Source organism: Anaerotignum lactatifermentans (assembly GCF_016902535.1).
Lineage (GTDB): Bacteria > Bacillota > Clostridia > Lachnospirales > Anaerotignaceae > Anaerotignum > Anaerotignum lactatifermentans_A.
This window is the reverse complement of record NZ_JACSNY010000001.1, coordinates 57,672-113,727: the sequence shown is the minus strand read 5'-3', so window position 1 is coordinate 113,727 and position 56,056 is coordinate 57,672. Positions and strand designations below refer to the sequence as shown.

Here is a 56,056-nt window from a genome sequence, read left to right as displayed (position 1 = left end):
GAGATCCGGCTGGAAAATTCCGCGCAGTTTACGGCTTCAGAGCTGGCAGAGCGGATCAGCCTTTCCGTAGGCGATAATATTCTTTTCTTTCCACGGGGAAAGGCAGAGCGCACCCTGGAGGAAGAACCGTATATTCAAGAGGCCAGACTGATTCGGGAATTGCCGGATACCATGGTCATTTCATTGGCGGAACGCAAGGTAAGAGCGTATGTGCCCTATATGGGCTCTTACCTATACATAGATGAAGAAGGGCGGATACTGGATATTGAAAAAACCTATGTGCAGGGACTGCCCATTGTCAACGGCCTCCAGTTTTCTGAATTTCAGCTGGGGGAGATCATTTCTGTGGACAACCCTGATGCCCTCCATGTGATGCTGCAGATTTCACAGATTCTGCAAAAATACGAAATGACGGAAATGATTGTGGAACTGAATGTTTCCAATCCGGAGGATATTTACGCCCAGGTGAACCGGGTGACGGTGCATCTGGGGACACTGGACAATATGGACCAGAAGCTTCTGAGTCTGGCGGAGATCATGAAGACTATCCCGGAGGAGGACCGGGGGTCTCTGGATCTGAGTGATCCCAACAAGCGGATCATTTTCCAGTATCTGATTTAAGAGGTGGCATCCATGATGAAAAAACAGTATACAGCGGCTTTGACGGCCATCTGTGCCTGTCTGGGCATTATGATCGGATTGCAGTACAATACGGTAAAGGTTCAGTCAGGAACCACGGAAAACGCCAGAGTTTCGGAGCTTTCCGCTTCTTTGCGGCAGCTGGAGGAAGAAAATTCCGCTTTAGAGGCAAAGGTAAGAGAGCAGGAAACTGTCATAAAGGAATATGAGGAAGAAGGCATGACCACCACGGCGGTGGAAAGTCTGGAAAAGGAAAATGCGCTGCTGCGGGAATTTGCAGGATTGACGGAAATGACAGGAGAAGGCATTACCGTAACCATGCGGGACAGCAGTCTGAACGCCGGCGGTGACAGAAACGCCTATTTAGTCCATGCGGAGGATATTCTACAGGTAGTCAATGAGCTGAATGTGGCGGGTGCTAAGGCAGTCAGCGTCAATGGCCAGCGGGTAGTGGCCCAAAGCGGCATTACCTGTGCAGGAACAGTCATCACAGTCAACGGTGTGCGGCTGGCGGCGCCTTTTGAGATCCGTGCGCTGGGAGACAGCACGGTGCTGGAGTCGGCACTGCGCTTTCCGGATGGGATTGTAGATGATCTTTCACTTTGGGGCATTGAAATCACCATCAAAGCGGGAACGGATATTACAGTGCCTGCCTATAAACAAACGGTGCTTTGGCAGACGGAAGGAGAGGATGCTTCATGATACTTCCTTTTATTGGTTTGATTCTGGGGATTGTCCTTGGTGTTGCCAGCGGCATTGTTCTGCCTTATGGCTATTCTGTTTATGCAGCTATGGGCATATTGGCCTGTCTGGATTCCGTGCTGGGCGGCGCACGTTCCCTTTGGGAGGAAAAATTTCATCTGTTGATTTTTGTGACCGGCTTTTTTGGCAACTGTCTGATCGCAATGGGGCTGGTTTGGCTGGGCAACCGGCTGGGCATAGATTTTTCCATTGCGGCAATTCTGGTGTTTGGCACAAGGATCTTTCAGAATTTTAGCCAAATCAGAAGATTATGGTTGAATAAAAACAAAAAAGAGGATATGATAGGTAAGGAACAAAAAACAGAAGTCGAATGAAAGATCAAAAATACGAAAAAAAATATGAATAATTAGGATTTTCTATGGCAATTCATTTTTTTTTCATGTATAATACGGTTATATTATGGATTTTGGTAGGAGGGGATTTTTTTGCTCGAATTTGATATCCCAATGAGCAATATGGCGCAGATAAAAGTAATCGGTGTAGGCGGCGGCGGAAACAATGCTGTGGACCGTATGATTGATGATGGTTTGGACGGTGTGGATTTTATTTCCATCAACACAGATGGACAGGCTCTGGCAAAGTCCAAATCCGATACAAAGATTCAGATTGGTGAGAAACTGACAAAAGGCCTTGGTGCCGGTGGCAATCCTGAGATCGGCGAAAGATCCGTAGACGAGACACAGGATGAGATTGCGCAGGCGCTGAGAGGTTCCGATATGGTATTCATTACTGCCGGCATGGGCGGTGGTACCGGTACCGGCGCAGCACCTAAAATTGCGGCGATTTCCAAGGAATTGGGCATCCTGACCGTAGGCGTTGTTACAAAGCCTTTTAATTTTGAAGGCAAAAAGAGAATGAGCAACGCGGAAAAAGGAATTGCGGAATTGAAGAAAAACGTGGATACACTGGTCATTATCCCTAACCAGAGACTGCTGAGCATCATTGACAAAAAGACGACTTTGACAGAAGCCTTCAAAAAAGCCGATGAAATCCTCAGACAGGGCGTACAGGGCATTGCGGATCTGATTTCCAAGCCCGGCGTTATCAATCTGGACTTTGCGGACGTTCGTACCGTTATGGCGGATAAAGGCGTGGCGCATATGGGCATTGGCCGTGCTTCCGGCGAAAACAAAGCGGAAATCGCGGCAAAAATGGCGATCCAGAGCCCTCTGCTGGAAACAACCATCGAAGGCGCAAAGAGCGTACTGATCAATTTCAGCGGCGACATGAACCTGGGTCTGATGGAAACAGAGGAAGCTGCGGATCTGATCAGAGAATCTATCGATCCCGAAGCAGAAATCATCTTTGGTACCACTATCAACGAAGATCTGCAGGATGAGGTTGTTGTTACCGTTATCGCTACCGGTCTGGAAGATGATATTCCGGCTGTTCCTGAAATGCCCAGACGCACTATGGTACAGAAGGAAGCAGAAAAAACCGCTGTTTCTGAGGAAGCACCCGCGGAAGAGGAAAGCACAGAGGAAAGCCGTCCCGCAAGAAGATTTGCGGAACTGGATGATTTTGAATCTGAAATCAAAATTCCCGATTTCCTTACAAGAAAGAAATTCTAAAAAAGTACATAGAAATTACAAGGTGTGTGAAACCCCACGCCTTGTTTCTATGTAAAAAAACAAAAACAGGGTCCTCCTTGACACTAGGGGGACCCTGTTTTGATGGTAATTTCATGGGATACTGTCTTTTCAGCCGGTAATCATAGAGTCGATCATGCTGCTGATTTTATCCCGGCTGATTTTTTCCAGAATGGCTTTTTTGACGAATTCATCTTTGCTGTATCCGTATTCGGTGATATATTCCGTAAACAGAGCCATAGTTTCCGCGTCCAATGTGACTGAGAGTTTTTTGCCGGCGGCGGTTTTTTTCGTTCCGCTCTGTTTTGTTGTCTTTTTTTCTGCCATAATTATGACACATCCTTTCAAAATTGATTTTATCATATTTTTTTATTGGAAAAAAGAAATCCGCCTCATGTTTTTTTAAAAACAGGACATACTAATTCCGCAAGACAGAAAACAGAGGAGGAATTGAAAATGGAAAAATGTAATGAATGTATCAAATGTACTGTGGACAACTGCAAACACCACCACAACACAAAGAACTACTGCACATTGGCATCCATTGAGGTGGGCACACACGAAGCAAACCCCACACAGGACCAGTGTACAGACTGTCTGTCCTTTATGAAGAGATAAGACAGATCTCCTTTTGAACGGTCGGAAGGAACGGAAACAGGCCGCAGCGGGAAATCAATTCCTGCCGCGGCCTGTTTTTTTGAACGCTGAGAATATATGGGACGGAATTCCATTGGAGTTGCATAAAAAATCGTCGGACTCCCTGCGGCAACAAGGATTCCGACGATTTTGTCTGAAAGGAAGTTTATTTCTTAAAAGGAACCTGCGGGGTGTTCTTTGCCTGATATTCAGCCCTGATATTCCGTATCGTCTACGTCCAGCGCCTCTACCAGCTTTACTTCAGGATATTTCTGCATAAAGTTGTTCAGAGTATACTGGTTGGCGAAAAGCAGCAAAGGCCGCTCAAAATGGTCGTACACCAGTGTGCTTCTGGCTACCAGATATTCCTTGACATCCTTGGGGGAGCCGGGCGCTACCCAGCGGGCTACACTATAATCCAGTGGCTCCATACGCACCTCGGAATTGTATTCGTTGGTCAGACGGTATTCAAATACCTCAAACTGCAGCTGACCAACGGCACCCAGAATGACATCGTTAAATTCGTTATGGTAGACCTGAATAGCACCTTCCTGCGCCAGCTGCTGTACGCCCTTCTGGAACTGCTTCGCCTTCAGGGAGTTGATGGGGTGTACCCGCATGAACAGTTCAGGAGGGAAGGTGGGCAGAGGCTCGAAGAAGAGCTTTTCCTTCCGGTCTGTCAGGGTATCGCCGATCTGATAGTTGCCGCTGTCGTAAATACCGATAATATCACCGGCAATGGCAGTTTCTACGGTTTCTCTTTCGTTTGCCATCAGGTGCGTGGACTGGCTCAGCTTCATCTGTTTTCCGGTACGGGAAAGAGTGACATTCATACCACGGGTAAAGGTGCCGGAGCAGATGCGGAAGAAGGCCAGACGGTCTCTGTGGGCCGGGTTCATGTTCGCCTGAATCTTGAAAATAAAGCCGCTGAAAAATTCATCGGTGGGCTTTACTTCCCCCGTGGTGGTCTTTCTGGGACCGGGAGCGGGGGACCATTCCAGGAAGTGTTTCAGGAAAGGGGTTACGCCGAAGTCCGCCAGAGCGGAACCAAAGAATACAGGAGACAGCTTGCCGTCCTTGATGGCCTGGAGGTCAAAGGGATTGCCCGCGCCGTCCAGCAATTCCATTTCGCCTCTGAGGATATCCAGATTGGCGTCGGAAATCACGCCTTCCAGCGTATCTCCGAATACGCCGTTGGCGCCCAGTTCGATGACGCCGTCTTTCTGTTTATAGAGATAAACTTTGTTTTCCAGACGATCATAAATGCCCTCAAAGGTCAGGCCGTTGCCGATGGGCCAGGTAACGGCGGTGGAGGGCAGACCCAGCGCGTCCTCCAGATCAGCCATACAGTCCAGGGGATCTTTGGACTGACGGTCCAGTTTATTGATAAAGGTAAAAATGGGAATCTGACGCATACTGCAAACCTTGAACAGCTTTACGGTCTGCGCCTCGACACCTTTTGCCGCGTCAATGACCATGACAGCGCTGTCTACGGAGGTCAGGATGCGGTAAGTATCCTCGCCGAAGTCGTTATGGCCGGGGGTATCCATAATGGATACGACCTTTCCTTCATACTCAAACTGCATGACGGAGGAGGTAACGGAAATACCTCTTTGTTTCTCGATCTCCATCCAGTCACTTTTAGCGAATTTGGCGTTTCTTCTTGCTTTAACGGTACCGGCTTCCCGGATGGCGCCGCCGTGGAGCAGCAGTTTTTCCGTCAGCGTGGTTTTGCCGGCGTCAGGGTGGGAGATAATGCCAAAAATGCGGCGCTTTTGAATGGCTTCCAGATTGCTCATGTTCATTTTCCTTTCTTTCTCTTAGAAATCTATTTGAAGTTGTTGATATTTCTGCACATAACATTTCTATTTTAACCGAAAGCAGACAAAAATGGAATAAAAAAATTAAGAAATTCATGCAGAAAGTAAAAAATCATGTATCCGTCAAAAATACATTGACTGGGGTTTGTCTTTGGACTACAATAAAAAAAGAACAGATTATGTTTATTTTATTTGAAAAAACGGAGGTAATGGATCATGTTCAAAGTAACAAGCACAGACAAAGCACCCGCAGCAATCGGCCCTTATTCTCAGGCAATCGAAGTAAACGGTTTCCTGTTTGCTTCCGGTCAGGTACCCATCAACCCTGAAGTAGGCGACGTTGTTGCAGAAGGCATCGTTGACCAGACAGAACAGGTTATGAAAAACATTGGCGCGATTCTGGAAGTAAACGGCCTGACATATACAGACGTTGTAAAGACAACATGCTTCCTGGCTGATATGGGCGACTTCGCTACATTCAATGAAGTATACGCTAAATATTTCACAGGTAAGCCCGCTCGTTCCTGCGTAGCAGTAAAAACACTGCCTAAGAACGTTCTGTGTGAAGTAGAAATCCTGGCTGTAACAAAGAAATAATTTCTGAAAACGGCTGAAAATAGGGCAGATATCTACCTGCCCTATTTTTTTTCGAAAAAATGTGAAATAGATGTTGACAAATAAAAAAAGTCGGTGTATACTGAACTAGCTGTCGAGGCGTGGCTCAGCTTGGTAGAGCGCTACATTAGGGATGTAGAGGTCGCAAGTTCAAATCTTGTCGCCTCGATGCAGGACCGGAAACTTTATGTTTCCGGTCTCTTTTTCTCAAAATAGGCTTACGAGAAAAAAATAAAAAAACATGTTGACAAATGGAAAAAAACAGTGTATACTGAACTAGCTGTCGAGGCGTGGCTCAGCTTGGTAGAGCGCTACATTAGGGATGTAGAGGTCGCAAGTTCAAATCTTGTCGCCTCGATGGAAAAATGCTAAGAACTTTGGGACACAAGGTTTTTAGCATTTTTTATTTTTCGTGGTTTTTCTGAGAAAAGCGTGAAAATATCGGTTTTTTCTTTACCCCAGAAAAAAGCTATGGTATACTGGCAGAAACGGGGAATTGCCTGTTTTTGCCGCCTTCTGCACAGAGTCGTGATAAGAAGGGAGGAAGGGATCATATAATATTTTGTAACAGAAGCGCCAGAACCGTGGTGCAGACACGGTTGACGAGGTGGAAGTGATCGAAGGTTTCGGCGGATGCTTCCCGCCCTTTGGCACAGGGACGCAGGCCTTTCACAAATCGCAGGAGAGATCCGGCGGACAAAAGGAAGGTAACGTGCCAATAAAGAAAAAATGGAGGAAAATAACCATGTGTGGTATTGTTGGATATATTGGAAAAGCGCAGGCGGCGCCCATCCTGATTAAGGGGCTGAGCAAGCTGGAGTACAGAGGCTATGACTCTGCCGGTATTGCCGTTTTCGGCGATCAGGTGCAGGTGGTAAAAGCCAAGGGCCGTCTGGCGGAATTGGACGAAAAAGTAAAGAATATGGGCGGCGTGAAAGGCTGCATGGGGATTGGCCATACCAGATGGGCAACCCACGGCGCGCCCAGCGATAAAAACGCCCACCCTCACACCAGCATGAATGGCAGAATCTCTGTGGTACACAATGGCATCATTGAGAACTACATTCAGCTGAAAAGCGAACTGGAAAAGCAGGGCTATGTATTTGTTTCCGAAACAGACACAGAAGTCATTGCTCAGCTGTTTGACTCCCTGTATAACGGGGATCTGGTGGATACCCTCATCCGTGTGATCGGCAAGGTGAGAGGATCTTACGCGCTGGGGATTGTGTGCAGTGAAAAGCCCGATGAATTCGTTGCGGTCAGAAAAGACAGCCCTCTGCTGGTAGGCATCAGCGAGGATGGAAACTATATCGCTTCCGATATTCCCGCTGTGCTGGAATATACAAAGGATTATTACCTGCTTAATGATAACGAAATCGTTGTCATGAAAAAAGACGGCGTGACGATTCTGGATCTGGATAAAAACGAGATCAAAAAAGATATTTATCATGTGGACTGGGATATTTCCGCGGCGGAAAAAGGCGGCTATGATTACTTTATGATGAAAGAAATCATGGAACAGCCCAAAGCGCTGAAAGCGACCATCAGCCCCAGACTGGACAATGGCCAGATTGTTCTGGATCAGCTGAAATATACCGATGAGGATATCAAAAATATCAACCGTATCCATATCGTTGCCTGCGGCTCCGCGTGGCACGCCGGCATTGTTGGAAAATATGTCATTGAGGATCTGGCGCGCATCCCCGTAGAGGTGGATCTGGCGTCGGAATTCCGGTACAGAAATCCTATTCTGAATAAAAATGACGTCTGCATCATCATCAGCCAGTCCGGCGAAACAGCGGACACACTGGCGGCCCTGAGAGAAGCCAAACGGCAGGGCATCCGTATCCTGTCCATTGTCAATGTAGTAGGCAGTTCCATTGCCAGAGACAGTGATGATGTGCTGTATACCTGGGCCGGCCCGGAAATCGCCGTAGCTACGACAAAAGGCTACTCCACCCAGGTGGCGCTGATGTATCTGATCGCGCTGAAATTTGGTCAGGTGAGAGGCTGTGTTTCCGCGGAAGAGGCGGCGAAGCTGGTGGCGGAGCTGGAATCCGTTCCCGAAAAGATCGAGCAGCTTTTTGCGTTGGACGGCAAAATGAAGGAACTGGCGGAAGGCCATGCCAATGCCAAGGATGTATTTATTATCGGCCGGGGCATCGACTACGCGGTGGCTTTGGAATGTTCCCTGAAACTGAAGGAGATTTCCTATATCCACAGTGAGGCCTATGCCGCAGGGGAACTGAAGCATGGCACCATTTCCCTGATTGAAGAAGGGACACTGGTAGTGGCCATTGCCACACAGGATACTCTTTATGAGAAACTGGTGAGCAACGTGAAGGAAGTAAAGGCCAGAGGCGCCAATGTGCTGGCCATTGCCAAGGAAGGCAATACGGAAATCGCCGAAGTGGCGGACGAGGTGATCTACATTCCTGCCATTGATGACAGATTTACAGCTTCTCTGGATGTGATTCCCATGCAGCTGTTTGCGTACTATGTTGCGGTGGCAAGAGGATGCGATGTGGATAAACCCAGAAATCTGGCAAAATCCGTAACAGTAGAATAATTTGAAACACAGAAGGCAGATGACAAAGGCGGTTTTGACATCTGCCTTTGTTGCAGGAGGTGTTTTTTTGAAACTATATCTGGTGCGGCACGGACAGACGGATATGAACAAAAACAATATGTTCTACGGCTGGACCGATGCGGATATTAACGAAACAGGTCTGCGGCAGGCGGAGGAACTGAAGGAGTTTTTCCGGGATGTGCCGTTGGACGCCATATACAGCAGCGATCTGCGCAGAGCAGCCCATACGGCGGAAATTATCGCTTCCGGCAAGGGGATGCAGGTGCATTATGAAAAAGCCTTCCGGGAACTGTATTACGGGGACTGGGAAAACCGTCCGGCGGCGGAGATTAAGGAAAAGTACGGCCAAGAGCTGCGGGGCTGGATCAAGGACTGGAAAACAAGGACCATGCCCAACGGAGAGGCTTTTCCCGCTTTTTACCAGAGGATTGCCGACGGTGTGGAGAAGCTCATTGCGGTAAATAAAGGGAAGAATATCCTGCTGGTTTCTCATAATGGAGCGTTGAGCGCGCTACTCTGCCATTTGACAGAGGCGGGCATGGACGGCTTCTGGCGGTTTGACTCCAAACAGGGCCATTACAGCGCCGTGCTGGCTACGGAAAAATGGCGCACCATCGACTGCCTGAACCATCCTTTGTGCAAAGAGGAGCCAAAATGAGGGCGGAATATTGGAACGCGGAGACCTTCTCCGAAAAGGAATGGGCGGAGCGAAAGCCGGGAGCCTATGGCGGAAAGCGGTGGCTGACCTTTCTGCCTACCTGTGAGGAGGATGGCTATGCCGCTTTGGCCAGAGAACGGGGATTTTTCCTGATTTTTTCCGGGCTGGAACCAAAGGCGGATTTTTTCCCGGTGCCGGCTTTGGCGGTATTTGCCAGAGATAGGTGGGGCGGGTTTTTCGCCTGCGGGACGGAAAAGGAATTTTATAAGGAAAAAATCTATTACATTACGCCCGCTTTGGCATGTTATTTCGTGGCGGAGGAGTTTCGCTCTCTGGTGCGGATGATGATTTTTGAACCGGATTGGCGCAAAAAAGCCGGGATGGAGACAGAAGTGTCCGGGGATTCTTTGGCGGAAATGGATAGACTGGGAGAACTTTTTGGTCTGACGAAGCCGGAAGAGCCTTTGGCGGAAAATATCCGGCGGGCGGAAGGAATCACTGTATTTGAAAATCTGGAAGCGGCAAAAAAACAGTATGTCATCCTTTAAAGTACGACGAAAAAGAACGGCAAATGCCTGGTTTTCCGGGAAAAATCATGGTTTTGAAAAAAATACGTTTTGTAAAGGAAAAATACTTGACAGCCGCGTGTTTTTCCGATAAAATAACACAGGTGGTTGTAAAGTGATTTTGCTTTACAGGAGGAAAAGACCATGGATGAAATCTTGCATCTGACGCTGCTCTACGATTTTTATGGCGAGCTGCTGACGGAAAAACAGAAACAGGTTTTCGAACTGCATTATCAGGATGACCTTTCCCTGACGGAGATCGGCGAGGAACTGTCGGTCAGCAGGCAGGCAGTGCGGGATCAGCTGAAACGGACGGAGAAGATCCTGCTGGACTATGAACAGAAGCTAGGACTGGTATCCCGGTTTCAGGCCCAGAAAAAAGACGTCCGCCAGATGCTGGAGATTATGGAAGAAATGGAAACGGAAGGTCTTTCCGACACACAGCTCCGCCAGACGGAGCGGATCAAAGAGATCGCTCAGGCGATCTTATCCTGAAAGGAGGGCGGTCAATGGCCTTTGAGAATCTTTCCGAAAAGCTGCAGGAAGTCTTTAAGCAGCTCAAAGGAAAAGGCAGGCTGACAGAAGCAGACGTAAAGGCGGCTATGCGGGAAGTTAAGATCGCGCTTCTGGAGGCAGATGTAAACTTTAAAATCGTAAAAAGCTTTATCAAGACCGTAACGGAACGGGCCATCGGCACAGAGGTGCTGGAAGGACTGAATCCGGGACAGCAGGTCATTAAAATCGTAAATGAGGAACTGATTGCGCTCATGGGTACCACCCAGAGCAGACTGACCTTCGCCAATCGGCCGCCCACCGTTTATATGATGGTAGGGCTGCAGGGCGCAGGTAAGACCACCAGCAGCGGCAAGTTGGCGGGCCAGCTGCGGAAGCAGGGCAGAAATCCCCTGCTGGTAGCCTGTGACGTATACCGTCCGGCGGCTATCAAACAGTTGCAGGTCGTAGGGAAAAACTACAATATTCCCGTCTTTGAAATGGGCGATCAGCTCAGTCCCGTGGAAATCTCCAAGAAAGCCCTGGAATACGCGGCGGAGAACCGGAACGATGTCATCCTCATCGATACGGCGGGGCGGCTGCACATCAACGAAGAGCTGATGCAGGAGCTGCAGGACATCAAGGCGGCGGTAAAGCCCCAGGAGATCCTTCTGGTGGTAGACGCTATGACTGGTCAGGACGCTGTGACCGTAGCGGAAAGCTTTGACAGCCAGTTAGGGGTGGACGGCATCATCCTGACAAAGCTGGACGGCGACGCCAGAGGCGGCGCGGCCCTCTCTGTCAGAAGTGTGACCAACAAACCCATTAAATATATCGGTATGGGCGAGAAAATGGAGGATCTGGAACCATTTTATCCCGACCGTATGGCTTCCAGAATACTGGGGATGGGCGATGTGCTCTCCTTGATCGACAAGGTGCAGCAGAACATCGACGAGAAGGAAGCTCTGGAGATGCAGAAAAAAATGGTCTCCAATGAATTTACGCTGGAGGATTTTCTCTCCCAGATGCAGCAGATCAAGAAAATGGGTCCTTTGAAGGACCTGATGGGGATGTTGCCCGGTATGGGAAAATTCAATCTGGACGAAGCCCTCAAAGGGGTGGACCCGGCCAAGGAAATGGCTCGTACAGAGGCTATCATCCAGTCCATGACGAAGGAGGAGCGAAGAAATCCTTCCATCCTCAATGGACCCAGAAAGAAACGCATCGCCAATGGTAGCGGCAGAAGCATTGCCGAGGTCAATCGTCTGCTGAAGCAGTTTGAGGAAATGAAAAAAATGATGAAGCAGATGAACAATATGCAGAAAGGCAAGAAGGGAAAACTTCCTTTTTTCCGATAAAAAATGAAACATTTATTTCAGGGAGGTGAAACACAATGGCAGTAAGAATCAGACTGAAAAGACTGGGTGCAAAGAAGGCTCCTTTCTATAGAATCGTTGTAGCAGACTCCAGAACATCCAGAAATGGTAAATCCATCGATGAGATCGGCTACTACGATCCCACAAAGGAACCCGTTGTTCTGAAAGTTGACGCAGAAGCAGCAAACAAATGGCTGGCTACTGGCGCACAGCCTTCTGATACAGCAAAGGCTCTGCTGAAAAAAGCAGGCGTTATCGGCGAATAATAGGTAACGGGAGGCCAGAGCTATGAAGGAATTATTGGAAGTAATCGCGAAAAATCTGGTGGAGCATCCCGATCAGGTGACTGTTTCCGAAAAGGAAGGCGACCGTGCCTGCATTTTGGAATTAAAGGTAGCCCCTGAGGATATGGGTAAGGTCATCGGCAAGCAGGGCAGAATCGCTAAGGCGATCCGTACTGTGGTAAAGGCCGCTGCGATCCACGAAGATAAAAAGATTATTGTAGAAATCGTACAGTAAGCAAAACCGTCTGACGGTTCTAGGGACTGTATCGGGCAGGGTGCTTGCACCCTGCTTTTTATTTTTTTCAGAAACGAGGTAAAAAATGGAACAGTTTTTTGAGATCGGAAAAATCACCGGGACCCACGGCATCCGCGGCACTATGCGGGTATTTCCCACAACGGAGGACCCCACTCGTTTTGAGCGTCTGAAGGAAGTAACGGTGGAGATCCGCGGAAAAAGGGAGACCTTCCATATTCAGAAGGTAGCGTACCAGAAGCAGATGATTCTGCTGACGCTGAAAGAGATTACGGATATCAATGTGGCGGAGCTGTATAAAAACGGACGCATCCTGATTCCGGATCATGACGCTATTCCGCTGGAAGAGGACGAATACTATACCAGAGATCTGTACGGCCTGAAGGTAGTAACGGAAGACGGGGAAGAACTGGGTGAGCTGACGGCTATTTATGTGACTGGCGCCAATGATGTATACGCCGTGAAAAAAGGCCCCCAGGAAAAGGAACTGCTGATTCCCGCTATCAAGGACTGCATCAGAAAAGTAGATCTGGAAGCTGGGGTCATGACGGTGAAGCTGCTGGAAGGACTGAGATAAATGAAACAGTTTTTTGTATTGACGCTGTTCCCGGAAATGATCGAGCAGACCCTTTCTCACAGCATCATGGGCAGAGCCCAGCGGGATGGATATATTCAGGTGGAGGCCATCAATATCCGGGATTTTACCCTGAATAAGCAGAAACATGTAGACGACTATCCCTATGGCGGCGGCGCTGGCATGGTCATGCAGGCCCAGCCCATTTATGACGCCTACCAGAGCATCGCCGAGCGGGCAAAAGGCGCCAGAGTGGTCTATATGACGCCTCAGGGCAGACCTTTTACCCAGCGGATCGCCGAGGAATTGTCCAAAGAGGAAAATCTGGTGTTCCTCTGCGGCCACTATGAGGGCGTTGACGAAAGAATTATCGAGGAGATCGTAACAGATGAGATTTCTCTGGGAGATTTTGTATTGACCGGCGGTGAGCTGGCGGCTATCACCATCATTGACGCCGTATCCAGACTGGTGCCCGGTGTATTGGGGAAGGAGGATTCCTTTGCCGATGAGAGTTTTTCTGATGGCCTGCTGGAATATCCTCAGTATACCCGTCCGCCTGTATTCCATGGAAAGGCGGTGCCAGAGATCCTTCTGAGCGGACACCATGCCAATATCGACAAATGGAGAAGAGAGCAGTCTCTGCTGCGGACGGCGAAAAAACGTCCGGATCTTCTGGAAAAAGCGGAACTGACGGAAAAGGAACGCCGGTTTTTAACGGAGCATACAGAGGAGAAAGCATAAAAAAGTACGGAAAACCTTTTGAGGTATTTCCGTACTTTTTTGATTATCTTTTTTTGCCTTTTTCTTTTTTTGCGATTTCGATGTGTACCCGTTTGTTTTTGATTTTGCAGTTTTTCATGCCGTAGAGTACATCCTTGACAAATTCCTTGGGGACATCCACAAAAGTATAGTCGTCAAAGAGGTCAATGGCGCCCAGCGCTTTGCCGGGAACGCCGGCTTCGTTGGCGATGGCGCCCACAATGTCCTTTGCCCGGATCTTGTTCTTTTTCCCGGCGCTGATGAACAGACGGACCATTTTTTCGCCTTCGCCGCCATAGGCTTCTGTGCCGTTAAAATTGATGTCTTCCATAACGTCCAGATCATCGGTGCGCACATCTGCCAGCTGGTGCTTTAAGAGCGCCGCCGCAATATCCATGGCGGTATAGTCCTCTTCCATGAGCTGTTCCACCAGATGGATATATTTTGTCAGATGGCCTTCCTGAATGCTGTCTTTGATTTTTTCCAGGAAGATATTGGTTTTCATTTCCTCTACATCGCTGAGGGTCGGCAGTTTCTGCTGTACGATTTTTGTTTTGGTATAGCGCATAATGTCCCGCAGCTTATAGATTTCCTTGCCCACGCAGAAGGTAAAGGCCTTGCCGCTTCTGCCCGCCCGGCCGGTTCTGCCGATACGGTGAACGTAGTATTCCTCGTCCTGGGGTACGTCATAGTTGAATACGATGTCGATGTCGTCTACATCGATGCCTCGCGCCGCAACGTCGGTGGCAACCAGAATTTCGATGGTGCCGTTGCGGAACTTCTGCATGACTTTGTCACGCTGGGCCTGTTTCAGATCGCCATGGAGACCTTCGGCGAAATAGCCCCGTCCCTGAAGCAGCTCCACCAGATCGTCTACCCGTTTTTTGGTATTGCAGAATACCATAGCCAGATTGGGCATGTAAACGTCGATGATGCGGGTCAGAGCCTCCAGCTTTGTTTTTTCCTTTACATCGAAATAATACTGTTCAATGCTGGGAACGGTCAGCTCTTTTCTGACGATTTTCACATATTCCGGGTCTTTCAGGAACCGTTTGGTAATGTCCAGAATTTCAGGGGAAAGTGTGGCGGAGAACAGCAGGGTCTGGTGATCCTCCGGGATCTTTACCAGAATGGTCTCGATGTCCTCCCGGAACCCCATGTCCAGCATTTCATCGGCCTCATCCAGAATCATCATCTGCACGGTCTCCATTTTCAGGGTACGGCGGCGCATGTGGTCCATAACACGGCCCGGTGTGCCGATGACTACCTGCGCGCCTTTTTTCAGCGCTAAAATCTGACGGTCAATGGGCTGGCCGCCGTAAATGGGAACCACCCGGATATTTTCCTTATATTTCAGCAGCTTGCGGAATTCCTCGCTGACCTGGATGGCAAGCTCTCTGGTGGGGCAGAGGATCAGCGCCTGCAAACGGCGGTCATCGGGATGGATGCGTTCCAGACAGGGGATGCCGAAGGCTGCCGTTTTGCCTGTGCCTGTCTGGGACTGACCGATGATGTCCTTGCCTTCTTTGATGAGGGGGATCGCCTGGGACTGGATAGGAGTGGCTTCCTCAAAGCCCATATCCAGTACCGCCTGGCAGATCTCCGGGGATAAATTCATGTCTTCAAATCTCAAATGTTCCATATGTGTTTCCTTTCTTTGTCCAGCCGAAGAAAACCCATAGAACGCCTGAAATAAAAATCCGTTTTCTTTCGACTTGTTGTGTGATATTTTTGGATGCTTTGGCAAACTGCTTTCTTCCCGTTTAAAGCACCCCTGCGAAAAACCGCAGACTCTTACTATATCAGCTTTCGGGCCGGATTGCAAGAAAAAACGGGCGGTCCAAAGCGAAACTGTGATTCTGTATAAAAAACAGAGAAAAAGCCCGGTTTTTTTGCCGGAGAAAGGGGCATGGAAGGACGGAAAATGTCCCTTTTGCGGGAAGTTTCCCTTGACTTTCTTTTGGAATATGATAAAATATAAGCGTTATGAAGATATCAACGGCTGTGAAGGTGAAAAGTAGGCAGATACGCCGCCGCAGAGAGAAAACGTCATCGGCTGAAAGCGTTTTTGGTCTGGAGTGTTTGCGGAAGTTCCCACCGGAGCCGATCTCCTGAACGAGAAAAAGTAGGGAGATCCGTTTCGTGCGCGTTACGCATCAGAGTGCCTGTGACAGCAGGAAATTGGGTGGTACCACGGAAGTCCTTCGTCCCTTTGGGAGCGAGGACTATTTTTTTTGCAGTCTTTTGAGAAAAACAGAAAAAGGAGAGAAAAGCATCATGAAGGAAAAACTGAAGGCCATTCACGACAAGGCCATGGCGGCTTTCCAGGAAGCAAAGGAAATCAAAGACATTGACGATCTGAAAGTAAAATATCTGGGCAAAAAAGGCGAACTTACAGCCATTCTGAAAGAAATGGGCAAGCTGTCCGCGGAGGAACGTCCTATCATCGGTCAGATGGCCAACGATGTGCGTCAGGATCTGGAAAAAGTGCTGGAAGAGGCGAAAAATCGTCTGGCAGCTACGGAAATGGCACGCCGTCTGGAAAAGGAAAAAATCGACGTTACCATGCCCGGCACAAAGAAGGCGGAAGGCCATAAGCATCCCATGAGCATTGTTATTGATGAAATCTGCAACATCTTCATGGGCATGGGCTACGAAGTAGCGGAAGGCCCTGAGGTAGAAAAGGATTACTACAACTTTGAGGCGCTGAACATCCCTAAAAATCATCCTGCCAGAGACGAACAGGATACCTTCTATATCGGCGGGGATATCCTGCTGCGTACCCAGACATCTCCCGTACAGGTACGTACCATGGAAAAAGGCAAGCTGCCGATCCGTATGGTCTGCCCTGGCGCCGTATACCGTTCCGACGAGGTAGATGCTACACATTCCCCTGTATTCCATCAGCTGGAAGGCATGGTAGTAGATAAAAACATCACCATGGGCGATCTGAAAGGTGCGCTGGAAGTATTCGCCAGAGAGCTGTTCGGCGAGGATACCAAAGTACGTTTCCGCCCTCATCATTTCCCCTTCACAGAACCCAGTGCGGAAATGGACGTTACCTGCTTCGCCTGCGGCGGCAAGGGATGTCGTGTCTGCAAGGGCGAGGGCTATATCGAACTTCTGGGCTGCGGCATGGTCCATCCCAAGGTTTTGAAAATGAGCGGCATTGACCCCGAGGAATACAGCGGATTCGCTTTCGGTATGGGTCTGGAACGTGTTGCAATGCAGCGCTACGGCATCACAGACCTGCGTCTGCTTTTTGAAAACGATATGAAATTCCTGAAACAGTTCTGATAAATTGCTTTTTCATTTGAAAGGAGAATAGAAACATGGATGTACCTATGTCATGGTTAAAAGAATACGCGAAGGTCACCGCGCCCATCGGAGAATTCATTGAGGATATTACAATGACCGGCTCCAAGGTAGAAGGCGTGACTTATATGGGCGGCGAACTGAAAAATATTGTTACCGGCCGCATTACTTCCATTGAAAAACACCCCGACGCCGATAAGCTGGTAGTCTGCAAAATTGATGTGGGCAGCGGCAAGGAGCTGACCATTGTAACAGGCGCGCCCAACGTAAAAGAAGGGGACTATGTACCCGTTGCGCTGGATGATTCCGTTATCGCCGGCGGCAAAGAAATCCATACCGGCAATCTGAGAGGTGTGGAATCCGAAGGGATGCTCTGCTCCATTGAAGAGCTGGGCTGCGACCGCCACGATTTCCCTGAGGCACCGGAATACGGCATCTACATCTTCCCGGAACCTGTGGAACTGGGCAAGGATGTAGCTGATGTAATGGATCTGAAGGATGAGGTAGTGGAATATGAGATTACTTCCAACCGTCCCGACTGCTTCAGTATTCTGGGGATTGCCAGAGAAGCGGCTGCTACTTACAAACTGCCGTTCCTGTATCCTGAAATCAAGGTAAAAGAAGAAGCCGAAGGCAGAACAGAGGATCTGATCTCCGTAGATATCATGAATCCTACTCTGTGCCCCCGTTACGTGGCCAGAGCCGTAAAGAACGTAAAGATTGGGCCTTCTCCCCGCTGGATGCGCAAGAGACTGCGTGCCGCAGGCGTTCGTCCCATTAACAATATCGTAGATATTACCAACTATGTCATGCTGGAAATGGGCCAGCCCATGCACGCTTTTGACGTAGACACCATCAAAGACAGACATATCATCGTAAGAAACGCCAAGGAAGGCGAAACCATCACCACACTGGACGGTCAGGTAAGAAATCTGGACCCCTCCATGCTGGTAATTTCCGACCCGGAAAAGGCAGTTGCCATTGCCGGCGTTATGGGCGGCGAGAACTCCATGATCAGTGAAAGCGCTGAGGCTGTACTGTTCGAGTCCGCAAACTTTGAAGGCTCCAACGTGCGTATTACCGCCAAAAAGGTAGGTCTGCGCACAGACGCTTCCAGCAAGTTTGAAAAAGGTCTGGACCCCAATCTGGCACTGGAGGCTGTCAACAGAGCGGCACAGCTGGTAGAAGAACTGGGCTGCGGCCAGATTGTTCCCGGCATTGTGGACTGCTATCCCAACAAGAGAGAATCCTGGGAACTGACCTATTCTCCCGAATGGATCAACAAATTCCTGGGCACTGATATTTCCGAGGAAGAAATGCAGCGTACCTTTGAACGTCTGGAAATGAAGGTAGATCCGGTAGCTCATAAGGTAGTTGTGCCTACCTTCCGTCCTGACCTGGAAGCGCAGGCGGACCTGGCGGAGGAAGTGGCTCGTTTCTATGGCTACGACAAGATCCAGCCTACACTGGCTTCCGGTACTCCTACCGTAGGCAAAAAGACATATTCTCAGAATATCACCACACTGGTAAAAGATACCATGATCGCCGAAGGTCTTTGCGAAGCTATGACTTACAGCTTTGAAAGCCCCAAGGTATTCGATAAGCTGCTGATCCCTGCGGACAGCCCTCTGCGCCGTACTGTGACCATCTCCAACCCTCTGGGCGAGGACTTCAGCGTTATGCGTACGGTTTCCATTAACGGTATCCTGAACTCTCTGTCTACCAACTACAACAGAAGAAACGAAAGCGCTGGCCTGTTTGAGGTGGCGAAGGTATATCTGCCCAAGTCTCTGCCTCTGACAGAACTGCCTGACGAAGTGCCTACTCTGACAGTCGGCATGTACGGCAAAATGGATTTCTACGACCTGAAAGGCATTGTGGAACATCTGATGAGTGTACTGGGCATTGGCGATAAAGCGGAATATACCACAGAAACAGGCCTGTCCTGGATGCATCCCGGCAGAACCGCTTCTGTTTCCATCGATGGCAAGACAGTAGGCTATCTGGGTGAGCTTCATCCCGCTGTTGCCAAAAACTATGAAATTGGTACAAAGGCTTATCTGGCAGTGCTGAATATGGAAGAGCTCATTGACGCGTCCAACCTGGTAAGCGTATACCAGCCTCTGCCGAAATTCCCTGCCATCACCAGAGATATCGCGATGCTGGTGAAGGAAGATGTGACCGTAAAACAGATCGCTGACGAGATTCGCAAAAACGGCGGCGCATATCTGGAAAGCGCAACACTCTTCGACGTATATCAGGGCGAACAGATCGAAGAAGGCTACAAGTCTGTGGCATACTCCATTTCCTTCCGCAGCGCGGAAAGAACATTGGCGGATACCGATGTAGCCGAAGCAATGCAGGCAATCCTGGATGGTCTGGCAAGAGAGCTGGGCGCACAGCTGAGAGACAAATAATTTAAGATCAAGGATTTATTCCGGCCGGAATCCCTTTGGGGGTTCCGGCTTTTCTTTTTGGGGACAATGAGATACAATAGAAGTATCTTATGGGAAAGGAGCATGGCTTATGAAATATCTGCACCTGTCTGACCTTCATCTGGGGAAACGTGTCAACGGGTTTTCCATGATAGAGGATCAGCGATACATATTGGAACAGATTGTGGAAATCATTGGGGAGGAGCGGCCCGATGGTGTTTTGCTGGCAGGAGATATTTATGATAAAAGCGTGCCTTCGGCAGAAGCGGTCCAGCTGTTTGACTGGTTTCTAAGCAGACTGGCGGAAAAGAGCATCACGGTATTTGCCATCAGCGGCAATCATGACTCGGCGGAACGTCTGGCCTTTGGCGCCAGCATCATGGCCCCTGGCGGGGTATATTTTTCTCCGGTCTATGACGGAAAGGTAACAGTGGTGACGCAGAAGGACGATTTTGGCGAAATTGATATCTATCTGCTTCCTTTTTTGAAGCCGGCCCTGGTGCGCCCCTTTTTCCCGGAGGAGAAGATCGAGACTTACACGGACGCCCTGAAAAAGGCACTGGAGTGTTATCCTCTCCATCCGCAGCGGCGGAATATCCTGCTGACCCACCAGTTTGTGGCGGGTGCGGAGCGCTGTGAATCCGAGGAGATTTACGCCGGCGGAACGGAGGCCGTAGACCTTACGTTGTTCCGGGAATTTGATTATGTGGCCCTGGGGCATTTGCATGGTCCCCAGAACGTGGGCAGGGAGAATATCCGCTACTGCGGCACACCGTTGAAATATTCTTTTTCCGAAGCGAAGCACCAGAAATCCGTGACCGTGGTGGAGCTGGAGGAAAAGGGAAGTCTGCGTCTGCGGACTATTTTGCTGAAACCTCTGCGGGATCTGCGGGAGATCCGGGGGAATTATATGGAACTGACGGCGAAGGCGTACTATGAGGGGATGTGCCGGGAGGATTATCTGCATATTACACTGACGGATGAGGAGGATATTTTTGATGCCGCTGCCAGACTGCGGGTGATCTATCCCAATTTGATGAAACTGGATTATGACAACCAGCGCACCAGAATGGACCAGAGCATCTGCGCTCCGGAGGAAGTGGAGCAAAAGACGCCGCTGGATCTTTTCGGTGAGTTTTATGCTTTGCAGAATAATCAGCCCATGTCGGCGGAGCAGGAAAAGATCATCAGGGAATTGGCGGAACAGATTTGGGAGGGAGAAGCATGAAACCCATACGTTTGACCATGTCCGGCTTTGGCCCTTATGCCGGTACAACGGTTTTGGATATGACGAAACTGGGAGAAAAAGGGCTGTATCTGATTACCGGGGATACTGGTGCGGGAAAGACCACTATCTTTGATGCCATAGCTTTTGCTCTTTATGGTGAGCCCAGCGGCAACAACAGAGATGCGGCCATGCTGCGTTCCAAATACGCGGCGCCGGATACCCCTACGGAAGTGGAACTGGAATTTTCCTATGAGGGCAAAGTCTACAAAGTAAAACGAAATCCCAAATATGAACGGGCGGCTAAACGCGGTGACGGTGTTGCGATCCAGAATCCTGGCGCGCAGCTGACTTATCCCAACGGACGGGTCGTGACGAAAACAAAAGATGTTACCGAGGCGGTGGAGGAGATTCTGGGGGTGGATCGGAATCAGTTTTCCCAGATTGCCATGATCGCCCAGGGGGACTTTCAGAAGCTGCTGCTTTCCCCCACAGAGGAACGGAAGAAAATTTTTCAGAAACTTTTTCATACGGAACGGTTTGAAGCGCTGCAGGATCAGCTGAAGAAAAAAGCGGCGGAAATGGAGCAGGAATGTCGGCAGATTCAGGGAGACATTCTCCGGCAGATCCGCTCGGTACAGTGGAGCGAGCACTCCGCTTACAGCCAACAGGCCCAGAAGGCGGCTGACGGCGCGCTGACGGCAGTGGAAGCGGCGGCGGTGCTGGTGGAACTGCTGGCGGAGGATGAAAAAGCGGCCGGGGAAAGCCGGAAGAGTCTGGCAGAAGCGGAATCGGCTCTGGAGGAAGTCAATCAGAAGCTGGGTCAGGCCGCAGAACTGCGCCGTACCAGAGAAGCCATGGAAAAGACGGCGCAAAGCCACGCGGCGGAAAGCCAGCGGCTGCAAACATTGGAGCAGGCCATGGAAGAATGGAAAGAGAAGGAGCCGGAGACGGAAACCTGGAAAAAGGAACAGGAACGTCTGCGGCTGTTCCTGCCCATGTATACTGAACTGACGGAAAAAGAAAACACGCTGGCCAAGCAGAAAAAGACCCGGCAGGAAACAGAGGAAAAGAAAACGCTCTGCGGAGAAAAACTGACAAAGCTGGAAAGAGGACTGGAACTGGCCAAAGCGGAACTGGAGGAAATGAAGGATGCGGGAGAGACCGTCCTTCGATTGGAACGGGAAAAAGAGACGCTGGAGCAGAAACGGCAGCGTTTGACGGAATTGAAAAAGGAACTGGCGGCTTTTCGGAAGCTGCGGGCGGAACTGACAACCGCGCAGGAGAGCTATGCCAAGGCGGAAAAAGAAGCTGCGGAAAAGAACCAAAGGTTCCAGCTGATGCGGAAAGCCTTTCTGGATGAGCAGGCGGGGATACTGGCGGAAGGACTGCGGGAAAACGAAGCATGTCCCGTTTGCGGGTCCACCCATCATCCTGCGCCTGCCGTAAAGTCCCAGGAGGCGCCTTCGGAAGCGGAGCTGGAACAGGCGGAAAAAGCGGCCCAAAAAGCGGATCAGGCCATGAAAAAAGCCAGTGAATCCGCCGGATTGCTGCTGGGGCAGGCAAAAGAGAAGAAGGAAGGCCTGCGGCAGAAAATAGAGGAGCTTTTGCCGGAAGGTATAGAAACTCTGGCCCAGACCCTGGCGCAGGCCGAAGAGGAACTGGGAAAAGCAGGGCATATGCTGGCAGAGGAACGGAAGCGGGCGGAACGAAAAAGCAGGATACAGGAACTGCTGCCCAAAAAAGAGGAAGAGCGGGAAAAACTGGCGGCGGAAAAAGGAACACTGGAGGTATCTCTGGCGGCCTTGGAAGGCCAGATCTCTGGTGGTCTGCGGGAAATCGAAGCCCTGCGGCAAAAGCTGCCCTTCCCGGATCAGAAGACGGCGGAAAGTGAAATCAGCCGGTATGAACGGCAGATCGCGGAGTTTGCCGCAAAACAGGAAAAGGCCCGCAAAGAGCTGGAGGAAGTAAGAGAAAAAGTGGAACGTCTGCGGGGCGAGATTCTGGGATACCAGAAGCAGCTGGAAAACGCGCCGACGCTGGACGTGGAAGAAGAAAAGAAACGGCAGGGGACTCTGCTGGAGAAAAAAGAAGAACTGAACAAAGAAATCACAGGCATCACCCACCGTATGCTGGAAAATCAAAAAGCGCTGAAGCTGCTGCAGGAGGGGGCGGAAGAACTGATGGAAAAAGAAAAGCAGTTTGCCCGGATGAAAAATCTTTCCGACACGGCTAATGGTACATTGATCGGCAAGGAAAAGATCAAGCTGGAGACCTATGTGCAGATGACGTTTTTCGATAGGATCATTGGGCGAGCCAATACCCGGTTTATGATTATGTCCGGCGGACAGTATGAGCTGAAACGTCGGCAGTCGGCCCAGAATAACCAGAGCCAGAGCGGTCTGGAGCTGGATGTGGTGGATCACTATAATGGAACGGAGCGGAGTGTGCGTACGCTTTCCGGCGGCGAATCCTTCCAGGCATCTTTGTCCCTTGCTCTGGGGCTGTCCGATGAGATACAGTCTATGGCCGGCGGTATCCGACTGGATACCATGTTTGTGGACGAGGGTTTCGGTACGTTGGATGAGGAAGCTCTGCGCCAGGCAGTAAAGGCATTGTCGGATTTGACAGAGGGCCATCGTCTGGTGGGGATCATTTCTCATGTGGCGGAACTGAAAGAGCGCATCGACAAGCAGATTCAGGTAACAAAGGACCGGACCGGCGGCAGCCGCGCCGTAATCGTGGGATAAAAAAGAAAGCGCTGAAATCCTTTTGGATTTCAGCGCTTTTATGTTTTGTTTGTTTTGTTTGTTTTGGCTTATGCCAGGATCATTGCAGTCAGATCCATGGGATCTACGATCTTGCCGTCTTTGTATACTCTCATGTTACCGCTTGCGATCTCGTCGATCAGGATAACTTCACCGTTTTTGTCATAACCAAATTCGAATTTGATGTCGTACAGTTCCAGACCTTTTTTCGCCAGATCTTCTGCAACCAGTTTTGTGATTGCCAGAGTCTGTTCCTTCATGCTGTCGTACATTTCGGGGCTCATAACACCCAGGATTACCAGACCGTCTTTTGTTACCAGAGGGTCGCCCTTTGCGTCATCCTTGAATGTGGTTTCTACATAGCCGCCTTCCAGTTTTGTGCCGTCAGCGATGTAATCGCAGTAACGACGGATAAAGCTGCCGGTTGCTACCAGACGGCAGATAACTTCCAGACCATGACCAAATACCTTTGCGGGAAGCACTTCCATGGTTGCGTTTTCAACATCCGCGCTTACATAATGTGTTTTTACACCTGCTTTTTTCAGCAGTTCGAAGTAGTAGATGGAGGTTTTCAGGTTTTCTCTGCCGATCCCTTCGATGGTCAGACCGATGGAGTTTTCGCCGGGGTCAAATTTGCCGTCTTTGCCTGTGCAGTCATCCTTGAATTTCAGCAGTACATTGCCGTTGTCCAACGAAAATACATCTTTTGTTTTTCCTGTGTAAATCTTTTCCATGATCAAAGGCTCCTTTTCATTAAATATTTGGTTGATTTTTCTATGAAGCTTTTGTTTCCGAGCTTGAAACAACTCTTTGAAAACTCTATTATAATATCATATTTTTCCCTTTATTGCGAGTTTTTTTTTAGGACTTGACAAATATTATTTGAATTGAATATGTTTTTAATTCCCATGTTTTGGGCGTTTTGTAAATATTGTTGACAAAACCAGTTCATGGAAGAAATGTCTGTGGCAGATTTTAGGGAAGGAAGGTTTTGGCAGATGGAAGGTGTGTATAATCTGTAATATGATACCGGAAGGAACGGGCGGTAATCAGGAAAGAGGAATGCCTCGGAATGAAAGAAGATACCTGTTTTCCGGTTTATTGTATTGACAAAAGCCGCAAAATCACATAAAATAATTCTGCTGTCCCGAAAGGGAAAACTTCATAGGTTGAGATGTTCCTTGCGAAGGACGAAAGTCCCACCATCTCATAAATAAAAAACAGGGGGTTTTTTTATGCAAAAAAATAGTATTACAACAAAAATGGTGGCTTATACGGCGCTGGTAGCGGCGGTTTACGCTGTCATGACGTTGGCGGTAGCGCCTTTAAGCTTTGGAGCGGTACAGCTGAGGGTGTCGGAGATTCTGGTGCTGCTGGCATTTCTGGACAAGCGTTATGCGCCGGGGCTGATTCTGGGATGTTTTATCGCCAACTGCTTCAGTCCTCTTGGCATGGTAGACGCGGTGTTTGGCACAGCCTGCACGGCGGCGGCACTTTTGGGCATTACCCACAGCAAAACGCTGTTCGGAGCGTCTTTGTGGCCCGTTGTCTGCAACGCCTTTTTGGGGGTGGAATATTATTTCCTGCAGAACGCGCCGCTGCTTTTGACAGCGGGAAGCATTGCCGCAGGCGAATTTCTGGCGGTATCCTGCATAGGATATGTGGTGTTCCGTCAGGTCCTGAAAAATGGCGCATTGGTGCGCCAGCTGCAGATTGGCTGAAAGAGAAACAAAGCGCCGAAGGGATTCTTTGCGGATTCCTTCGGCTTTTTTCATGGGCGAAAGCGGATGCCGGATATCTTTAGCCGGAAATCGCGGCAGAAAGGCACTTGCCAAATCGGTGATTGTTTTCTTCAGGAGCGTCTGTGATTCCCGTCTTTTTTCCCTTCCTGCCGCATAGCATGGAAGGGGAGGTGGAGAGTTATGGGCAAGAAGAAGATCGTCCTGCTACTGTCGGCCCTGATCCTGCTGGGCGGCTATACGGCGGCGGCCTGGGCCAGAATAGAGGGAGATCTGTCTCAAAGGCAGGTAGAGGACCCGAATTCGGAAAAAAATCGGGAGGATATCGCCAAAAGTGTTTTGGAGTCAACAGGGAGAACAGGACAGTATGATTTGTCGGATCTGGAGGATGTGACCGTTTACTTTGGCGGAGCGGTTACGGGCAACGAGGAGGATGTACTGGTATCCCTCAGCTTTGGGCCGAAAAATACGGTGATCGCCGCCTATACGCCCGATGGGAATGTATATGAATATGCAGGCGATCTGGGGAATTTTTATGGAGTGCGCAATATTCGTTTTGTGCCTTCCCCGGAACTGGGAAAAGATATTGTCATTGTGCGGGAAAATGTGGATCAGTCTCTGGGATCGTTTGAACAGACGGACGTTCTGCGGGGATATGTATATGAAAATAATGGGTTTCGGGATGTGCTGAATACGCCGGAAAAAATAGAGAGCAGCTGGAACAATATCTGGAACCAGTCGGATATCCGAGAAGAAAGTTTATGGAGACGGGTTACGGAAAATACGGAAAGCAGCTGGAGCAGTGGAGAAAATCCGCAGCTGACCATCACCAGATACCAGGATTATCTGGAGTCCAGCGATCAGTCGGAGGGCCAGGTGCCGGAGGACGAAACCTTTGATAAGAAACAGAGCAGGGTCGTAGTGGAGCGGTTTTACTGGTCCGAGGAGTGGGGGCGTTTCATTCTTCGGGAGGCCGTAGAAAAGGCCACGGGAGAAAAAGTCGCCATTGTGGAGGATCTTTCTGCTTCCCCCTATTTGCTGGCAGGATTGGCAGATGATAAGGATTACGGTATCCTCCGGAAGGATGGCACATTGGATTATGTGAAGGAAGAAGAGTTAGAGTTTTAAAACTGTGGGACGTTTTTTGACAAAAACGTATTGACAAATGGTTTTGTGATGTTATAATAGCACTATCAAATGAAAAACCTGTGATTAAGAGGAGTAGTTTTGCAGTCTGTACTTTCAGAGAGCCGTGGATGGTGGGAATACGGCAGTCAGCGTAAAATGAATGGACTTATGAGGGCGGACGAAAGCGAGAGCAAGTAGTAACCGACGGGAGCCGCACCCGTTACCCAGGCGGACTGCATGAATGTGCAGGATATGAGTGGATGTTTTTTCATCAATTTGGGTGGTACCGCAGGATAATCAGTCTTGTCCCATAGTAATATGGCGACAGGACTTTTTTTATTGCAGGAGGTCGATGAATATGAAGTTACCCGGCAAACGATGGCGAATCTGGTAAAAAAGAACAGGACACAATTTATGGATAGATCAAAAAATTAAGAGAAAAAAGGAGAGATTTACTATGAAAAAAATGATGGCTTTGACAATGGCAATGGTAATGACAGCAATGGCACTGACAGGCTGCGGCGGTTCCTCAGATGCTTCCGGCAGTGACAGCGCCAGTGGCGATATCCCCGTTATCGGCATTTCTCAGTTCGCGGAACACGCTTCTTTGGATAACTGCCGGGAAGGCTTTATTCAGGGGCTGGAAGAAAGCGGCCTGGTAGAAGGTGTGGATTTTGTCATTGATTACCAGAACGCCGATTCCGATACACAGCTGGCAACACAGATCGCCCAGAACTTCTCCGCAAATAATGTAGCGCTGATGTGCGGTATCGCGACACCTTCCGCAACAGCCTGCTACGCAGCGGCAGAGGATAAGAATATTCCCGTTATCTTTACAGCGATCACAGACCCTGTGGAAGCAAAGCTGGACAGCGGCAACATCACAGGCACCAGCGATAAACTGCCCATCGACCAGCAGCTGCAGCTGATCCGTGATCTGCAGCCGGAAGCAAAGACCATTGGTATCCTGTATACCACCAGCGAACCCAACTCTGTTTCCGCTATCAAGGAATATGAGGAAAAAGCGCCTTCCTACGGTTTTACTATTGAAAGCATCGGCGTAACACAGCAGTCTGAGGTAGTACAGGCAGCGGATACACTGATCTCCAAAGGCGTTGACTGCTTTACAAATCTGACAGATAATACTGTAGTGGATGTACTGCCCTCCATTCTGGAAAAAACAAATGACGCAGGCATCCCTGTTTATGGCAGCGAGATCGAACAGGTAAAACTGGGCTGTGTGGCTTCCGCCGGCATTGAATATGTAGCTCTGGGCAGACAGACCGGCGCTATGGCGGCAAAGATCCTGAAGGGTGAAGCAACCGCGGAGGAAATGCCTTATGAAACCATTTCCGAATGTGAATACTACATCAATTCCGAAACAGTAGCCGCTATGGGCATCACTGTACCGGAAGAAATCGCTTCCGTAGCTACTGACGTGGCGGCAGAAGCGTAAGTAAAGCAGCAAAAGCAGTTAGAAAGAGGTTTCCGCAATGAACGCAATTTTTGAATTATGCATCAGTACGCTGACACAGGGCTTTATCTACGCACTGCTGTCCTACGGCGTATATATCACTTATAAAATACTGGACTTTCCCGATCTGACCGTAGACGGCAGCTTCCCGCTGGGGGCTGCCGTGGGCGCCTTGCTTCTGGTAAAGGGCACGAATCCCTTCCTGACGCTGCTGGCGGCTTTGGCTGTGGGGGCTGTGGCGGGCTTTGTGACTGGCTTTATCCATGTCAAGCTGGGTGTAAGAGACCTGCTGGCGGGGATCATTACCATGACAGGCCTGTTTTCCATTAACCTGCAGATTGCTGGCTCCAATCTGGCGGTAGAACGCAGTATCGACACCATTTTTACTTCCGGCCCCATTATGGCGGTTATGGGAAATGCTTCCCTGATCTACCGGAAATTTGTGGTGACTCTGATACTGGCTATTGTGGTGAAGCTGGTACTGGATTGGTATCTGAAAACGAAAAATGGTCTGCTGCTGCGGGCCGTAGGCGATAATCCCACATTGGTTACTACTTTGGCGAAGGACAAAGGGACTGTAAAACTTATCGGTCTGGTCATTGCCAATGCGCTGGTATCTCTTTGCGGCGCCGTGGTATGTCAGGAACAGCGTTCCTTCTTCAGCACCATGGGTACCGGTCAGGTGGTATTTGGTCTGGCGGCGGTTATTATCGGTACGACATTGTTCCGGAAAATGAGTGTGGTCAAAGCGACCACAGCCGTTATGATCGGCAGTATCTTCTATAAAGCCTGCATACAGGTAGCCATCAGCCTGGGGCTGCCGTCCAATCTGATGAAGCTGGCGACAGCGGTGCTGTTCCTGCTGATTCTGGTATTGGGCAATAAACGGAAAGGCGGTGCGGAACATGCTTGAGCTGAAACAGATCCGAAAAGTATATAATCCCGGCACAGTAACAGAAATGTGTCTTTTCGATAATTTTAATCTGACCGTCAATGACGGAGAATTTGTTTCCATTGTCGGCAGTAATGGCAGCGGCAAGACTTCCATGCTGAATATTATCTGCGGCAGTATCCCCATTGAGGGCGGCCAGGTGCTGATCGGCGGAAAAGACATTTCCAAAATGAAGGATTTCCAGCGGTATCGGACCATTGGACGGGTGTATCAGAATCCTTCCATGGGTACCTGTCCCAATCTGACCATGCTGGAAAATATGTCTTTGGCGGACAATAAGGGCAAACGCTTTGGTTTGAGCTTTGGTGTCAACAAAGCCAGAGAATCTTATTACCGGGAACAGCTTTCCATTCTGGGGCTGGGTCTGGAGGATAAAATGGATGTAAAGCTGGGGGCCCTTTCCGGCGGCCAGAGACAGGCGGCGGCCCTGATTATGTCCACACTGACGCCCATTGAATTTCTGATCCTGGACGAACATACCGCGGCTTTGGACCCGAAAACAGCCGAGGTCATTATGGAACTGACCCATAAGGTCGTAGAAGAGAAAAAACTGACTGCCATGATGGTAACCCATAATCTGCGTTATGCGGTGGAATACGGCACCCGTCTGATTATGATGGATAAAGGCGGTATCGTTATGGACAAAGGCGGTTTGGAAAAAGAACATACAAAGGTGGAGGACATTCTGGATGTATTTACCTCCATCAGTATTGAATGCGGTAACTAAACAGCGGAAACAAAAAAGGAATGAGAACCTGAAAAAGGTCTCATTCCTTTTTTGTTATCGGCCCAGCCGGTTTTCCGTCATATCTTCGCCGGTAAGACTTTTGGAAAATTTGTAGTGGAAATTGCGCATCCCTTCCCGCAGATAAAAACGGTGGGTATCTTTGCGCAGCTGGTTGCAGGCTACCTCCATCTGGATACAGCCGGCCTCCTTTGCCAGAGTGCAGGCGTGGAGGAACAGGGCTTTCCCCAGACCGTTGTTCCGGCAGGAGGGAGCTACCGCCAGCTCCATGATCTCGGCGATACGCGCCGCATGATGCAGCTGTTCCTCAAAACGCAGGTTCAGCATTCCCAGAACCTGTCCTTCCTCTTTCAGAAGCAGACAGTAAAAATCAGGACGGGCCAACTGCCCCAGAAAGATATTATGAAAACGGTCATAGGGCAGTTCTTTCTGCTCCATATCACAGATCAGCTTGTAAACGGCCCGGCAGTCCTCCGCCTGTGCTTTTTGAAACATACCATCATCTCTCTTTCCTCTTTGGGGTAAGGTTCAGACTTCCTTTGTTTTTGTCAGAATATGCTTGATTTCCGTCAATACCAGACGGTACAGGATGTCGTAGCCCCTGGGGCTTAAATGAATACCGTCATATTGGAAGCAGGCCTCATAGTCTGCTTTTTCTTTGATTTCCTGATAGGCGGAGAAAAGGTCGATCAGAGGCAGTCCGTATTCCGCCGCCAGTTTTTTGACGATCTCCCCAAAATGCTCCAGCCGGTCATTGGTGGTAAAGGGGTAGAAATCTGTATCTACCATGGAGGGCGGCGTCATCAGCACCGGAATGGAACGCCCGGAGAAAACAGGGTTTCCGGTGGAAAGGGACAGAATGGATTCTATGATCTGCCGCAGGTTTTTCTCATATTCATAAGGTGTGCGGTATTGCCCCTCATTGAGTGCGCTGTCGTTGGAGCCAAAGAGGATCAGTACGATTTGCGGCTTTCTTTTTAGTACGCTCATGGGTAGCCGGTGCAGTCCCTCTCTGGTAGTTTGGCCGTTGATGCCACTGTTGATAATGTCCCATTGGATCTGCGGGAAGATCTGCGGCAGATCCATGGACAGACGGTAAGGATAAGCCACATCCTCCAGTACGCCGTATCCGTAAGTTAAACTGTCGCCAAACCCTACAATGGTGATTTTTTTATTTTCCATAATAAGACCCTCCCTTTCTGCTGATTTTATTTTACAGAAGGGGAGGGAGAAAGTCAAATCAGCTGCCAATGGAAGAGAGGATGTTTTCCAGAAAGGATTTTTTGAAATGGCGGCTAATATAGGCATGTTTTCCACTTTGGAAAAAGGAGATCTCCCAGGGGGATTTGCTTTTGTCGATCTGGGAGATATTATGCAGATTTACCAGAAAAGAACGATGGGTCTGAACGATAAAGGGACAATTCAGATCCTCCTTGACTTTATACAGAGGAAGAGGAAAAGCATATTCGGCGGTTTTGGTATGAATGATGGTCTTTTTTAATACGATTTCAATATAGAGGATGTCATCATAGGGAACGGAGAAAATCCCTTTTGGGGTGTCAATGCGAAAGCAGGACTCCCGCAGCAGCCGCGTTCTGCAATATATCTCGTGATAGTGCTGCAAAAGGCGGACCAGCTCTTCCTGGCGTTCTCTGGTCAGAGGAATGACACAGCATTCACAGCAGTTCCATTTCCAAAAGGCCCAGAAAAGATGCTCCAGCCGGGAGGAAAGGAACAGTACGGGTGTGAAATGGTAAGCCTCTTTGCTCCGCAGGTGTTTTAACAGCCGTTGTGACTGTATAAATTCCTCATCGGGCAGCAGGAGGACACAATGAATTTCCCTGTGGCGGCAGAGGAGAAACGCCTCTTCCAGGGTAGTACATTCCAGAATGGCGGTATCCGGGAGTCTTTGCCTGAGTATTTGCGGGATTTTTTCGTTGCAGGCGGTAAAAGAAGCAAACAGTATGGTGAACATATGGACATCTCCTTAAGGAATTTTGCAAATTTCGACAATTTATTATATCACGATTTATAACATTTGAAAAGTGGAATCATAGAAATCATTTCAGGAGAATATATTGGAAAAGGAGGTGAGAGGATGCGGGAGGAAATACGCAGGTGCCTGAGCGATGAAATTGGGGATATTCTTGATAAAATAAAGGGATCGGACCAGATACAGGAGGTCCGCCTGCGAAATGGACAGCCCCTGTGGGTGCGGGCAGGCGGCAGGGGGTTCTTCCCTGACGCGGCGGGGAATGCGGTATTGCCGGAACAGGGAAAAATAATATCGAAACGTGATATAAAAGTGACGGTTTCCAAGCTCAGTGCCTATTCGCTTTATGCCTTTGAGGAAGAGCTGTGCAGGGGTTTTTTGACCATAGAAGGCGGGCACCGCGTGGGTTTCTGCGGAAAAGCGGTTATGGAGGGCGGCCGGATCAAAACCCTGCATCAAATCAGTTCTCTGAATATCCGTGTGGCACGGCAGGTGTTTGGCTGTGCGGAAAAAATTCTGCCTTTTGTACAGGAAGGAGACCGTTTTCTGTCCTCAGTACTGATTTCGCCGCCGGGATGCGGGAAGACAACGCTGCTGCGGGAAATGATCCGCTGTCTTAGCAGGAGCGGGATCACCATTGGCGTGGCCGATGAGCGGGGAGAGATTGCCGGGATGCGGGACGGGCTGGCACAGATGGAGCTGGGACCCTGCACAGATATTATGTATGGCTGCCCTAAGGCCCAGGCCATGGAAATGCTGCTGCGCAGTATGTCGCCGGAGATCATCGCGGCGGACGAGCTGGGGCGGGAGGAGGAATATGAAGCGGTAGAGGCTATGGTTCATGGCGGCGTGGAAATTCTCTGTACCATGCATGGCAGTTCCATGGAGGATATCCTGCGGCGGAAACTTCCCTGTCATATGGCGCGGCAGGGAATGTTGAAACGATACATTTTTCTGTCGGCGGACAGAGGCGCGGGAATAGTAGAGCGGATTCTGGATGAAAGGGGAACTGTGCTGTTTCAGAGAAAGGAGGAGACGGCGGATGTGGCTGCGGGCTCTGGGAATGATTTTGATTTTAATGACAACAACGCTCAGCGGCGCTTTTTTTGTCCTGCGGGAGAGATATCGTCTGGCGGATTTGAAGGAGCTGGAGCGGGCCTTAGGACTGCTGGAAAATCACATGGCTTATTTGTCTGAGCCGCTGCCGGAGGTGTTTTTCAGTATCAGCTGCAAGACCGGCGGCATGGTGGGGCTGATTCTTCAGGAAACGGCGGAGGAAATGGCCCGCAGGCAGCAGGAGACAGCCGAGGAGATCTGGGAGCGGGTCTGGCAGAAATATCTGCCAAAAACCTATTTTACGGCGGTGGATCTGGAGGCGATCCTGCATTTTGGACAAACCCTGGGCTTTTTGGATCAAAAACAGCAGGTGGGAAGCGCGAAGCTGCTGTTGGGCTATCTGCGGGAGACGCAGGCGTCCCTGCAAAGGAAACTGGAGAAAAACGGCAGACTGTACTACGGCATGGGAATGCTGGGCGGCATTTTGCTGGTGGTGGTGCTGCTGTAAGGAAACGAGGGGGAGAGACATGGAGATCGGCATATTATTTCGGATTGCGGCGGTGGGGATTCTGGTTGCGGTGCTGAATCAGATTCTGCTGCGGGCAGGCAGGGAAGAAACGGCGATGATGACAACGCTGGCGGGGCTGGTACTGGTGCTGTTCTGGGTCATTGAATATATCGGCACTCTGTTTGAGACCATCCGGACCTTATTTCAGCTATAAGGGGGGATTGGTATGGATATGGCGCAGATGGCGGCGGTGGGACTGACGGGTACGCTTTTGGCGGTAACGCTGCGCCGGGAGAATGCGCAGATGGCGCTGCTTGTCTCCGTGACCACAGGAGTGCTGCTGTTTTTGTCTCTGCTTTCGCCCTTGGGAGAACTGCTGGGGATATTGCAGGAAACGGCCCAGAAGGCCGGCGTTTCCGATGGATATTTTACCATTGTGCTGAAGGTCATCGGCATCGCCTATCTTGCCCAGTTCGGCGCCCAGCTTTGTATGGACGCCGGGGAAACGGCCATCGCGGCTAAGATAGAGCTGGCGGGAAAGATCCTGATTATGGCTGTTTCAGCGCCGGTGCTGGTGGAACTGCTGGATGTGGTGCTGCATCTGGTGTAAGGGGGAGAAACTATGAAAAAATGCATGGGGATACTGCTGACGCTGGTGATGCTGCTGTTCCCCAAAATGGCTTACGCCTCAGATCTGGCCTTGTCTCAGCTGGAGGATCTGGAACTGTCTCGGGCGGATGAGATGGCGGAGGAAGCGGGGGCGGGAACCAGCCTTTCCCAACTGATCGAAGAGATACTGATGGGAGAGTACAGCTTTTCCATGGAGGACTGGGCGGACAGGCTGTGGGAGATGGCCTTTGGAGAACTGGCGGCCCAGAAGTCTTTGTTGATCCAGCTGCTGCTGGTGGTGGTTCTGGCGGCGATCCTACGGAATGTAAGCCTTTCCTTTCACGGAAGACAAGTGGGGGATATGGGCTTCTATGTCTGCTATATGGTGCTGATTGTGGTGATTTTATCCACATTTTTTGAGATAACAGAGGCCGTTGTGGAGAGAATTGACCTGATTGGCTCCATATTTACGGCGATGCTGCCGGCATTTCTGGTTCTGGCGGCATCCTCGGGAAATCTGACGCAGACGGCTTTGATGGGGCCCACCATGATGGGGGGATGCACGCTCATGGTTTATGCCATCCGACGCCTCATCGTTCCGGGAGTATTTTTGGCGGTAGGACTGGCTATGACGGACTGCCTTTCGGAAAAGCCTGTAACGGGACGTCTGGCGGAGCTTTTGAAAAAAGGAATGTCCTGGGGAGTAAAGGGATTCGCTGTGGTGTTTATGCTGCTGCTGTCTTTACAGAAGATCGGCGGCGGCGCCATCAATTCTCTGGCGGTGCGGACGGCGAAAATCGCTGTGAACGCTGTGCCGGTAGTAGGGAATGTTATGGGCGGGGCGGTGGATACGGCGGCGGCTGTTTCCGGCACTTTGCGAAACGGTACGTTAGCGGCGGCAGCGGTGCTGCTTTTGCTGCTGTGCCTGCCTATCTGCGTGAAGCTGGCGGTGATGACATTGATTTTCTATTTCGCGGCAGCGGCAGTGGAGTCTTTTTGCGAGGAACGTCTGGTGCAGTGCGTCAGCGCGGCGGGAGAGTATATGGCTTTGCTGTTGGGGGTGGTATTTTTGGCGGAAGTCATGTTTTTGTTCTGTGCCGTACTGCTGCTGGGGGTTATTTAAAGGGGGAAAAGGAATGGCGGAGGCATTTGCCGCATATATAAAAACTATAACGGCGTTGACGTTATTTTCCGTTATGGCAGGCCTGTTGATGCCGGAAGGCAGCTTTCGGAAGTATCTGGAAATGGTGCTGGGCGTGATGATACTTTCGGCAGTGATACAGCCTTTATTTCATTTGGGAGGAGCGCTTGCGCTGCCGTCGGCGCAGTGGGAAGAGGACCTCCCGGGGGAAGAGGAGTATGCCGCTTTGCAGGAGAAATGGAGCCATGACGCTTATGAGGCGCAGATGGAAGAGGCGATACTGATGGATCTTCGGGCGGAGGACGACACGGTGGAATGGGTGCGTGTCGGCTGGGATCAAGATCCCGATTCCGATACATACGGCGCGCTGGAATCTTTGGAAATCGGCGGAAAAGATACACAGGAACAAATCAAAGTGTACGCGGCGAAACGGTATGCGCTGTGCCCGGCAGAGATATCCGTATCGCCATGGGGAGAAGGTGACACAGATGAATGAATCCTTTTTCCGGCAGTTGTTTCAGCCGGAAAACAAAGGGAAGAGAAATCGGCTGGCAGCGGCCTTTTTTCTGGGTATCCTCCTTCTGGTGGGAAGCAAGGGACTATTTTCCCAGAAGGAAGCGCCGGAGCAGCCGCCCGTGCAGACCGTAACGGTTCAGGAGGAAAAGGATATCCAGCAGGAAATGGAGGAGATCCTTTCCACTGTGGCCGGAGCGGGGAAGGTAAGAGTCATGGTGACCTATCGTTCCGGGGCGGAACAGGTGCTGGCGACAGAGGAAAGGCGGGAAGAGAGCAGCAAGACCACAGAGGAATCCATACAGACGGAGCGCACGGTGGTGCTGGCGGACAATGGTGACGGGCAAAGCCCCATCGTTCTGACAGAACAGTCGCCTGTTGTGGAGGGTGTGGTTATTGTGGCGGAGGGAGGAGAGGACCCAGTGGTCTGCGGCAGACTGACGGAAGCGGCCCAGGCTTTGCTGGATATCCCATCCCATAAAATCGCCGTATTGAAAATGAAGCAAGGGGGAGAGGGTTAATGTTTCAGGTAAAACGGAATCAGGTTGTAGTAACGGCGCTGGCGGTAATGATCGCGGCGGCGGGGTATTTGAATTTTCAGGAGAGCAAGCTGTCGGAAGGGACGCAGACAGCCATGCAGTTGTCGGAAGAGGGAGATCTGACGGCGCTGCTGGATGAGGATTACGCGGCACTGCCCGATGATCTGGAGGCGGAGGAACCGCTGGACCCTATTACGGCGGAGGTGTCGGCCACAACGGGAGACGGTGCGGCGGTCTATGCCAGCGCGGAAAGCAGCGCCAGCAGCCTGGAGGGGTATTTTGCCGAGGCCAAGCTGGAACGGGAGCAGGCCAGAGCGAAGCAGAAGGATCTGCTGACGGAAATGCTGGATAATCAGAATATTACTGACGCCCAGAAAGAAAAATGCAGTGAAAGCATGCTCCAGATCCAGGAACGCATCGAGAAGGAAACGGCGGCGGAATCCATGATACAATCTAAGGGGTTCAGTCATGCCTATGTGCGTATTGATGATGATACGGTAGATGTTGTGGTTTCCAAAGATAATTTGACAGAGGCGGAAGTAGCGCAGATCCAGGATATTGTCACCAGAAAAACAGGATATCAGGCGGATCAGATTCGTATTTCTACCTGGAAGCAGGGAAAATAAAAAAAGTACAGCCGGAAATACCCGAAAGGAAGGGGGATCTCCGGCTGATTTTTTTTGTTTCCGAAAAGGAAAAGAGGCGGTATCGGCCGCAATATTTAAAATTTTTTAAGAAAATTGACTGTCTTTTTATACATATCACGTTGCATATTTATTTGCATTAAATGAGAATATCTGCTATAATAATACAACAAAGTAGAAGATTTCATAGATTCGTATGGATTCTTTTTTTCATGTATAGAATGGTGAATATAGAAAAAAGACAGGAGGTAGCGAAATGTCTGAGTATAAAGGAAACAATGGTCAGATCCAGATCGCGGATGAGGTTATCAGCTTGATCGCGGTGACAGCCGCGCTGGAAGTAGAAGGCGTTATGGAAGGCTACGGCGGAAATAAAAGCTTTACGGAATTTTTCGGCAAAAAAGGCCAGACCAAATGCGTCAGAGTGACCAATGAGAACAATGAGGTTGTTCTGGATATGGAAATTATTGTAAAATTCGGAACAAAGGTCCAGACCGCGGCGGAAGAAGTACAGAAAAAGGTAAAGAACGCCGTGGAGACTATGACCGGTCTGAACGTGCCCGCAGTTAATGTTGCCGTTACGGGCATTGTAAAAGAAAAAGCCGCGGCGGCGGAAGAAGAATAATCAGTCACTATGTACCACTCCCGTCAGGAGTGGTATTTGTCCTTTATAATTTGATCTACGGAGGGAAAGTATGAGCCGAAGAAGTGCGAGAAAAAACGCGTTTATTCTCCTGTTTCAGATGGAGTTTAATGAGGAATACGAAGAATTGAAGGAAATGTTTTTTGAGGAAAAGGAAGATCCTGTCTCGGAGGAGGACAAGGCCTTTATCCTTGCGGCGGTAGACGGCGTAAAGGAGCACCAGACAGAGATCGACGCTTTGATCGACAGCTTTGCCAAAGGCTGGGATACTGAACGGATGAATCGTGTGGATCTGGCGATCCTGCGGCTGGCAGTCTATGAAATGCGCTATTCTCAGGATACGCCGGTGGGCGTTGCCATCAATGAGGCAGTGGAAATGGCAAAGAAATTCAGCTCTGATGAAGCACCTGCCTTTATCAACGGCATTTTGGGCAAGATCGCTTCTGCCTGAGAGAATGGATGATGTGAAATGATGGAACCCAAGGTTTTTACCGTTGGGCAGATCAATCGGTATATTAAAAATCTGCTGGAAAATGATATTATCCTCAGCAGTCTTCTGGTGCGGGGGGAAATCTCTAATTTTAAGGCACATTCTTCAGGGCATCTGTATTTTTCCCTGAAGGACCCCAGCGGCGCCATCAGCTGCATGATGTTTCGGGCGGACGCGGCGGCGCTGCCCTTTTTGCCGGAAAACGGGATGCAGGTCATTGTATATGGCCATATATCCCTCTATGAGAGGACGGGGCAATATCAGCTTTACGCGGAGATTATGGAGCCGGTGGGCATCGGCGCTTTGCAGGCGGCTTTTGAGCAGCTGAAGGAAAAACTGGCGGCGGAAGGTCTTTTTGATCCGGATTTTAAGCGGGAGATCCCAAAAAATCCGTCCTGTATTGCCGTCATTACTTCCCCTACGGGAGCGGCGGTGCGGGATATTGTGCATATCGTCAAACGCAGAGACCCTTCCGTAAAGCTGGTGATCGTGCCGACACTGGTACAGGGCGAGGCCGCGGCGGAGGATATTGTCCGCTCCTTGCGGCTGGTCAACAGCTGGGGAAAAGCCGATGTGATTATACTGGGCCGGGGCGGCGGTTCTATGGAAGACCTGTGGTGCTTTAACGAGGAGGCCGTGGCAAGGGCCATTTTCGCTTCGGAGATCCCGGTGATTTCTGCAGTAGGCCATGAAACAGACTTTACCATTGCTGATTTTACGGCGGATCTGCGGGCGGCGACGCCTTCCGCGGCGGCGGAACTGGCGACCACCCCTCTGGAGGAAAAACGGGATGGTCTAAGGCGGCTGCGGATGCGGCTGGATCGGGACATGGACGCTGTCATGACCCAGTGCAGACGGCGGCTGGAGTATATGAAGAACCGGCCGGTGCTGGCCAGACCCTGGGAGAGGTTCCGGCAGCATCGGATTTATGTGGAGGAACAGACCCGCCGCATGACAAGAGAAATGACAAGGCAGCTGGAAAACGCGGCAAAGGATTTGCTGACGATGGAGGACCGCCTGGCGGCGGCATCGCCTCTGGCGGTAATGAAACGAGGCTTTTTGACGGCAAGAACTGCGGAAGGAAAGCTGTTGACTTCCGTGGAACAGACGGAAGTGGGGGACAAGATTCGATTGGAACTGCGGGACGGCAGTTTATGGACAGAAATCAAGGAAAAGGCGGTGAGGACCCATGGCGAAAAAGAAGGTATCCTTTGAGGAAGCGATGACACGGCTGGAAGAAATCGTGGAGCGGATGGAAACAGAGGAGCTGCTGCTGGAGGATGCGGTAAAGCTGTATCAGGAAGGACTGTCCCTTTCGGCGGTCTGCCGGGAAAAGCTGGCGGCGGCGGAAGGCACGGTAACCATGCTGCGCAAGGAAGCGGGGCTGTGGGAAGAGACCCCTTTTGAGGAGGAAGAATAACATGGATTTTAAACAGGAACTGCAAGAGCGGATCAAAGAAATCGAAGAAGCGCTGGAACATTATATCCCGCGGCAGGAAGCCTTTCCTCCCGTGATTTTTGAGGCCATGCGGTATAGTTTGTTTGCCGGCGGCAAGCGGCTGCGCCCCATGATGGTATTGGCGGCCTGTGAGGCCGTAGGAGGGGATAAGAAAAAGGCAGAGCCCTTTGCCTGCGCTCTGGAGATGATTCATACCTATTCTCTGATCCATGACGATCTGCCGGCCATGGATAACGATGATTATCGTCGGGGCCGGCCGACTTCCCATAAAGTCTTTGGGGAGGATATGGCGATTCTGGCGGGAGACGGACTGCTGCACCATGCCATGGAGATCATGGCAAAGGCCTGCTGGGAGAACCCGTCCAAAGAGACCTGCGGCGCTATGTATGCCATTGCCAAAGGAGCGGGCGTTCACGGAATGCTGACAGGACAGGCTGTGGATGTGCAGTATGACGGCAAGCCTATGGAAAAAGAGGTATTGGAATTTATTCATGTGCATAAAACGGCGGCTATGATCCGCGGCGCTCTGGAAGCGGGCGCGAGAGCCGGCGGCGCGCCGGAGGAAGTGGTGGAACGCTTTGGTCTGGCCGGGGAAAAGATTGGTGTGGCCTTTCAGATCCTGGATGACATTCTGGATGTGACCAGCACCACGGAAGAATTGGGCAAACCAGTACACAGCGATGAAAAGAATCAGAAAACAACCTATGTGACGCTGTACGGCATTGAAAAATCCAAAGAGATTGCGGCACAGCTGTCCCGGGAAGCGGAGGAAATCTGGAAGGAACAGGGAGAAAGCTGCCACTTCCTGCTGGAGCTGACCTCCTATCTTTTGAAGCGTACCTATTGAGAAAGAAGTGGATTCTATGGGAATTGAAGCACTTTTATATAATAAGCCCCTGTGGGCGGCACTGATTTCCTGGGCTATTGCTCAGGGCTTTAAAACACTTCGTCCCATTGTGACGGAGCGGAAATTTGACGCCAGCCGGCTGACGGGAACAGGCGGAATGCCCAGCTCCCATTCCTCGACGGTTATGGCGCTGACGGTAAGCGTGGGAAAATACAATGGATTTGATTCGGCGTTGTTCGCGGCTTGTTTGATTTTCTCTTTTGTGGTCATGTATGACGCGGCGGGAATCCGCAGAGCGGCAGGCAAACAGGCGGAAATTCTGAATTACCTGATCGAGCACCATAAGCTGCCGAATTTCCAGAGAGTGAAAGAACTGCTGGGTCATACGCCTCTGGAAGTGTTTGTAGGAGCCATTCTGGGTATTGTGATTGGCTGGCTTTTTTAAGGAAGGTGATGAATGTGGGCGGATTGTTGGAGAGAATCCATTCCACAGAGGATTTAAAGAAAATGGATGTGGAGCAGATGGAGGTACTATGCAGAGAGCTGCGGAAGTTCCTGCTGCGTTCCGTATCCAAAACAGGGGGCCATCTGGCATCCAATCTGGGGGTAGTGGAACTGACGGTGGCGCTGGAGTACTGTTTTTCCCCGCCGGAGGATAAGATTGTATGGGATGTGGGCCATCAGGCCTATATCCATAAAATGCTGACAGGAAGAAAGGATCAGTTTTCTACCCTGCGGCAGTTAGACGGTCTCAGCGGATTTCCTAAACCGGAAGAGAGCGAATGTGACGCCTTCGCGGCGGGCCACAGTTCCACCTCTATTTCCGCCGCTTTGGGGATTGCCAAGGCAAGAGATCTCCAGGGGAAGAAGAACCATGTGATTGCCGTTATCGGTGATGGTTCCATGACCGGCGGTCTGGCTTATGAGGCATTGAACAACGCTGGAAGGGAAAACACAAATCTGATCGTTGTTCTGAACGATAACCAGATGTCTATTGATACCAATGTGGGCGCCATCAGCAAGCATTTGAATTCTTTGCGCACTAGCAATCGGTATCAGACCTTTAAGGATAATTTCAAGCAGTTCCGGGATATGGTGCCTGTGCTGGGCAAGCCCGCCTATTCCGTATTGGAAAAGGTACGGGACAGCGCCAAACTGATCCTGCTGGAAGGCGCTGTTTTTGAAGGCATGGGATTTAAGTACATCGGTCCCGTGGATGGACATGATCTGCCGGAATTGATTGAATTGTTCCAGAATGTAAAGAAAATGCATGGACCGCTGATGATTCATGTGAAAACGGAAAAGGGCAGAGGTTACCGCTATGCGGAGGAACGTCCCTGGGATTACCACGGCGTCAGCGCTTTTGACCTGCGGACAGGGGAAGCAATTTCCAAGAGCAGCAAGCCCAGCTGGTCCTCCGTATTTGGCAGCAAAATGGTAGAGATTGGCCGGAAGAACAAAAAGGTGGTAGGCATTACGGCGGCTATGGCCGGCGGCACTGGCTTCGAGAAATTCCAGAAGGAATTCCCGAAACGCTTCTTTGACGTTGCTATTGCGGAGCAGCACGCAGTGACATTTGCGGCAGGGCTGGCGTCTCAGGGTATGGTGCCGGTATTTGCGGTATATTCGTCCTTTTTGCAGCGGGCTTATGACCAGATCATTCATGATGTGTGCATGGAAAACCTCCATGTGGTATTTGCCATCGACCGTGCCGGTATCGTAGGCAACGACGGCGAAACCCATCAGGGGGTATTTGATATTGCGTATCTGCGGGATATTCCCAATATGACCATTCTTTCTCCGAAAAACAAATGGGAGCTGGAGAAAATGCTGGCGTATGCCGTGAATGTTTGTACCGGTCCTGTGGCGGTGCGCTATCCCAGAGGTACGGCCTCGGAGTTTGGCGGCAGTCTGGGCGCGCCTTTGGAGGAAGGCAAGGCGGAATGGATCAAAAAAGGCAGAAAAATTGCCATCCTTGCGGAAGGGCATATGACGGACGCGGCGGCGGAAGCGGTGCGGCTTCTGGAGGAAAAAGGCCTGGAACCCGCTCTGGTGAACCTGCGGTTCCTTCGTCCTTTGGATGAGGAGACACTACTGGATGTGGCAAGGGACTATGAAATGATATTTACAGTAGAGGATCATTTAAGAAAAGGCGGCATGGGCTCCGCGGTGCTGGAATTTTACAGCGACCATGGGCTTTGTCCTTCTGTGACCAATCTGGCGTTCCCCGATAAATATCTTGAGCAGGGGACGCAGGCACAGCTGTTTGCCAGATATGGATTGGATGGAGAAGGCATTTGCCGGAAGATATTAGAAAAACTGGGTGAGAATTATGGCGGATAAAGAACGTTTGGATGTGCTGCTGGTCCAGAGAAATCTGGCACCGGGCAGAGATCAGGCGAAAGCCTATATCATGGCGGGCACCGTTTATGTGGACGGCATGAAGGAAGACAAGGCGGGGACCAAGGTCCCTGTGACGGCGCAGATCGAGGTACGGGCCGCGTCTATGAAATATGTGAGCCGGGGCGGCTATAAGCTGGAAAAGGCCATGGAGGTATTCCCTATTACGCTGGAGGGAAAGATCTGTCTGGATATCGGCGCCTCCACCGGCGGATTTACGGACTGTATGCTGCAAAATGGCGCGGCGAAGGTGTATTCCATCGACGTGGGCTATGGCCAGCTGGACTGGAAGCTGCGTAATGATGAAAGAGTGGTTTGTCTGGAAAAGACCAACGTGCGCTATGTAACAAAGGAACAGGTGCCGGAGGAAGCGGATTTCGCTTCCATCGACGTTTCTTTTATTTCCCTGACGAAGGTGCTGCCTGCCGTAACAGGTGTAATGCAGCCGGCGGGTCAGCTGGTTTGCCTGATTAAGCCGCAGTTTGAAGCCGGCAGGGAAAAGGTTGGAAAAAACGGTGTTGTCAAGGATATACAGGTTCATAAGGATGTGATCGCGATGATCGCGGATTATGCCCTGGCTAACGGCCTTGGCATATTAGGGCTGGATTTCTCGCCCATTAAGGGCCCCAAAGGCAATATTGAGTATCTGATCTATTTGGAGAAGGGAAAAGAAGGCATGTCCAGAGAGGAAGTTGAGGTATTGCTGAAGGATGTTGTGGAGACATCCCATGAGGTCCTGTAAAGAACTGATACGGGGGAATGCAAGGATGAAAAAAGTTGGTTTGATACCAAATATGGATAAAGACCGGGAGATGGCTGTGACAAAACGTCTGGTGGGTCATCTGCTGGAAAAGGGATGTGAGCCCCAGCTGATGAGGGATGCGGCGAAAGCGGCAGGGCTGGAGCAGTATGCAAAAAGTGAAGAAGAGGTATACCGGGATTCGGAATTTGTGATTTCTTTGGGCGGTGACGGCACGCTCCTGGGCGTAGGAAGAAAGTCGGCACCCTACCATACACCGATACTGGGTATCAATCTGGGGCATCTGGGATTTCTGACGGCGGAGGAAAAAAATCACGCGGAGACGGCCATTGACCGTGTGCTGGAGGGTGATTATACCGTAGAAGAAAGAATGATGCTGCAGACCTGCATCGCTACGGAACCGGAACGGATCGAAGGGATTCTGGCCCTGAATGATATTTGCATCAATCGTGGCCTGCTGTATAAGATCCTGGAATTCAATATTTTTATCAATAATGAATATGTGGATACCTTCCAGGCGGACGGCGTTATTATCTGTACGCCCACGGGCTCTACGGCCTATAATCTTTCCGCCGGCGGCCCGATCCTGAAATCGGATGCCCATATCATTGCCATTACGCCGATTTCGGCGCATACATTGACCAGCCGTTCCATTGTGGTTTCGGCGGAGGATTCTGTGACGGTAGAGATCAATCCCCGGGGGGATACGGCTTTTACCGTCAGCGCTGATGGGCAGGAAGCATGGACGCTGAAAGGCAAAAAAGTGGTACAGGTCAAATGCGCGAAGGTCCATGCGACAATCATCAAGACAAATCCCCAGAGTTTTTATGATGTACTGCGGAAAAAACTGAGCAGATAAAGAGAGAAAGGTTGTGACAAGATGAAAATTGCCAGACACGCGAAAATTTTGGAATTGATTGAAAAATATGATATCGAAACCCAGGATGAACTGGCGAAGAAGCTTTGTGAAGAGGGATTCATGGTCACACAGGCTACGGTTTCCAGAGATATTCGGGAGATGAAGCTGACAAAAATCGCCACAGAACGAGGAAAACAGAAATATTCCGTTATCAGCGGAAATGATACGGAAATTACGGAACGTCTGACACGGGTATTCAAAGAGGCTGTTGTAAAAATGGACTATGCCCAGAATATGATTGTGATTAAGACACTGGAAGGCATGGGCATGGCGGTAGCCGTAGCTCTGGATAATATGCAGAACAGCGAGATTCTGGGTACCATCGCCGGGGATGACACTGTTTTCTGCGTGGTCCGTACCCATAACCAGGCAGCCGTTATTATTGAAAAGCTGTATCGTATCATTCACAGCGCCTGAGAAATGAGGGATGCACAGTGCTGGAAAATCTTCATATCAAAAACGCGGCACTGATCGCGGAATGTGATCTGCATTTCGCGCCGGGGCTGAATATCCTGACTGGGGAGACCGGCGCCGGGAAATCCATGATCCTGGGTTCCCTGCAATTCGCTTTGGGCGGCAGAGCGGACAGAGATCTTCTGCGCAGGGGAGAAAAACAGGCAGTGGTGGAAGCGCTGTTTTCTACGGAGGAAAAAGCGATCCACAATATTTTAGAGGAAAATGGAATTGAAACAGAAGCGGATGGTCAGATCCTTATCAGCCGTACCTTAAATGAATCGGGCAAAAGCATCTGCCGGATCAACGGGTGTACGGTAACGGCGGGGATGCTGCGCCAGATCGCGGCGGAGTTGATGGATCTTTATGGACAGCATGAGCATCAATCTCTGCTGAATCCATCCAGGCATATTCGCCTGCTGGATCGTTTCTGCGGGGAGAAACTGGCAGAGAAGCTGGCGGTATACAGCCAGTGGCATGAAAAGAGAAAAGACGCAAGCCAGCGGCTGGAGGCCCTTTTAGGGGATGAGAGCCAAAGAGCGCAGCGATTGGATATCCTGCGTTTTCAGACGGAAGAGATCGCTGCCGCGGGACTGCGTGAGGGGGAAGAAGAATCCCTATTAGAACGAAAGAAACGGCTGGCCGGAATGGAGAAGCTCATGCGGCTTACTTCGGAAGGCGTAGCCTTATTATATGACGGCGCAGAGGGAATGGCCTCCGTCTGCGATTTATTGAGCCAGGCTTTGGAGGATGCCACGGAGGCAGCGGAACTGGACCCGGAAATAAAGGAGACAGCGGAGGTGCTGGAGACTGCCTATGCCCAGATCGAAGACTGCGCCAGAACATGGAAACGCTATGGCGCGGCGCTGGAGGCGGAACCGGAAGCGTTGGAAGAGACGGAAGAACGGCTGCAGACCATTTACCGCCTGAAACGAAAATACGGCGGCAGTGTAGCGGCAGTGCTGGAATTTTATGAAAAGGCCATTGGGGAAATGGAATTTCTGGAAAATAGCGAGGAAGCCGCCGCAAAGCTGGAAAAACAGCGGAAAGAGGCGGAGGAGCAACTGATGTCTATTGCCGGGCAGATCACGGCGCTTCGCCGGGAACGGGCGGCCCAGGTGGAGAGACAGGTAGAGGAGGCGCTGCACCAGATGCAGATGTCTCAGGCGAAATTCCGGATTGCCTTTGCCCAAAGAGATGATTTTGGAAAAGACGGCAGGGATAAAGTGGAATTTTTGATTTCCGCCAACCAGGGGGAGGATTTGAAGCCTTTGGCAAAGATCGCTTCCGGCGGTGAAATGTCCCGTGTGATGCTGGCTTTGAAAAGTGTTTTGGTAGACGGCGATGAGATCGGCACCTTCGTATTCGATGAGATCGACGCGGGGATCAGCGGAAAGACAGCCCGAAAGGTAGGGGAAAAGATGCATCTGCTGGGAAAGAAACGGCAGATCCTCTGCATTACCCATCTGCCTCAGATTGCCGCTTTGGCGGACCGGCATTTCAGAATCACCAAGGAGGAAGGCCCGGAACGGACGGAAACGAAAGTGGCTCTGCTGGATGAAGACGGCGCCTGCCGAGAAGTAGCAAGGCTGATCGGCGGGGAGGAAATCACGGAAACGACGCTGGCGGCGGCCAGAGAGCTGCGGGAAGCCAAAAACTGAAAACAGAATAAATCAAAAAAGGAACAGGAAGGTTTCAGACTCTAAACAAGGGTCTTGAACCTTCCTGTTTTGATTTTCAGAAAATAAAAAATCCCCAATGATTTTGGGGAAAATGTCAATGCCAAAAGGATGCCTCTTCTGCGAAAGGCCGCAGTATTCCTGAATCCAGGGCTGGGGCGGTCCTTTCGGCGAAACAGGGAAATGATCCCCATGAAAGCATCTGTATCCATCAGTCTTTTTTGTATTCTTTTTTTGTCTGGGCAACACGAAGATGACTGTGGCCTGCTTCTGTTTCCGCGGTTTTCTGACGTTCCTCCCGTTCCAGAAGCCACTGGGTATAGAGCAGAACATCCTTCTGGCTTTCCTCGTTCAGCATAGTAAAATAACGCAGGAATTCGTTTTCCAGAAGCGGGTCTTCCGCGGAGGCATAGGGTCTGCGAATATCTGTGACACCTAATAGGTAATCTAAAGATACATCAAAAATGGAAGCGATCTTTTTGAGGTCGGCGATCCCGGGCTGGTTTCTGCCGGATTCATAATTGGCGATCGCTGTATAGCCATAATTCAATAAAGCGCCAAGCTTTACCTGTGTCAGTCCTTTTTCTTTTCGCAGGGATTTCAGCCTGTCTTTGAATTCATGCATAGTGCTCACCTCGTATTATGTCTCTTTCGCAAGATGTTTTTCGATAGATATTATTTGTATTATTATAGGGGCTTTTTTTTTCACAGAAAAGACCATGTCACGTATAGCGAGAAAAATGTAAAATTCATTCACAAAACGATGCAAGAAGTTTTTCCATTTTTATAGATTTTTTTTCATAAAAAAGCTTGACAATTTTGTCCAAAGGTAGTAAATTAAAAACATAGAAAACATATATATATACTATGAAATAAAAGCTGTTTTGATGATATAGGAGGAATGGATATGAAGACGAAGATCTATATGGATAACGCGGCTACCACACCGGTCAGAGAAGAAGTGCTGGCAGAGGTGCTGCCTTATTTCCGGGAGCATTATGGAAACGCTTCCAGTGTATATGCCATTGCAAAGGAAAGCAAAAAAGCCATGGAACAGGCCAGAAAGCAGGTGGCGGATGCCATCGGCGCCAAGCCGGAAGAAATCTATTTTACCGCCGGCGGCTCCGAAAGTGACAATATGGCGCTGCGGGGAGTGGCGGAGGCTATGTCTTCCAAGGGCAACCATATTATTACTACCAAAATTGAGCATCACGCGATCCTGCATACCTGCCAATATCTGGAAAAGCATGGTTTTGAAGTTACCTATCTGGATGTAGATGAAATGGGTAAGGTGCGGATGGAGGAGCTGGAGAAGGCCATCCGGCCGGAAACCATTCTGATTTCCGTGATGTTTGCCAACAACGAGATTGGCACCATTCAGCCCATCGCCCAGATTGGGGCTTTGGCGAAGGAAAAAGGAATTTATTTCCATACGGATGCGGTACAGGCCGTGGGTCATGTGCCGGTCAATGTGGAGGAAATGCAGATTGATCTGCTTTCTATGAGCGGCCATAAGCTGGGGGCGCCCAAAGGTATCGGCGCTATCTATATCCGCAAAGGCGTGAAGATCTCCCCGCTGATCTTTGGCGGGGCCCAGGAAAAGAAGATGCGTGCCGGCACGGAAAATATCCCTGGCATCGTTGGACTGGGGAAGGCAGCGGAACTGGCTGTGGCGGAGCTGGAACAGACCAGAGAGCGCCTGACAGCTTTGCGGGATAAATTGATCCATGGAATTTTGGAAAAGATCCCATACAGCAGACTGAATGGGGACCCCGTGGACCGACTGCCCGGCAACTGCAATATTTCCTTTGCTTATATCGAAGGAGAGTCCATGCTTCTGCTGCTGGACGCACTGGGGATTGCCGCTTCCAGCGGTTCCGCATGCACCTCCGGCTCTTTGGACCCTTCCCATGTGCTGCTGGCTATCGGTCTGCCTCATGAGGAAGCACATGGCTCTCTGCGCCTGACATTGGATCGGGAAAACACAGAGGAAGAAGTAGATTTCGTACTGGAGAAACTGCCGGCCATTGTACAGCGGCTGCGGGAAATGTCTCCTCTGTATGAAGATATGATGAAAAAATAAAAGGGAAACTACAGCCATAAGAAAATAAAAACAGAAAAAAGGGAATTTGAAAATACAGGAGGAAGATACGATGGAATACAGCGAAAAGGTAATGGACCATTTTATGAACCCGAGAAATGTGGGAGAAATTTCTGATGCCAGCGGTGTCGGTACCGTAGGCAACGCCAAATGCGGCGATATTATGAAAGTTTATCTGAAAATTGAGAATAATATCATTGAGGATGCGAAATTCAAGACTTTTGGCTGCGGCGCGGCGGTGGCCACCAGTTCTATGGCAACGGAGCTGGTCAAGGGCAAAACAGTACAGGAGGCACTGCAGGTGACCAATAAGGCGGTTATGGAGGCGCTGGATGGTCTGCCGCCGGTGAAGGTACACTGTTCCTGTTTGGCGGAGGAGGCTCTGCACGCGGCGCTTTGGGATTATGCCGAAAAGAACGGGATTGTCATCGAAGGTCTGAAAAAGCCGGTAAATGATATTGAGGCACTGCACCATCACGAAGAAGAATAAAACAGGGGGAGGCGAAACGGTCCCCTCATAGGAAAGGAAATCCAGTCAAAATGGAATTGCCGAAATCCTCTTTATTTAAGGGTTTCGGCAATATTTGTTTTCTGATGAAGATGTCCTGAAAGGCCTCCCTTTATTTTATGGCGGTCATTTCTTGTGCCGCAGATGGAAATATGGTAGGATAACAACTGTGAGCCTGTTTAGAAAGGATGGAGAAGCTTGGAAAAAAAGAAGGTAATCGTAGGAATGTCGGGGGGCGTAGACAGCTCTGTGGCGGCATACCTGCTGAAGGAACAGGGTTATGAGGTCATTGGTGTGACTATGGAGATGTGGAAGGAAAATACAGGGGACAAAAGCGGCGCGGAGGATGCCGCCCGTGTGGCGAAAAAGCTGGAGATCCCCTTTTATCATGTGGATTTCAGAGAAGAATTCCGTAAAAATGTGACAGAATACTTTATGGACAGCTATGAGAAAGGATTGACGCCCAATCCCTGTATTGTCTGCAACCGAAAGGTAAAATGGGAGGCCCTTCTGGCTTATGCGGATGAATTGGGGGCGGATTATATCGCTACGGGCCATTATGCCGGCGTGCAGAAACATCCGGAAACGGGCAGATATTCCATCTGCGCTTCGGCGGCGGAGGCCAAGGACCAGACCTATGCGCTGTACCGGCTGACCCAGGAACAGCTTTCCCGTACACTGATGCCCGTAGGACAGTACGAAAAAAGTGAAATCCGCCGGATTGCCCAGCGTATTGATGACTTTGTGGCGAAAAAAAGCGACAGTCAGGATATCTGTTTTATTCCTGACGGAGATTACGCCGCTTTTGTGCTGCGGCAGAGAGGCAAAAAGCCAAATCCCGGAAATTTTGTGGATCTTTCCGGAAATGTGCTGGGACAGCATAAAGGGCTGCTGTACTACACTGTGGGCCAGAGAAAAGGGCTGGGCATTGCCTTTGGAAAGCCCATGTATGTATATGGTCTGCGGCCGGAGAAAAACGAGGTAGTCCTTTGTGACAATCAGGAGTTGTTCACAAGAACGGTGACCGTCCGGGAAATCAACGCCATGGCCGTAGAACAGTTCCGGGAAGGGATGCGTTTTCAGGGGAAAATACGGTACAGCCATAAAATGGCATGGTGTACGGTGGAGCATGTTGCGGGGGATGAGATGACCTGTGTGTTTGATGAGCCACAGCGGGCCGTAACGCCCGGACAGGCTCTGGTGCTTTATGATGGGGACTTTGTGGCCGGAGGCGGAACCATTACAGATAAACGGTTTTCAGCGCATCTGTGAGGACATCGGCAAGGGGCCGCAAAGATTTTGTATAAATCGGCAAAATGCGTATTTTTTTAACATTTTATAATTGCATACAAAAAGAGATTGTGGTATTATTTTTGTGGTGTATAAAAGAGGATTATGTACTATAAAAATTATTTATGGGAGGCAATCATGAACTACGCAGAAATGGCCATACCGTTTATCGGTGGATTGGCGCTTTTTATCTATGGTATGAGCATTATGGCACAGGGCCTGGAGAAGGCCGCTGGCTCTAAGATGAAAAGTATTTTGGAAGCATTGACACAAAACAAACTTATGGGGATCGCTTTGGGCGCGCTGGTAACGGCCATTGTACAAAGCTCCTCCGCCACAACTGTCATGGTTGTTGGTTTCGTAAACGCAGGTTTGATGAATCTGGCACAGGCCATGAGTGTTATCATGGGTGCCAATATTGGTACAACAATTACCGGCTGGCTGGTATCCAGCTCTGAGTGGGCAAAGATGTTCAGCCCTTCCACAATCGCTCCTTTGGCAGTAATGCTGGGTGTGATTCTGATGATGAGCGGTAAGAGCGCTAAAAGAAAAGAGATCGCGTCTATCGTCATTGGTTTCGGTGTACTGTTTATCGGTATTGAAACCATGTCCTCCGCTGTTGCGCCTTTAAAGGATTCGGAAGGCTTCCGTTCCATGTTTGTAACACTGGGAAGCAACCCGCTGCTGGGTATTTTCGCGGGTGCTTTTGTAACAGCGATCATTCAGAGCTCCTCCGCTTCTCAGGGTATTCTGCTGTCTCTGGCGGCATCCGGGCTGGTGCCCTTTAATGCGGCAGTTTACATTATCATGGGTCAGAATATCGGTACTTGTGTAACGGCCCTTCTGAGTGGTATCGGTGCGACAAAAACAGCGAAATGCGTAGGTTATATGCATTTGATGTTTAACATTACCGGTGCGGTTGTATTCAGCATTCTGGCAATTATCTACTTCACACTGATTAACCCGGCGATGGGGTCTGATATCATTTCTCAGACACAGATCAGTGCGATCCACACCATTTTTAATATCGGCACAACATTGATGGTACTGCCTTTGGGCGGTGCGATCATTGCGCTGGCAAAGAAGATCAATCATGTAGAAGAGGTAGAACGCAAGGACGAAAGCCAGCTGGTTCATCTGGACAAACGTATGCTGGAAACTCCTGGTCTGGCAGTAGAAGGCGCGAAGCTGGAAACACTTCGTTTGGGTCATATTGCCTGTGAAAACCTCCAGAGTGCCATTGAAGCGCTGCTGGATAAGAATCATGATAAGATCGAAGAGGTCAAACAGCGGGAAAAAGTGGTGGACAGCGTCTGCGACAGTATTTCCGAGTATCTGATTAAGCTGTGTACCCTGCAGATCAGTGAACGTGACTATCAGACAGTAACCTCTTTGCTCAATACTATCAGTGATATGGAACGTGTAGGCGACCATGCGGAAAATATTGCTGAATTGGCGGAAGAAATGGAAAGAGACCAGTTTGGTTTCTCTGAGAAAGCGCAGGAAGAACTGCGCCGCATGACAAAGACGGCGGTGGCAAGCTATCAGAACGCGCTGAAGGCACTGGAAACAGAAGATATCACCTGTGCTATGAAAACCACCGTTCTGGAGGAACAGGTGGATGCCATGGAAAAAGAACTCCGTGCCAGCCATATCGAACGTCTTTCCAACGCGGAATGCAACGTTAATTCCGGTATCCATTTCCTGGAGATGCTGGGCAATCTGGAACGTGTTTCCGACCATGCCATGAATATTGCGCAGGTAGTACTGAATGAGTACAGAGAAGAGAAAAAATATCATGAGGAACCTGTGATTGAGGAAGTGTAAGGGGATCGGACATTTCTGGTTTCCTGATTTCCGGAAGAAAACAGGCGGAATAATATCTTGACAAAATAGAAAAGCTGAAATCTTTGTGAGAAAAGATTTCAGCTTTTTTGTTTTCTTTCATATGTACTGAAAGAGCTTTTTCTGAATCAATTTTTGCCGGAGACAGGCACAAAAAGGATCGGCGGCGCATAATGAGAGGATAGAAAATGAGAGGAGGGCTGTGTATGCCCCGTGTTTATTTGAGCCCCTCTTTACAGGAGTATAATCTGTATGTGGATGGCGTAACGACAGAGGAGGAGGTAGCCAATCGAATTGCTGACGCCATGGAGCCGTATCTTCTGGCTTCCGGCATTTCCTTTGGACGGAATGATCCGGCGATGACGCTGGGAGAGGCCATTGATGATTCCAACAGGGGAGCGTATGATCTGCATGTGGCCATTCATACCAACGCGGCGCCGGAGGCTTTGGCGGGAAAGTTGCAGGGGACGGATGTCTATTATTTCTGGAACAGCTACTATGGCCAGGAGATCGCGGACCGGATCGCCCGGCAGATGGCGGAAATCTATCCTGATCCTGAAAAGGTGGATACAGTGGCTACGTCTACTCTGCGGGAACTGCGCCGGACCAACATGCCAGCGGTGCTGGTAGAGGTGGCCTATCACGATAACCCGGAGGACGCAGCATGGATACAGGAAAATATCGATGCTGTCGCCCAGGCTTTGACAAAAGGAATCGCCGATTATTTTGGTGTGCCCTGGCGGACGCCTGTAGAAGGAGATTGAAATAATTTACAAAATATGATAAAATGATAGAAATTCTTTTGTGCTTCTATCCAAATAGAATTTTTTTGCAAAAAAAATAAAGGGAAATCGTGACAAGCGCCGTATTTATTATACTATGTATATTGTGTAATTCCTATATACTGTATACATGATTTCTACGGACGGATTGTCCGATTTAGAATACCAAAGGGAGGTAGTAAATATGAAAAGTTACGCAGCAAACAAGGTGAGAAACGTAGTTTTATTAGGTCACAGCGGTTCCGGCAAAACGACCTACGCCGAAGCAGCCCTGTTCTATTCCGGAGCAACAAAGAGATTCGGGAAAGTAGAAGAAGGCAATACCGTGAGTGACTATGAGGCTGAGGAAATCCGCCGTAAGGTATCGATCAATACATCCGTTCTACCTGTAGAATGGCAGGAAACAAAAATCAACTTCCTGGATACCCCCGGTTATTTTGACTTTGTGGCAGAAAGCAAGCTGGCTATGAGTGTGGCTGATACCGCGCTGATTATGGTTTCCGCAAAATCCGGCGTGGAAGTCGGCACAGAAAAAGCATGGGAATACTCCGAAGAAATGCATCTGCCGAAAATGATTTTCATTAACCAGATGGATGATGAAAACGCTGACTTTGAAAAAACACTGGCAGATCTGCGTTCCAAATTCGGTAAATCCGTTGCGCCTTTGCAGATCCCCTTTAATGATGAAAATGGTAAATTTGTCGGCTTTATCAATCTGATTAAGAGAGACGCCAGAAAGAAAGTAGACGGCAAGCTGCAGCCCTGCGAAATGCCGGAAGACAAAAAGGACGAAGTAGAGGTTCTGCGTTCCATGCTGATCGAAGTAGCGGCAGAAAGCAGCGACGAACTCATGGAAAAGTTCTTCAATGATATCGAACTGACAGAAGAAGAAATCTACGATGGCCTGACCTATGGTATCGAAAATCATACCATCGCTCCCGTTATGTGCGGTTCCGCGACACTGGGCTATGGCGTAAAACTGCTGCTGAATACCATCGTTCGCTTCACACCTCCCGCGCTGGAAGCTAAACCCAATTTCCATGCTTTCCACGATGGCAAGGATGTTGTATTCTGCTCCAGTGATGACGAAAGATTTTCCGCTTTCGTATTTAAGACCATTGCCGATCCTTATATTGGCCGTCTGAACCTGTTCAGAGTTATGACAGGTAAGCTGGATACGACTATGAGCGTATATAACGAAGAAAAGGATACTGTGGAAAAAGTTGGCCATCTGTATGTGGTAAGAGGTAAGGAGCAGATCGAAGTAAGCGAACTGCATACCGGTGATATTGGTGCTCTGGCAAAACTGTCCAATACTTCTACACAGGATACACTGTCCCTGAAGGAAGCAAATATCGTAATCCCTAAGATCAGCCTGCCGGAATCTGTTCTGTGCATGGCCATCCGTCCGAAAGGCAAAGGCGATGAGGATAAGCTGTCCGCGGCTCTTTCCAAGATCAGAGAAGAAGATCCCACCATCAAGATGGAAGTTAATAAAGAAACAAAACAGACATTGATCTATGGCATTGGCGAACAGCAGCTGGATGTTATGGTAAATAAACTGAAAACAAAATATAAGATCGAAGTAGAATTGATGGACCCCATCATTCCTTATCGTGAAACCATTAAATCCAAGGCGTCCGTTCGCGGCAGATACAAAAAACAGTCCGGCGGCCATGGCCAGTTTGGTGACGTTGTAATGGAATTCGAACCCAGCGGCGATATGTCTGTACCTTACATTTTTGAAGAAAAGATCTTTGGCGGTTCCGTACCCAAACAGTACTTCCCCGCAGTAGAAAAAGGTTTGCAGGAATGTGTACAGTCTGGTGTTCTGGCTGGTTATCCCGTAGTAGGTCTGAAAGCGACATTGACGGACGGTTCCTACCATCCCGTAGACTCCTCTGAAATGGCCTTCAAGATGGCAACATCCGTTGCGTTTAAAGAAGGTATGCCTCAGGCAAAACCTACAATTCTGGAACCCATTGAACATGTAGAGGTTCTGATCCCCGAAAAATACATGGGCGACATCATGGGCGACATCAACAAACGCCGTGGACGTATTCTGAGCATGGATGCGGTAGGCAATAAGAAATGCATCGTTGCGGAAGTACCTACTTCTGAAATGCACAAATATGCTACCGACCTGCGTTCCATGACACAGAGCCGCGGTGATTACAGACATCACTTTGAACGCTACGAAGAAGCTCCTATGGAGATCCAGAAGAAGATCATTGCTATGAGAGCGGAAGAAAAAGACAAATAAGAAAGAATACCAGTATTTCCTTTGAACACAGGCAATAGTGGCTTCGATGAAAATGACAGAAACGGGTTTCCGGCAGACTTGCGGCGAAACCCGTCTGTTGTTTCCGGCGTGTTTTAGAAAGGGCGGATGATCTGCCGGGAAATACATATAATGAGCGTGAGAGAAAAAGGAGGAATCATATGCTGGATGTTGCCATTATTGGCGGCGGCCCCGCGGCGTTATCCGCGGCCTTGAACTGCCGTCAGCGAAATAAAACCGTAAAAATCTTTGGCAGGAGTCTGGACAGTTCCCTGCTGTATGCGGCGGAGAAGGTAGACAACTACCTGGGGATTCCCAATGTGACTGGAGAGGAACTGCTGAATCAATTCTATGCCCATGCGCTGAAAAACGGCGTGGAGTTTCAGGAATGCAGGATCAGTCAGATTCTGTCCATGGGGGATTACTATGTGGTGAACGCGGAAAACCAGTTTATTGAGGCCAAAGCCATTATTCTGGCGATCGGTCTGAGCAAGAGCAGAGGCATCCCCGGCGAGATGGAATATCTGGGCAAAGGCGTTAGTTACTGCGCAACCTGTGACGGTATGCTGTACCGGGGCAAAAAAGTTCTGGTGGTGGCGGAAAACGGAGAAGGAGAAGCGGAAGCAAATTTCCTTGCCGATATTTGTCAGGAGGTTTCTTATCTGCCTTTGTACCAGCCCGTAACGGCATTGAAGGAAAATGTGAAGGTGCTGGAAGGAAAGCCGGTATTGGTAGAGGGGAACGAGGCAGGTGTTACCGGTTTGAAGGTAGGCGAGGAAATTTTTGGATGTGACGGCATCTTCTTTGCTAAAAATTCCATGCCGCCGGAAAGTCTGCTGTTTGGCCTGAACATGGAGGGCAAGAATATTGCCGTGGACCGCAGAATGGCCACCAGTCTGCCGAGAGTTTACGCGGCGGGAGACTGCACCGGCGCACCTTATCAGATCGCCAAGGCGGTAGGAGAAGGCCTGGTTGCGGCCCTTTCTGCGGCGGCAGATATTGACCAGATGGAACGGGAAAAGAAATAAATCGTATTTTTTTTGAAACGGAATTTTAAAACGAAAGATTTTTAGAGAAAATAAGAGAAATCAAAAGAAAAAATGGATATTTCTTTCTGATTTCTCTTATTTTTTATGTATTTTTTTAAATTTGCGGGAATAAAATGAAATATAAAATTTGAATAAATGGCGAAACATGGTAAG

Annotated in this window: 58 protein-coding genes, 2 tRNA genes and 2 other annotated features (1 of these 62 running past the window's edge); of the genes, 52 read left to right on the top strand and 8 right to left on the bottom strand. The window is 49.8% G+C overall.

From position 1 onward, the window contains the following. The 4 genes from H9X84_RS00570 to ftsZ form a co-directional block, all read left to right on the top strand. Positions 1–621, top strand: the 3' portion of a protein-coding gene (locus tag H9X84_RS00570) for a cell division protein FtsQ/DivIB (RefSeq protein ID WP_205132370.1). The gene continues 174 nt to the left of window position 1, outside the view; 621 of the gene's 795 nt are visible here — the last part of the coding sequence; its start codon lies beyond the left edge, outside the window; the stop codon is at positions 619–621. A 12-nt stretch (positions 622–633) separates the two neighbouring features. Beyond that, positions 634–1,341: a DUF881 domain-containing protein gene (locus H9X84_RS00565; protein ID WP_205132369.1), complete on the top strand. Its 708-nt coding sequence runs from the start codon at positions 634–636 to the stop codon at positions 1,339–1,341. Continuing rightward, entirely contained in the window at positions 1,338–1,715 is a 378-nt protein-coding gene (locus H9X84_RS00560) for a small basic family protein (RefSeq protein WP_207750504.1), read from the top strand. Before H9X84_RS00565 ends, H9X84_RS00560 begins: the two co-directional genes overlap by 4 nt. A 111-nt stretch (positions 1,716–1,826) precedes the next feature. Continuing rightward, the gene (gene ftsZ / locus H9X84_RS00555; RefSeq protein ID WP_205132368.1) at positions 1,827–2,972 is read left to right on the top strand and encodes a cell division protein FtsZ; all 1,146 of its coding nucleotides are present in this window, start codon (positions 1,827–1,829) and stop codon (positions 2,970–2,972) included. A 129-nt stretch (positions 2,973–3,101) separates the two neighbouring features. Here ftsZ and H9X84_RS00550 read toward each other — a convergent pair whose 3' ends face one another. After that, a complete protein-coding gene (locus tag H9X84_RS00550; RefSeq protein ID WP_205132367.1) occupies positions 3,102–3,317 on the bottom strand; it encodes a hypothetical protein in 216 nt (71 codons plus the stop codon). A gap of 129 nt (positions 3,318–3,446) precedes the next feature. On the opposite strand from H9X84_RS00550, the gene H9X84_RS00545 reads away from it, so the two are divergent. Then, the gene (locus tag H9X84_RS00545; protein ID WP_205132366.1) at positions 3,447–3,608 is read left to right on the top strand and encodes a DUF1540 domain-containing protein; all 162 of its coding nucleotides are present in this window, start codon (positions 3,447–3,449) and stop codon (positions 3,606–3,608) included. Positions 3,609–3,835: 227 nt separating this feature from the next. On the opposite strand, the gene H9X84_RS00540 is transcribed toward H9X84_RS00545, so the two are convergent. After that, positions 3,836–5,425 carry a peptide chain release factor 3 gene (locus H9X84_RS00540; RefSeq protein ID WP_205132365.1) on the bottom strand — a complete coding sequence of 530 codons (1,590 nt, stop codon included), beginning with the start codon at positions 5,423–5,425 and terminating at the stop codon, positions 3,836–3,838. A 237-nt stretch (positions 5,426–5,662) separates the two neighbouring features. On the opposite strand from H9X84_RS00540, the gene H9X84_RS00535 reads away from it, so the two are divergent. The 12 genes from H9X84_RS00535 (at position 5,663) to trmD (ending at position 13,595) form a co-directional block, all read left to right on the top strand. Further along, a complete protein-coding gene (locus H9X84_RS00535; protein WP_022254595.1) occupies positions 5,663–6,043 on the top strand; it encodes a RidA family protein in 381 nt (126 codons plus the stop codon). 113 nt (positions 6,044–6,156) lie between these two features. Next, positions 6,157–6,230: transfer RNA gene (locus H9X84_RS00530), tRNA-Pro, on the top strand. A gap of 115 nt (positions 6,231–6,345) precedes the next feature. Continuing rightward, positions 6,346–6,419 (top strand) — tRNA-Pro (locus H9X84_RS00525). Between the two features lie 387 nt (positions 6,420–6,806). Continuing rightward, positions 6,807–8,630 carry a glutamine--fructose-6-phosphate transaminase (isomerizing) gene (gene glmS / locus H9X84_RS00520; protein ID WP_205132364.1) on the top strand — a complete coding sequence of 608 codons (1,824 nt, stop codon included), beginning with the start codon at positions 6,807–6,809 and terminating at the stop codon, positions 8,628–8,630. Between the two features lie 67 nt (positions 8,631–8,697). Further along, a complete protein-coding gene (gene cobC / locus H9X84_RS00515) occupies positions 8,698–9,309 on the top strand; it encodes an alpha-ribazole phosphatase (RefSeq protein ID WP_205132363.1) in 612 nt (203 codons plus the stop codon). After that, positions 9,306–9,857, top strand: a complete 552-nt coding sequence (locus H9X84_RS00510) for a hypothetical protein (protein WP_205132362.1) — start codon at positions 9,306–9,308, stop codon at positions 9,855–9,857. The genes cobC and H9X84_RS00510 overlap by 4 nt, the downstream gene beginning before the upstream one ends. 162 nt (positions 9,858–10,019) lie before the next feature. Then, positions 10,020–10,370 (top strand): YlxM family DNA-binding protein, encoded by a 351-nt coding sequence (ylxM, locus tag H9X84_RS00505; protein WP_205132361.1) that lies wholly within the window; start codon positions 10,020–10,022, stop codon positions 10,368–10,370. Between the two features lie 14 nt (positions 10,371–10,384). Continuing rightward, entirely contained in the window at positions 10,385–11,725 is a 1,341-nt protein-coding gene (ffh, locus tag H9X84_RS00500; RefSeq protein ID WP_205132360.1) for a signal recognition particle protein, read from the top strand. A gap of 35 nt (positions 11,726–11,760) precedes the next feature. Next, the gene (gene rpsP, locus H9X84_RS00495; RefSeq protein ID WP_205132359.1) at positions 11,761–12,009 is read left to right on the top strand and encodes a 30S ribosomal protein S16; all 249 of its coding nucleotides are present in this window, start codon (positions 11,761–11,763) and stop codon (positions 12,007–12,009) included. 22 nt (positions 12,010–12,031) lie between these two features. Further along, a complete protein-coding gene (locus tag H9X84_RS00490; RefSeq protein ID WP_205132358.1) occupies positions 12,032–12,262 on the top strand; it encodes a KH domain-containing protein in 231 nt (76 codons plus the stop codon). Positions 12,263–12,347: 85 nt separating this feature from the next. Then, on the top strand, positions 12,348–12,857 hold the full coding sequence (rimM, locus tag H9X84_RS00485; RefSeq protein WP_205132357.1) for a ribosome maturation factor RimM: 510 nt from the start codon (positions 12,348–12,350) through the stop codon (positions 12,855–12,857). Continuing rightward, the gene (trmD, locus tag H9X84_RS00480) at positions 12,858–13,595 is read left to right on the top strand and encodes a tRNA (guanosine(37)-N1)-methyltransferase TrmD (RefSeq protein WP_205132356.1); all 738 of its coding nucleotides are present in this window, start codon (positions 12,858–12,860) and stop codon (positions 13,593–13,595) included. Positions 13,596–13,638: 43 nt separating this feature from the next. Here trmD and H9X84_RS00475 read toward each other — a convergent pair whose 3' ends face one another. Continuing rightward, a complete protein-coding gene (locus tag H9X84_RS00475; protein WP_205132355.1) occupies positions 13,639–15,255 on the bottom strand; it encodes a DEAD/DEAH box helicase in 1,617 nt (538 codons plus the stop codon). A 353-nt stretch (positions 15,256–15,608) separates the two neighbouring features. Then, positions 15,609–15,828 (top strand) — a binding site (T-box leader). Positions 15,829–15,890: 62 nt separating this feature from the next. Here H9X84_RS00475 and H9X84_RS00470 point away from each other — a divergent pair. From H9X84_RS00470 to H9X84_RS00455, 4 genes are all read left to right on the top strand, one after another. Then, positions 15,891–16,910, top strand: coding sequence for a phenylalanine--tRNA ligase subunit alpha (locus tag H9X84_RS00470; RefSeq protein WP_205132354.1), 1,020 nt, complete (start codon positions 15,891–15,893; stop codon positions 16,908–16,910). Between the two features lie 35 nt (positions 16,911–16,945). Continuing rightward, the gene (pheT, locus tag H9X84_RS00465; RefSeq protein WP_205132353.1) at positions 16,946–19,345 is read left to right on the top strand and encodes a phenylalanine--tRNA ligase subunit beta; all 2,400 of its coding nucleotides are present in this window, start codon (positions 16,946–16,948) and stop codon (positions 19,343–19,345) included. A gap of 109 nt (positions 19,346–19,454) precedes the next feature. Next, positions 19,455–20,591 (top strand): exonuclease SbcCD subunit D, encoded by a 1,137-nt coding sequence (locus tag H9X84_RS00460; RefSeq protein WP_205132352.1) that lies wholly within the window; start codon positions 19,455–19,457, stop codon positions 20,589–20,591. Next, positions 20,588–23,338 carry an AAA family ATPase gene (locus tag H9X84_RS00455; RefSeq protein ID WP_205132351.1) on the top strand — a complete coding sequence of 917 codons (2,751 nt, stop codon included), beginning with the start codon at positions 20,588–20,590 and terminating at the stop codon, positions 23,336–23,338. Before H9X84_RS00460 ends, H9X84_RS00455 begins: the two co-directional genes overlap by 4 nt. 68 nt (positions 23,339–23,406) lie before the next feature. On the opposite strand, the gene H9X84_RS00450 is transcribed toward H9X84_RS00455, so the two are convergent. Then, positions 23,407–24,090 (bottom strand): phosphoribosylaminoimidazolesuccinocarboxamide synthase, encoded by a 684-nt coding sequence (locus H9X84_RS00450; RefSeq protein WP_205132350.1) that lies wholly within the window; start codon positions 24,088–24,090, stop codon positions 23,407–23,409. A 501-nt stretch (positions 24,091–24,591) separates the two neighbouring features. On the opposite strand from H9X84_RS00450, the gene H9X84_RS00445 reads away from it, so the two are divergent. From H9X84_RS00445 to H9X84_RS00425, 5 genes are all read left to right on the top strand, one after another. Continuing rightward, positions 24,592–25,077: a QueT transporter family protein gene (locus H9X84_RS00445; RefSeq protein WP_205132349.1), complete on the top strand. Its 486-nt coding sequence runs from the start codon at positions 24,592–24,594 to the stop codon at positions 25,075–25,077. A gap of 201 nt (positions 25,078–25,278) precedes the next feature. Then, a complete protein-coding gene (locus H9X84_RS00440; protein ID WP_205132348.1) occupies positions 25,279–26,223 on the top strand; it encodes a hypothetical protein in 945 nt (314 codons plus the stop codon). Between the two features lie 71 nt (positions 26,224–26,294). Next, positions 26,295–26,537 (top strand) — a binding site (T-box leader). A 143-nt stretch (positions 26,538–26,680) separates the two neighbouring features. Next, positions 26,681–27,679 carry an ABC transporter substrate-binding protein gene (locus H9X84_RS00435; RefSeq protein ID WP_205132347.1) on the top strand — a complete coding sequence of 333 codons (999 nt, stop codon included), beginning with the start codon at positions 26,681–26,683 and terminating at the stop codon, positions 27,677–27,679. Positions 27,680–27,716: 37 nt separating this feature from the next. Further along, positions 27,717–28,610, top strand: coding sequence for an ABC transporter permease (locus H9X84_RS00430; RefSeq protein WP_205132346.1), 894 nt, complete (start codon positions 27,717–27,719; stop codon positions 28,608–28,610). Next, entirely contained in the window at positions 28,603–29,376 is a 774-nt protein-coding gene (locus tag H9X84_RS00425) for an ABC transporter ATP-binding protein (protein WP_205132345.1), read from the top strand. The genes H9X84_RS00430 and H9X84_RS00425 overlap by 8 nt, the downstream gene beginning before the upstream one ends. Before the next feature lie 54 nt (positions 29,377–29,430). On the opposite strand, the gene H9X84_RS00420 is transcribed toward H9X84_RS00425, so the two are convergent. From H9X84_RS00420 to H9X84_RS00410, 3 genes are read right to left on the bottom strand one after another with little or no spacing between them, the layout of a single operon-like run. Further along, positions 29,431–29,889, bottom strand: a complete 459-nt coding sequence (locus H9X84_RS00420; RefSeq protein ID WP_205132344.1) for a GNAT family N-acetyltransferase — start codon at positions 29,887–29,889, stop codon at positions 29,431–29,433. 33 nt (positions 29,890–29,922) lie between these two features. Beyond that, the gene (locus H9X84_RS00415; protein ID WP_205132343.1) at positions 29,923–30,576 is read right to left on the bottom strand and encodes an SGNH/GDSL hydrolase family protein; all 654 of its coding nucleotides are present in this window, start codon (positions 30,574–30,576) and stop codon (positions 29,923–29,925) included. A gap of 58 nt (positions 30,577–30,634) precedes the next feature. Continuing rightward, positions 30,635–31,369: a LytR/AlgR family response regulator transcription factor gene (locus H9X84_RS00410; RefSeq protein ID WP_205132342.1), complete on the bottom strand. Its 735-nt coding sequence runs from the start codon at positions 31,367–31,369 to the stop codon at positions 30,635–30,637. A gap of 123 nt (positions 31,370–31,492) precedes the next feature. On the opposite strand from H9X84_RS00410, the gene spoIIIAA reads away from it, so the two are divergent. The 19 genes from spoIIIAA (at position 31,493) to recN (ending at position 46,029) form a co-directional block, all read left to right on the top strand. After that, a complete protein-coding gene (gene spoIIIAA, locus H9X84_RS00405; RefSeq protein WP_205132341.1) occupies positions 31,493–32,584 on the top strand; it encodes a stage III sporulation protein AA in 1,092 nt (363 codons plus the stop codon). Continuing rightward, positions 32,466–32,951, top strand: a complete 486-nt coding sequence (locus H9X84_RS00400) for a stage III sporulation protein AB (RefSeq protein ID WP_243423480.1) — start codon at positions 32,466–32,468, stop codon at positions 32,949–32,951. The genes spoIIIAA and H9X84_RS00400 overlap by 119 nt, the downstream gene beginning before the upstream one ends. A 19-nt stretch (positions 32,952–32,970) precedes the next feature. Continuing rightward, a complete protein-coding gene (gene spoIIIAC / locus H9X84_RS00395) occupies positions 32,971–33,165 on the top strand; it encodes a stage III sporulation protein AC (protein WP_205132340.1) in 195 nt (64 codons plus the stop codon). A gap of 12 nt (positions 33,166–33,177) precedes the next feature. After that, the gene (spoIIIAD, locus tag H9X84_RS00390) at positions 33,178–33,561 is read left to right on the top strand and encodes a stage III sporulation protein AD (RefSeq protein WP_205132339.1); all 384 of its coding nucleotides are present in this window, start codon (positions 33,178–33,180) and stop codon (positions 33,559–33,561) included. Between the two features lie 12 nt (positions 33,562–33,573). Then, the gene (locus H9X84_RS00385) at positions 33,574–34,683 is read left to right on the top strand and encodes a stage III sporulation protein AE (RefSeq protein ID WP_205132338.1); all 1,110 of its coding nucleotides are present in this window, start codon (positions 33,574–33,576) and stop codon (positions 34,681–34,683) included. 13 nt (positions 34,684–34,696) lie between these two features. Continuing rightward, complete coding sequence (locus tag H9X84_RS00380) at positions 34,697–35,197, top strand: stage III sporulation protein AF (RefSeq protein ID WP_205132337.1); 501 nt, start codon at positions 34,697–34,699, stop codon at positions 35,195–35,197. After that, a complete protein-coding gene (locus tag H9X84_RS00375) occupies positions 35,190–35,735 on the top strand; it encodes a hypothetical protein (RefSeq protein ID WP_205132336.1) in 546 nt (181 codons plus the stop codon). The genes H9X84_RS00380 and H9X84_RS00375 overlap by 8 nt, the downstream gene beginning before the upstream one ends. Next, complete coding sequence (locus H9X84_RS00370) at positions 35,735–36,379, top strand: SpoIIIAH-like family protein (RefSeq protein WP_205132335.1); 645 nt, start codon at positions 35,735–35,737, stop codon at positions 36,377–36,379. The genes H9X84_RS00375 and H9X84_RS00370 overlap by 1 nt, the downstream gene beginning before the upstream one ends. A 274-nt stretch (positions 36,380–36,653) precedes the next feature. Continuing rightward, entirely contained in the window at positions 36,654–37,022 is a 369-nt protein-coding gene (locus tag H9X84_RS00365) for an Asp23/Gls24 family envelope stress response protein (RefSeq protein ID WP_205132334.1), read from the top strand. Between the two features lie 70 nt (positions 37,023–37,092). Next, entirely contained in the window at positions 37,093–37,491 is a 399-nt protein-coding gene (gene nusB, locus H9X84_RS00360; protein WP_205132333.1) for a transcription antitermination factor NusB, read from the top strand. An 18-nt stretch (positions 37,492–37,509) separates the two neighbouring features. Then, positions 37,510–38,745, top strand: a complete 1,236-nt coding sequence (gene xseA, locus H9X84_RS00355; protein WP_205132332.1) for an exodeoxyribonuclease VII large subunit — start codon at positions 37,510–37,512, stop codon at positions 38,743–38,745. Beyond that, the gene (xseB, locus tag H9X84_RS00350) at positions 38,720–38,950 is read left to right on the top strand and encodes an exodeoxyribonuclease VII small subunit (protein WP_205132331.1); all 231 of its coding nucleotides are present in this window, start codon (positions 38,720–38,722) and stop codon (positions 38,948–38,950) included. The genes xseA and xseB overlap by 26 nt, the downstream gene beginning before the upstream one ends. 1 nt (position 38,951) lies before the next feature. Further along, positions 38,952–39,836: a polyprenyl synthetase family protein gene (locus tag H9X84_RS00345; RefSeq protein ID WP_205132330.1), complete on the top strand. Its 885-nt coding sequence runs from the start codon at positions 38,952–38,954 to the stop codon at positions 39,834–39,836. A gap of 16 nt (positions 39,837–39,852) precedes the next feature. Next, a complete protein-coding gene (locus H9X84_RS00340; RefSeq protein ID WP_205132329.1) occupies positions 39,853–40,281 on the top strand; it encodes a divergent PAP2 family protein in 429 nt (142 codons plus the stop codon). 14 nt (positions 40,282–40,295) lie between these two features. Further along, on the top strand, positions 40,296–42,179 hold the full coding sequence (dxs, locus tag H9X84_RS00335) for a 1-deoxy-D-xylulose-5-phosphate synthase (RefSeq protein WP_330612201.1): 1,884 nt from the start codon (positions 40,296–40,298) through the stop codon (positions 42,177–42,179). Then, positions 42,169–42,978, top strand: a complete 810-nt coding sequence (locus tag H9X84_RS00330) for a TlyA family RNA methyltransferase (RefSeq protein WP_205132327.1) — start codon at positions 42,169–42,171, stop codon at positions 42,976–42,978. The genes dxs and H9X84_RS00330 overlap by 11 nt, the downstream gene beginning before the upstream one ends. A gap of 25 nt (positions 42,979–43,003) precedes the next feature. Then, positions 43,004–43,855, top strand: a complete 852-nt coding sequence (locus H9X84_RS00325; RefSeq protein ID WP_205132326.1) for an NAD(+)/NADH kinase — start codon at positions 43,004–43,006, stop codon at positions 43,853–43,855. 21 nt (positions 43,856–43,876) lie between these two features. Next, positions 43,877–44,332, top strand: coding sequence for an arginine repressor (gene argR, locus H9X84_RS00320; protein ID WP_205132325.1), 456 nt, complete (start codon positions 43,877–43,879; stop codon positions 44,330–44,332). Between the two features lie 17 nt (positions 44,333–44,349). Next, the gene (gene recN / locus H9X84_RS00315; RefSeq protein WP_205132324.1) at positions 44,350–46,029 is read left to right on the top strand and encodes a DNA repair protein RecN; all 1,680 of its coding nucleotides are present in this window, start codon (positions 44,350–44,352) and stop codon (positions 46,027–46,029) included. 229 nt (positions 46,030–46,258) lie between these two features. Here recN and H9X84_RS00310 read toward each other — a convergent pair whose 3' ends face one another. Beyond that, the gene (locus H9X84_RS00310; protein WP_205132323.1) at positions 46,259–46,672 is read right to left on the bottom strand and encodes a helix-turn-helix domain-containing protein; all 414 of its coding nucleotides are present in this window, start codon (positions 46,670–46,672) and stop codon (positions 46,259–46,261) included. 282 nt (positions 46,673–46,954) lie between these two features. Between H9X84_RS00310 and nifS the strand changes: the two genes are divergently transcribed. The 7 genes from nifS (at position 46,955) to H9X84_RS00275 (ending at position 55,882) form a co-directional block, all read left to right on the top strand. After that, positions 46,955–48,130 carry a cysteine desulfurase NifS gene (gene nifS / locus H9X84_RS00305; RefSeq protein WP_205132322.1) on the top strand — a complete coding sequence of 392 codons (1,176 nt, stop codon included), beginning with the start codon at positions 46,955–46,957 and terminating at the stop codon, positions 48,128–48,130. A 70-nt stretch (positions 48,131–48,200) separates the two neighbouring features. After that, positions 48,201–48,638 (top strand): Fe-S cluster assembly scaffold protein NifU, encoded by a 438-nt coding sequence (gene nifU, locus H9X84_RS00300; RefSeq protein ID WP_205132321.1) that lies wholly within the window; start codon positions 48,201–48,203, stop codon positions 48,636–48,638. 216 nt (positions 48,639–48,854) lie between these two features. Continuing rightward, entirely contained in the window at positions 48,855–49,928 is a 1,074-nt protein-coding gene (mnmA, locus tag H9X84_RS00295) for a tRNA 2-thiouridine(34) synthase MnmA (protein WP_205132320.1), read from the top strand. Positions 49,929–50,084: 156 nt separating this feature from the next. Next, on the top strand, positions 50,085–51,773 hold the full coding sequence (locus H9X84_RS00290) for a Na/Pi cotransporter family protein (protein WP_205132319.1): 1,689 nt from the start codon (positions 50,085–50,087) through the stop codon (positions 51,771–51,773). Between the two features lie 224 nt (positions 51,774–51,997). Beyond that, positions 51,998–52,555, top strand: coding sequence for an N-acetylmuramoyl-L-alanine amidase family protein (locus H9X84_RS00285; RefSeq protein WP_205132318.1), 558 nt, complete (start codon positions 51,998–52,000; stop codon positions 52,553–52,555). Between the two features lie 202 nt (positions 52,556–52,757). Further along, positions 52,758–54,836, top strand: coding sequence for an elongation factor G (gene fusA / locus H9X84_RS00280; protein ID WP_205132317.1), 2,079 nt, complete (start codon positions 52,758–52,760; stop codon positions 54,834–54,836). Between the two features lie 179 nt (positions 54,837–55,015). Further along, positions 55,016–55,882, top strand: a complete 867-nt coding sequence (locus tag H9X84_RS00275; RefSeq protein ID WP_205132316.1) for an NAD(P)/FAD-dependent oxidoreductase — start codon at positions 55,016–55,018, stop codon at positions 55,880–55,882. Positions 55,883–56,056 lie beyond the last annotated feature (174 nt).

Bases quoted from the DNA above. Each gene is read 5' to 3' on its own strand.
- H9X84_RS00565 (WP_205132369.1), top strand. From the start codon at position 634: ATGATGAAAAAACAGTATACAGCGGCTTTGACGGCCATCTGTGCCTGT.
- H9X84_RS00560 (WP_207750504.1), top strand. From the start codon at position 1,338: ATGATACTTCCTTTTATTGGTTTGATTCTGGGGATTGTCCTTGGTGTT.
- H9X84_RS00550 (WP_205132367.1), bottom strand. From the start codon at position 3,317: ATGGCAGAAAAAAAGACAACAAAACAGAGCGGAACGAAAAAAACCGCC.
- H9X84_RS00545 (WP_205132366.1), top strand. From the start codon at position 3,447: ATGGAAAAATGTAATGAATGTATCAAATGTACTGTGGACAACTGCAAA.
- H9X84_RS00540 (WP_205132365.1), bottom strand. From the start codon at position 5,425: ATGAGCAATCTGGAAGCCATTCAAAAGCGCCGCATTTTTGGCATTATC.
- H9X84_RS00535 (WP_022254595.1), top strand. From the start codon at position 5,663: ATGTTCAAAGTAACAAGCACAGACAAAGCACCCGCAGCAATCGGCCCT.
- glmS (WP_205132364.1), top strand. From the start codon at position 6,807: ATGTGTGGTATTGTTGGATATATTGGAAAAGCGCAGGCGGCGCCCATC.
- H9X84_RS00510 (WP_205132362.1), top strand. From the start codon at position 9,306: ATGAGGGCGGAATATTGGAACGCGGAGACCTTCTCCGAAAAGGAATGG.
- ylxM (WP_205132361.1), top strand. From the start codon at position 10,020: ATGGATGAAATCTTGCATCTGACGCTGCTCTACGATTTTTATGGCGAG.
- ffh (WP_205132360.1), top strand. From the start codon at position 10,385: ATGGCCTTTGAGAATCTTTCCGAAAAGCTGCAGGAAGTCTTTAAGCAG.
- rpsP (WP_205132359.1), top strand. From the start codon at position 11,761: ATGGCAGTAAGAATCAGACTGAAAAGACTGGGTGCAAAGAAGGCTCCT.
- H9X84_RS00490 (WP_205132358.1), top strand. From the start codon at position 12,032: ATGAAGGAATTATTGGAAGTAATCGCGAAAAATCTGGTGGAGCATCCC.
- rimM (WP_205132357.1), top strand. From the start codon at position 12,348: ATGGAACAGTTTTTTGAGATCGGAAAAATCACCGGGACCCACGGCATC.
- trmD (WP_205132356.1), top strand. From the start codon at position 12,858: ATGAAACAGTTTTTTGTATTGACGCTGTTCCCGGAAATGATCGAGCAG.
- H9X84_RS00475 (WP_205132355.1), bottom strand. From the start codon at position 15,255: ATGGAACATTTGAGATTTGAAGACATGAATTTATCCCCGGAGATCTGC.
- H9X84_RS00470 (WP_205132354.1), top strand. From the start codon at position 15,891: ATGAAGGAAAAACTGAAGGCCATTCACGACAAGGCCATGGCGGCTTTC.
- pheT (WP_205132353.1), top strand. From the start codon at position 16,946: ATGGATGTACCTATGTCATGGTTAAAAGAATACGCGAAGGTCACCGCG.
- H9X84_RS00460 (WP_205132352.1), top strand. From the start codon at position 19,455: ATGAAATATCTGCACCTGTCTGACCTTCATCTGGGGAAACGTGTCAAC.
- H9X84_RS00455 (WP_205132351.1), top strand. From the start codon at position 20,588: ATGAAACCCATACGTTTGACCATGTCCGGCTTTGGCCCTTATGCCGGT.
- H9X84_RS00450 (WP_205132350.1), bottom strand. From the start codon at position 24,090: ATGGAAAAGATTTACACAGGAAAAACAAAAGATGTATTTTCGTTGGAC.
- H9X84_RS00445 (WP_205132349.1), top strand. From the start codon at position 24,592: ATGCAAAAAAATAGTATTACAACAAAAATGGTGGCTTATACGGCGCTG.
- H9X84_RS00440 (WP_205132348.1), top strand. From the start codon at position 25,279: ATGGGCAAGAAGAAGATCGTCCTGCTACTGTCGGCCCTGATCCTGCTG.
- H9X84_RS00435 (WP_205132347.1), top strand. From the start codon at position 26,681: ATGAAAAAAATGATGGCTTTGACAATGGCAATGGTAATGACAGCAATG.
- H9X84_RS00430 (WP_205132346.1), top strand. From the start codon at position 27,717: ATGAACGCAATTTTTGAATTATGCATCAGTACGCTGACACAGGGCTTT.
- H9X84_RS00425 (WP_205132345.1), top strand. From the start codon at position 28,603: ATGCTTGAGCTGAAACAGATCCGAAAAGTATATAATCCCGGCACAGTA.
- H9X84_RS00420 (WP_205132344.1), bottom strand. From the start codon at position 29,889: ATGTTTCAAAAAGCACAGGCGGAGGACTGCCGGGCCGTTTACAAGCTG.
- H9X84_RS00415 (WP_205132343.1), bottom strand. From the start codon at position 30,576: ATGGAAAATAAAAAAATCACCATTGTAGGGTTTGGCGACAGTTTAACT.
- H9X84_RS00410 (WP_205132342.1), bottom strand. From the start codon at position 31,369: ATGTTCACCATACTGTTTGCTTCTTTTACCGCCTGCAACGAAAAAATC.
- spoIIIAA (WP_205132341.1), top strand. From the start codon at position 31,493: ATGCGGGAGGAAATACGCAGGTGCCTGAGCGATGAAATTGGGGATATT.
- H9X84_RS00400 (WP_243423480.1), top strand. From the start codon at position 32,466: ATGACAACAACGCTCAGCGGCGCTTTTTTTGTCCTGCGGGAGAGATAT.
- spoIIIAC (WP_205132340.1), top strand. From the start codon at position 32,971: ATGGAGATCGGCATATTATTTCGGATTGCGGCGGTGGGGATTCTGGTT.
- spoIIIAD (WP_205132339.1), top strand. From the start codon at position 33,178: ATGGATATGGCGCAGATGGCGGCGGTGGGACTGACGGGTACGCTTTTG.
- H9X84_RS00385 (WP_205132338.1), top strand. From the start codon at position 33,574: ATGAAAAAATGCATGGGGATACTGCTGACGCTGGTGATGCTGCTGTTC.
- H9X84_RS00380 (WP_205132337.1), top strand. From the start codon at position 34,697: ATGGCGGAGGCATTTGCCGCATATATAAAAACTATAACGGCGTTGACG.
- H9X84_RS00375 (WP_205132336.1), top strand. From the start codon at position 35,190: ATGAATGAATCCTTTTTCCGGCAGTTGTTTCAGCCGGAAAACAAAGGG.
- H9X84_RS00370 (WP_205132335.1), top strand. From the start codon at position 35,735: ATGTTTCAGGTAAAACGGAATCAGGTTGTAGTAACGGCGCTGGCGGTA.
- H9X84_RS00365 (WP_205132334.1), top strand. From the start codon at position 36,654: ATGTCTGAGTATAAAGGAAACAATGGTCAGATCCAGATCGCGGATGAG.
- nusB (WP_205132333.1), top strand. From the start codon at position 37,093: ATGAGCCGAAGAAGTGCGAGAAAAAACGCGTTTATTCTCCTGTTTCAG.
- xseA (WP_205132332.1), top strand. From the start codon at position 37,510: ATGATGGAACCCAAGGTTTTTACCGTTGGGCAGATCAATCGGTATATT.
- xseB (WP_205132331.1), top strand. From the start codon at position 38,720: ATGGCGAAAAAGAAGGTATCCTTTGAGGAAGCGATGACACGGCTGGAA.
- H9X84_RS00345 (WP_205132330.1), top strand. From the start codon at position 38,952: ATGGATTTTAAACAGGAACTGCAAGAGCGGATCAAAGAAATCGAAGAA.
- H9X84_RS00340 (WP_205132329.1), top strand. From the start codon at position 39,853: ATGGGAATTGAAGCACTTTTATATAATAAGCCCCTGTGGGCGGCACTG.
- H9X84_RS00330 (WP_205132327.1), top strand. From the start codon at position 42,169: ATGGCGGATAAAGAACGTTTGGATGTGCTGCTGGTCCAGAGAAATCTG.
- H9X84_RS00325 (WP_205132326.1), top strand. From the start codon at position 43,004: ATGAAAAAAGTTGGTTTGATACCAAATATGGATAAAGACCGGGAGATG.
- argR (WP_205132325.1), top strand. From the start codon at position 43,877: ATGAAAATTGCCAGACACGCGAAAATTTTGGAATTGATTGAAAAATAT.
- H9X84_RS00310 (WP_205132323.1), bottom strand. From the start codon at position 46,672: ATGCATGAATTCAAAGACAGGCTGAAATCCCTGCGAAAAGAAAAAGGA.
- nifS (WP_205132322.1), top strand. From the start codon at position 46,955: ATGAAGACGAAGATCTATATGGATAACGCGGCTACCACACCGGTCAGA.
- nifU (WP_205132321.1), top strand. From the start codon at position 48,201: ATGGAATACAGCGAAAAGGTAATGGACCATTTTATGAACCCGAGAAAT.
- H9X84_RS00290 (WP_205132319.1), top strand. From the start codon at position 50,085: ATGAACTACGCAGAAATGGCCATACCGTTTATCGGTGGATTGGCGCTT.
- H9X84_RS00285 (WP_205132318.1), top strand. From the start codon at position 51,998: ATGCCCCGTGTTTATTTGAGCCCCTCTTTACAGGAGTATAATCTGTAT.
- fusA (WP_205132317.1), top strand. From the start codon at position 52,758: ATGAAAAGTTACGCAGCAAACAAGGTGAGAAACGTAGTTTTATTAGGT.
- H9X84_RS00275 (WP_205132316.1), top strand. From the start codon at position 55,016: ATGCTGGATGTTGCCATTATTGGCGGCGGCCCCGCGGCGTTATCCGCG.